This window comes from Synechocystis salina LEGE 00031, from assembly GCF_015207985.1.
GTDB lineage: Bacteria > Cyanobacteriota > Cyanobacteriia > Cyanobacteriales > Microcystaceae > Synechocystis > Synechocystis salina.
On the sequence record NZ_JADEVV010000018.1, the window covers coordinates 1 to 57,671 of the forward strand.

Consider the following 57,671-nt stretch of genomic DNA (forward strand, 5'->3'; position numbering starts at 1 on the left):
CTATTTTCGAGACAATGAAGCCCTGGTTGCATGGATAAAACAGAATCCTCTCTCCCCTCTGGTTACCTGCGTGGGAGATGGCCATGATGGTATCTGGAATATCATTACTCAAATTGCTTCCGAACACCAACGACGAGAAGTCCTCGATTGGTATCATTTGATGGAAAATCTCTACAAAGTCGATGCTCCTCCCAGTGACTTGAAGCAAATCAAAACATTCTTGTGGTCGGGTTGCTTCGAGGATGCATCGAAGCAGTTAAAATCCATTGACACCTATGCTAGTCAGACTTTTCGGGCGTATTTGAATAAGCACCGCCATCGCATTGTTCCCTATGATCTATACCAGTTGATGGGGTTGGATATTGGCTCTGGATCAGTCGAGTCTACTGTGAAACGAATTGGTGCTCGTCTCAAATTATCTGGTGCTCAATGGTCTCCCAAGAATGTTAACCGAATGCTACGCCTGCGCTGTGCCTATCTTAATCACGCCTTCTCTATGAGTATTTATGCTTGCTGACAAACTGGGATGCTCCCCTAAAAAATCCTCTCGTTTTCACCTAGTTTGACAAGAAAAATTCCTAGATTAAAGAGAAATAAAACACCAGCAAAAATTAACTATGTTTACTGCCATCGGGGAGAATGGCTCCCGTTAACTTGGCCGCCGTTAGCTTGACCATAATCCGATTACCCGCGCCAATTTTAGCCCCTTGTAAATTTGCTCCGCTGAGATCCGCCCCACTCAAATCCGCTCCGACTAAATTAGCTTCTTGTAAATTTGCTCCCCGCAGGTTAGCTTCCAACAAATTAGCCCGGAAAAGATTGGCCCGAAACAGGTTGGCATTTTCCAAATTAACTTGGTGTAAAAAACTATCACTCAAATCCGCATTACTCAGGTTAGCGGACACCATTTTTCGCCCTGATAAATCCTTTTCTTTCAAATTGGCCCAACGCAAGTCCGCCCCGGTTAAGTCTCGATAGTAGGGTCGATTATGGTTTTCCTGATGATGGTGGGAATTAGAGCTATGGTTATGGTTGGTCTGCTGTTGATCATGGGCCCGGGATTGACGATCGCCGGGAGGTGGGTAAGGTGGTGGATCTTTGGCCCTAGGCTTGGATTTGGGCTTAGCTTTGGGGGCCTTGCTGGGCTGATCCTTTTTAGGCACCTGGGAAGTTTTAGCGCTTAACTCCAACTCCAGCATTTCCTTGAGGCGATCGCGGGCTTGGTTGATTTCCTTCAGTTTGCCGGCCGCCTTGGCTAACAGACGGGGATTGTCCCTGGGCAGGCGATCGGGATGCCAAACAAAGGCCAAATCTCGATAGGCTTCGTTGATTTCCTCCAGACTAGCCCCCACCTCTAGCCCCAGGATTTCGTAGTAGTGGGAAAACTCTTGCATAATCACCGCTGTGCAATGGCCCACTTAAAAGCGTAATATAGAAAGGTTGTCAATTTTTAAGATCCCAGAGAAGTCATGGCAGTTCCCAAGAAGAAAACCTCCAAAGCTAAACGCGATCAACGCCGAGCCCACTGGCGCAGACAAGCTTCCTCCCAAGCGGAAAAGGCTTTATCCCTCGGCAAGTCTATTTTATCTGGCCGTTCTACTTTCCTCTATCCCCCTGCAGAAGAAGAAGGGGAAGAAGAGTAGAAATAAATTGTCAGTTAGCTGAATTTAGCATTAAGGTGAGGGGCGATCGCCAAGGATAAAAAGGTTTTGGGAAAAATAGTTGAATTGATTGAACTTCAATGCTTAACCGGTTCCCGAAGCTTCGCCCAACTCCCTACCAAGCAAGCATCGTTGCTATTTTTGTCTTTTCTCTGGTTATACGTTTCTGGAACCTGGGACAGTTCAACGAGTTAGTTTTCGACGAAGTCTACTACGCCAAATTTGCCAGTGACTATTGGCTTGGTAATGATTTTTTCCCTTCCCATCCCCCCCTGAGTCATTACCTGATTGCTTTGGCCATGGGGTTGGGGCAGTTTTTTCCTGTCAATCCAGAGCAAGTTAACGATCTGACGGGGGCGGTGCGTTCCACCTGGAGTTACCGCTGGCTCAATGCCCTCACCGGGGCCACCATTCCCCTACTCCTAGGGGCGATCGCCTATCTGTTGACCCAACGACGCTTGGTGACATTGTTGACCATGGGGCTAGTGGCCTTAGATGGATTGTTTTTGGTGGAATCCCGCTATGCGCTGAATAATATTTACCTGGTTTTTTTTGGGTTACTTGGCCAAGCTCTGGTTTTATGGCATTTGCGTCAGGGCAAACTGTGGCAATTAATTTTGGGGGGCATTAGTTTAGCCTGTGCCGGCAGCGTCAAATGGAACGGTTTTGCTTTCTTGTTGGGTATTTACCTCCTCTGGGCGATCGCCTGGTTCAGAACGGTCTTCAGGCAAGGCTGGGCCGAGCAACAAGTAAATTCACTGGAACCATTAGATGGCAATGGACAGAATAATCACGACTTTTTTTCCCGTTGGTTGACCATTTCTCCCTTTAAATTCGCCCTTTGGTTGGTGTTGATCCCGGCAATTACCTACAGCGTGATTTGGATTCCCCATTTGTTAATGAATGGCGAATACGCTTCCCTGGAAGGTTTTTGGCGCATTCAAAGGCAAACCTGGCAGTACCATCGCCGGGTGGGCAACAGCCCTGATATTCACCCCTATTGTTCTCCTTGGTATAGCTGGCTGGTGATGGCTAGACCGATCGCCTATTTTTACCAAAAATCCGGTAAATTCGGCTTAATTTACGATGTCCACGCCATGGCTAATCCAATTTTGCTCTGGTTTTCCACGGGGGCCATGGGGCTATTGCTGGGCACTATTGCCTGGCAAAAAATCAGTCAATTTTTCTTTAATCGGACCAATTCCATCAATGTACCTTTGCGGGGGGTAACCCTTTATATCGTGGTTAACTACGCCGCCAATCTTTTACCTTGGTTGGGTATTAGTCGTTGCACCTTTTTTTATCATTACCTAACCGCCTATGGCTTTAGTATCTTGGCCTTAGCTTTAATTTTGGCCACTTTACTGGACAGCCCCCAACGGAGCCACCGCATCATTGCTTGGACAGTTTTAACCCTAGTGGCGATCGCCTTTTGGTATTGGTCGCCAGTTTTTCTGGGCATGCCCCTGACCCCCAAGGGTTTTGCCCTGCGGATGCTGTTTCCCAGTTGGATTTGAAGACAAGCTAATCCGTTGAATTAACCCAGAGTTGGAACATTGCCCTTATCAACTAAATGGGACGATAGACCACCGCATAGTCCCCTTCCCGATTATCCGGCAGCAGGAAACCCTTACGACAAAGAGCATCAATGGTTTCCTTCACCTTTTGGGGATCTTCCCCGGTGGCCACAATGCACTCGCTCACCGTTGCACCAATCGCCTTAGCGGCACAGGTTTTAATAATCAACACATCCAGCCTTTCTGTGGTGACTGGTGATGGGGCAGTAACCATGGGAGATGGAGCGGGGGAGGTGAGGTACTGTTTGTGGTTATAAATGGCGTTGAACTTTCTTTCGTCCATGGTGCCGAGGATAATCACATCCACAAAGCCAAGAATGAAAGGAATGCCCGTCCAAGAAAAAATGAAATAGACGATGCCGGCGAAAATATTGCCTAGGTAAAATTTATGTAAGCCAAAGCCGCCGAAGAAAAGGGCAAAAATTAGGGCAACAAAGCGATTTTTCATAGCGGGTGTGCAAAGGAAACCGGCACCTACTGACGGTACTCGACAACAAAAGCGGAATGGGTCCAAGCCCCCCTATTGTCATAGTAACGGATCAGCCTTTGTCGTTTGTTGGGGCGCACCAACCAGCCGACTTCCCCAAAGAAGGGTTGTCCCAATTGCAGGCGATCGGGAGTGCAAGAGGAAGCACCATCCGGCAGTAGGAGCACGTTGCTGGGGTGGGAGCCCAGAAAATTGATCTGATTACCGATCACTTTCCCTTGGGTCACCGAGGTTTTTCCTTCCACAGTTATCCGTTGTTCCACCATGTCTCCGGTTTGCTCCAGGATAATTTCCATCCCACTAACTTCCGGTTCCCGCCAATCGGGGTAACCTGTATAAACCTGGCAGTGCCATGTCCCCAACAATTGCTCCACCGTTAACGTTGGTCTTTCTTGGGCATTACTCCCCCGACGAAATTCCCGGATAAACGTCAAACTGGCTAGGCTCAATTCCTTGTCATACAGTTGGACAAATCTCATCCGGCGATCGCCGTCCACAAAACCAAATTCTGCCCCAAATTCACTGAAGGGAGCCAACTGCCATGGCCCTTTGGAAAAGGCACCGGTGCCAAAAAAGATAATTTGTCGCCCTAGGGAACGGTAATCCTGGCTATAATCCTGGGTCGGGGGGTCTTGGTAATCGGGGTTATCGTAGCGGCGCAGACGGAACTTGACCAACTTGTTATCTTCCAAGCCTTCCAGAGTCAGTATGGAGGGGGTTTGGCTCAACACCTCCCCCTGGGGAGACATGCGAGTAAAACTGCCCTGCCACTCGCCGAGATTTTTGAGAAAGTTTTCCCAGTTAGCCATGGTTATTTGACCCTAATTTTTAGTTCTGATGTTTTTGGAGAATCAATTAAAACCATTCTCCCATTTCTCCCTCCCCCCTCCCCAGTGGGCAAGCTTTTCCAGAAATACTGGTTTATCATCGGGAAAAGTATGGCTTAGTTTTGCCATTTAGATCTAGATTTTTCCCAACATATCCATGCAGACTATTAGCCTTGGCCCGAACGGCCCCGCCTTTGCTCCCCTTGGATTGGGCACTTGGTCCTGGGGAGATACCCTGTTTTGGGCCTACGGTAAGGACTTTGGCCCGGAAGAAGTGGAGGGAGCTTTCCATGCTTCCCTGGAGGCCGGGGTTACCCTGATTGACACCGCTGAAATTTACGGTTTTGGGGAATCAGAACGGCTCATTGGCCGCTTTTGCCAGGAAACTGACCAAACAGTACAAATTGCCACTAAATACTTTCCCTTGCCATGGCGTTGGCAGCGCTCTGATATCACCAAAGCTTTAACCGCCAGTCTAGAAAGGCTACTAACAGATAGCATTGCCCTCTATCAAATCCATTGGCCCCTGGAATTTTGGCTCAAAACACCGGATTTCATGGCAGTGTTGGCCGCCGAGGTCAAAAAAGGCCGCATCCAAGCTGTGGGAGTAAGCAACTATTCCGCCCAGCAAATGGCGATCGCCCATGGGTGTTTAGCCGCCCAGGGCATTCCCCTCGCAAGCAACCAAGTGCCCTACTCCCTGCTCAACCGTGACATTGAAAGCAACGGCATTTTAGCCCAGGCCCGTCAGCTCAATGTCACCATTTTGGCCTACAGTCCCCTGGCTCAGGGGCTACTCACCGGCAAATATCGCCCCGAAAATTCCCCCAGTCTCCAGGGAGCCCGCCGCCTTGATCCCCGCTTTAGTACCAAAGGATTGCAAAAATTAACTCCCTTACTTACCCTCTTGGATACATTGGCGGACAAACACGACAAAACACCGGCCCAAATTGCCCTCAATTGGCTCATTGCCCAAGGGAACGTGATTCCCATTCCAGGGGCAAAAAATGCTTCCCAGGCGAAACAAAATGCCGGAGCTTTGGGGTGGCAATTAAACCCAGAGGAAATTGAACAATTACGAACTGTTGCCCAAGGTGTTTGAAAATTTTTTGCGAATAAAGTCTTGATCTTGTTCTTCTAACCGCCCCCGTAAAGCGCTAGAAAGACCTCAAAATTAAACTGAATTTTTACCCGAGCCCATTTATTAGCTTAGAAATAGGTGGTGTTATAGCTGATTTATTTAATTTTGAGACGTTTTGCTGGAGTTGTATGGTAACATATTGGAAGAATAACACAAGAATTTATAAATCAGTCATGACTTACGATCTTGATTTACGTATTAAGGTTATAGATTTCATCGAGAGTGGAGGTGGAATCACAAAGGCTTCGAAAATATTTAAGGTAGGCAGAGCAACAATTTATCGCTGGTTGGGGAGAGAAGAGCTTGCGGCAACGAAAGTTGAGAACCGCCAGCGGAAGATAAACATAAAAGAATTAGAAGAGGATGTGAAAAATAATCCTGATATGCTTCTAAAAGAAAGAGCTAAAAAATTTGGTGTAACTTCTGCCTCACTCTGTTACCAATTCAAAAAAATGAAGATTACTAGAAAAAAAAACAGTTACTTTATCAAGAGAGAGATGCCCAAAAGCGAGCAGAATATCAGAAAATCTTGAGGCAGTTAATTTTAACATACGGTATTGAAAGTCTAGTATTCATAGACGAAGCCGGTTTTGAGGAATTTGTATCCTCACTCTATGGATGGTCTAAAAAGGGAGAAAGAGTATATGGAGAAAAGCAGGGGAAAAGAGGGAAAAAAGAGAATCTTGTAGCAGGTAGAAGAAAAATGCAAAAAGACTTAATAGCGCCGATGTTATTCAGCGGAAGCTTAAATGCAACAGGTTTTGAAGGATGGCTTGAATTCTTTTTAATACCAGCATTGACAATGACGTCGGTGTTGATTATGGATAACGCCCCTATTCATCGAAAAAAAAGGATTAGGGAAATAGTAGAGTCTGCAGGACACATTGTGTTATTTTTGCCCACTTATTCTCCAGATTTGAATGATATAGAGCATGACTTTAGTGCATTAAAGAGGGCGAGAATGCACGCACCTCCGGGTACTAGCATAGATAAGGTTATTCAAGATTACTGCATAGCCTAACGTCTCACAATTATCCTAATTAGCTATATCTATGTAGTGAAAGTCTAAAATAGACAGCAACCGTGGTAGGAGTAATGTGTCCAAACTAGTTGTGTCACTTTCCCCTAAAATTTAGAGCCTGTTTGAAAAGTAGGGTGTAAGCCTTACTAGATAAAGTTTTCAGCGTCTACCATAAAAACATGTCCAAATGCTTGCTGAGTAAGGGATTGGGCAAAACTTTTCAAACACATTCTCAAGCAAAGATGCTCAAGATTGGTCAGGAAGCGCCTTTCATTTTCTAAAAACTTCTTCAATCATTAATCTGCTATTTTATATTTTATCAACCACTATAAATAATGAGGAATTAAGGTTAGCTTTATCTTAGCTTCACTACCTGAATGACACTACCGGTGAACGAACAGGCGACATTTTCTCCTTGCGGGTGAGGAGAGTATTCTTAAAATTTATAGCTACTGGAATAAGAGGTTATCTCGCAAAAAGTACTTGTATTCAAAACTGAACGTGAGGCTTTCACCTCATCCAGTTTCTTAATAAATTAATTACTATCAAGGCGCATCAAATTTTGTAGCTAAACTCTATGATTACATCATTGTAATCAAGGTCTCCCCCTCCCACTATATCCTCGAAACCAAAGAGATTACTGCCCAAACGAGACATATGACTAATGCCGCCAGGGTTAGCGGCTCCAAAGGAAAAAAGCGCCACAGGGCCAAGGGTCGGATTGTTAGTGGGATTTTTGCTTAACACTTCTTCAATGGATGAGTTGGGAATAATCGCCATGCCATACATATTGTTGCCCGACAAACTGATGGTCTTTTGAGTAGTGCTAAAAAACTCGTCAGGGGCGTTTAAGCTTAGCCCCGTTGCTGGATTCTGGGCCCTTGTTAATGCCGCTTGTAAATAGCCTCCATCCCCTGGGTTTAAATTAATCTGGCGATCGCCATCGGTATCAATGCCCCCGGTCAGACTATCCACTTTGTAGAGAACAATAAGATTTTCGTAAGCCCCCGCACGACTAATGGAAACATTTGCCGTCACAGTCTGGTTTAAAATTCCTGGTACAACCAAAGTTTTGGAAGCGATTTCTGTAGTAATGCCATTAAAATCTAACTGATGATAACCTCGACTATCTGTTTCAACCATTAGTGGAGCATCAATGGAAAAAGCGATTTCTTCTCCCTGTTGACTATAGAGCATATAGTAACGATTAGCTTCTAAATTAGAGTTACTAAAGCTACCAAAAAATTGTGATTCTGTCCTCGCAAAAGCTTCAATATCAGTAAAACTTTGTCGGGCTAAACTACGGGTTAAAGCCTGGGCTGAGGCATTGGCTTGATCACTAAAAACAACTTGTTTACGGGCCAAAGCGGCCTCCTCATAGCCCGGATCATCAGGAAGTAAACCATCAATGGCACCATCGGCACTATCCACTGGAACCCAACCAATTTCATAGTTTTGTGAGGGACTATTGATTAACCTGAGTTGCACTTGCCCATCGGCATTGGTGGGAGCCCAAAAAAGTCGGTTATTATTGCTAATTAGACCTGGAATGGTACGGCCTAAATGACCGTTGGTTGCCACTAAGCCATTAACTATACCATCGGCATCACCCTGATCGCCGTCCAAAAGTTTGAGTTCTACTCCGCCAATACCATTTGAGCTATCTAAATTGGTGAACCGGGCCCCTGTTTCATTATTAAACATCAGGGATTGATAGGTTTGACTGAGGGGATCGTAACTAAAAAAGTCGTTAAATTCGGCTAGCCCTTCAACACTCAAATTAATCTGAGCTTGGCCGGAATTAACCGTGGTGGAGAAATCAATCAAGCCATTCATGACACTGTTATCCCAGTCCCCGGCCAGGTAGTTCCAACGACGGATCTGGGCACCATTGGCATCACCAGCTAAAGCAAAAGCAGAGTCCCCATCTCCTGCCTCCAAACCATCATTTAGCAAAGAAACCAATAGACCAAATTGGCGATCACCGTTATAAACAAAGTCATTAGGAATTTTTACTGTGACGTTTTTTTTGTTCTCCCCAGGATTAAATATTAACTGTCCCGCTATGGGTAAATAGCGATCGCCAGCTTTGCCACTCATGTCCTGGGTGATGTAACTGACCAACACGTATTTGTCTAAATCTCCAGTGCGCTCAACGACAAACTGAGCTTCACCACTAGCTTCTGATACCTTGGGATTGGAAACAAATAAACGAGTGGCTTGACCCGATGCAGAAGCTAAATTCTGAGTTGCATTTGTTTGAGAGTTACTGGACGATGTGACGTCTAATGGCTGAGCAGTGGGAATAGTATTTAGAACTGGTTTATTAGCACTATCTGCATTGAACGTTATTGTTTGTGGCTGATTAACCAAAACAATGGCCGCTGAAATGTTGGAAGTATATTTATAATATTTTTGACTGTTACGATACTCCGTCCCATCTGCCTCAAAATCAGCACTTAAATTAAGGGTGTCGTTGGCATCCATTAACACCGTAACTTGGTTATTGCCGGATAACTTCACCACCGTTAATGAGTTCAGAGTCAGGGTGTTAGCGCCGTAATTGCGAATATCAATAATTTCAAAGTTTCGCAACCGTAATCCTGGGGAGAGGGTAGTTAAATCCCAGGCTTGCCCGTTGTAACCCGTCAGCTTGAGGGTATCAGTGCCACTCCCTCCATCCAAACGGCGGAAATTGGTATCACTCACTGTAACCAGGTCATCGCCGGGGCCCGCATAAACCACGTCAACGCCGCCGTTGGTGTAGATAATGTCATCCCCTTGGCCGGCAATAAAAATTTCCCCAGTGGGAGTGCCCAGCATGACATCATCGCCAATGGTGCCCATCTGATTAACTTGGGAAGTGAAATCACTACCAAAGAGAACGTAACTAAGGTTATCCAGGGCCCCCGGCGCTCCCATGATGAAGTCACTAAAGCCATCCCCATTTACATCGGCCCCACCACTGATAGAAATACCCGCTTGAGAACCGGGTAGGCCTGTTGTCACAAAGCCATAGGGATTAAAATTTTGGCTACTATTACTTTGATTTTCAGCTAATTTTCCTAATCCAAAGGGGGAATTTGCGTTATATTGACTACCCCAGTGGGTACCGCCAAAGACCACCCAATTTACCCCCTGAGCTCCGTTGGCAGAAGAGTTTTGAGAACCGACAATGGTGGTAAGGGGAGAGCTAATAAGTACATCGTCAAAGCCATCGCCATTCATATCTCCGATCGCCGTAATTTCTAGTAGTTCAAAGTTAGTTGCCGCTGGCATATCCGGTGCGGCTAGAACCACATCAGGGACAGCAGTGGTGGAAATTCCATCCTTGTTGCCATAGTAGATAAACACTCCCCCCAAGTTATTAATGTCATCATAGGCGCTAATAAAATTTTGTTGTAAATTCCGGTAGCCTGGAGCCAAAATAGCTATATCAGCAATGCCATCACCGTTAAAGTCGCCAATATCGTAAACTTGTTCTCCCAGTCGAATTGCTTGATTGGGTTCAAAGAATGGTTTGGAGAAAATGAAGGTAAGAAAATTATCATTGCTTTGGGTAATGCTTGGGGTTGAAGATAGAATTAAGCTTTGATTAAAGAAAGCTGAAGCTACCCCATTAAGATCATTCAGAGCAGAGGAAAAAGAGGTGGAAGTACTGCTCCAATTCGATCCATCTGCGTAAGTAATAAATTCCACTTCATTACTATTAGAGTCGGCGAAGAATAAATAATAAGTTTCATCTACAAACGTTAATGATGGTTGGTAATTAGTGCTGACTTGGGTCAACTCTGGGGAAAGATTCCAACTGCTTAAATTAGTGGAGTCCAATGTTGCAACAAAAGCAGCGGAAGACTTACTGGATTTAAACGCTACCGATAGGGTTTCGCCATTTATGGTTTCGCCATTTTGATTAGGAACAACAATTGCACTTAGAGGTTGGTTGGTAGTTTGGGCACTTCCATTAAAGGTTAGTGCTGTACTATCAGATCCCCAGCCAGTGCTACCAGGGTTTTGGGAACTAACATATAAAATTTCGTCATCAGAACTATCTTTAACAAAGAAAATATAAAGCTCATTATTAAAGGCGACTAAAGTTGGCCCATTATTTGAAGCTTGATTGATTTGAACCGGCGAGAAATTCAATCCTAAACTATTCTCTGTGGTATTACTTCCTTCGGCTATCCATACATGCCCACTAGAATCAGTGAAACCGAGATAAAGTTGACCGTTATAAGCAGCAATAGACGGAGGGAAGTTTCCAGGAGTGATTATTGTAGAGCCATCGGCTCCAATCAGGGTTATTGGAGTGGACTCTCCCCAGTGAATACCATCTCGACTTTTTTGTATAAAAATCGAATTATTATTCTCGTAATAGGCTTGGTATAGCCAACCATCTAAAACTGCCAAAGAGGTAGCTTTTTCAATGCTTTGATTCCCAATCCCAACGGTAATTCCACTAGTTGAAGACGAATCGAAGGTTCCAACAATTGAAGCATTGGGAGGATCCATAGTAGTTTGTAAAACGGCCTTTCCAGATTCGTAAGTGAAGTATTGCAAACCACCGCCAAAGCCACCGATGTTAGGTACAGAATTTAATTGAGCTTGGCCCGCCACAATTTCATTTGAACCATCGCCGTTGAAATCAATGCCAGTAAATGAAGTAGGAATTGGATCACCGCTATCAAAAACCAGATTAATGGGTTGCCCGCCAAGGGAGCCGGAGGCACTACCCAACAAAAGCCAACTTTGATCGCCATCTTGGAAAACCACATCGTCGTAACCGTCACCATTAACGTCCCCCACTCCCCAAGCTCTGCTAACACCGGCAATTTGAGAAGAATTACTATCTAGTTGTAGGTTGCCCAGACTACCTAAACTACTACTGCCCAGCACTAAGTAAAAATTACCCTGATTATCGATCGCCCCAAAATCCGCTAATCCATCGCCGTTAAAGTCTCCCAGAGCAACAAATTCTTTTACTTCCGCACCATCAATAGAAATTAACAAATCATCGGTGCCCACTGCCGCATCGAGTAAATCTTTAGTGCTATTACCAAAGACAACCACGCCACCGGCAGAACTGCCTCCAGATAACACATCCGCAAAGCCATCGCCATTAATATCTCCCAGCATGACGACATTGCGACCATTGCCAAATAGACTTCCTGCCGTTTCTGAATTAAGCAAAAAAGTATCTACATCAGTGGTAATTACTTCACCAATGTTCAATGTAGTAGCAGTACTAATTAGGCTTATATTCCCCGAATTTAGGGTGCCATTAGGAACAATATTATTCTGGGGATCGACGATGTACAGGCCACCATCTGACGCTAACTTAAGGACTGCACCATCATTGCCATTGGTGCCAGAAGCCCAAATTACATCACCTGAATTTCCCCCTGGTTGGCCGTAAATAACGAGATTGCCATCACTTTGCATAATGGCATAGGCCTCTGAAGTAACCTTTACTCCCTCCCCTGGATTTGATTGCCAAACGAGTTCACCAGTGGCGGAAATTAACTGCAATTTAGCGGAGACTAACTGATTAAACTCGTTCTGAACTAAGACAAAAACCAGTGAATAACCAATTTCTCCATTGAGTAAAAAAGTTGCTAAATTTGTGGTAATTTCTTGATTTTCGTTGAGGGTTACGGCGGTACTGATCAGGCTGGGGTTTGCTGAATTTAAAGTGCCATTGGTAACAATATTATTCTGGGGATCAACGATGTACAGACCACCATCTGAAGCTAACTTGAGGACAGCACCATCGTTGCCGTTAGTGCCAGAAGCCCAAATTATATCACCCGCCGGCTGGCCATAAATAACCAGATTGCCATCACTTTGCATAATGGCGTAGGCTTCGGGAGTAACTTCTGATTCTTCATTTGAATCGGTTGTTTGCCAGACAATTTCCCCGTTGGGAGCAATCATCTGTAACTCAGCAGTGACTAACTCATTGGAGTCGTTATAAATTAAAGCAAAGGCGAGTACATACCCAAAGGGGCTGGTGGCCAGGGAGTATTGGTAACCATCAATAACAAAACCATTGTTGGAGGAAACATCAGCTAGTTTGATACTGCCATCGTCCGCTAACCAGGGATGTCCATAAACGGCATAGAGTTGTTGACCCAATGGAGCCGTGAGCATTATGTCATCTATGCCGTCATTGTTAATATCTCCCACTCCTACTCCAGCGGTTCCCGTGGCTTGGAAAGGTTGATTACCGTTAAGTAAAAATGTGGTTTTGTTGTCGTTAGCGGTGACATTTAAATCAAAAATAGTCCCGAATTGACTTAAATCTAGCGGCCCAAACAGAACATAACTTTGACCTGTGGCATTGGCCCCTTGGGGAGCAGTAATTAAGAAGTCTTGGTAGCCATCATCATTTAAGTCTCCCGGTGAGGTGATAACTGCTCCTGTTTTGCCCCCAGCCAGGCCACCATTGATCACGAGGTTACTGACTGTATTTAAGGTTTGTGTATTTGTTGTAGTTATAGTTGTTGTTCCAGATGGAGTTGTTGGGGTTGGAGTTGTAGTTGTTGTGGTTGTTGTTACAGATGAAGTTGTTGGAGTTGCTGGATTTGCTGGAGTTATTGTAGTTGTTGTAGTTGTTGTTCCAGATGGAGTTGTTGTAGTTGTTATAGTTGTTGTTACAGATGGAGTAGCAGTAGATCCAGCAATCACAAAGGCTTGCCCTGTATTAGTATTGGCCCCAGGCCCTGCAATGACTAAATCTTGACGACCATCTCCATCCAAATCCATATTTAAACCAGAGCCAATCACACTTCCGGCAAAATAACTGGTGGCAGTGCCTTGAGCATTGGGAATGGCTGGCCCGGTATAGATGGCCCAAGGATTTGTGTTAAGACTTAAGCCTTGATTAGAGTTATAGACATAAACGGCCCCGGCTGAAACATAACTGGAACTAGGAAAAAGGTCTGATGTGATTTGTTGATTTTGTTTGTTTTGTGAGTTTTGGCCTGGGAGATTGCTTTGATTTGTCCACTGATTCGCGACTTGAATTTGATAGTTCGGCGCACCAATAAAAAGATCATCTGTGGTCGTACTACCCGTAAATGTAGATGGGGAATTAGTCCCAGTCAATCGTCGTGACACTCCTAGGGCAAAGCCGGCCCCTTCCCCCACTGTTAGGGTTGGACTGGGTGGATTCGGTTGGGGATTGGGAATTTCAAAACTTTGGCCTGTATAAATAACAGTAGGGCTAATCGAATCAGGAGCATTATCCTGGGCAAAACCAGGGACTAGATAAACCAGGCCAACCCGATTTCCGTCACTATCTTTGCCATAGGGCGCACCGAAAACAATATCATCGTAGTCATCCCCATCAAAGTTCCCCACGACTACTGAAAAGCCCGCTAAATCATCCGCATTACTGCCATTGATCGCAAAACCCATACTATTCGGTGTCGTGCTTAGGCTTGTGACATCAATTTTTTGGCCCTTTTGACTGTTGAGATAACTGCCATAGATGACATATACAGCCCCGGCAAACTTACCTACATTGGGCGCACCAATTACCAAATCAGGAATGCCATCTCCGTCAATATCCCCCGTGGCTAAGGAAAGAGACAGATTTCGGTTATTATCCCCCGCATCTTGAATATTGGTAATTAGCACCCCATCGGGATTACCATTAAGATCATTGGTACTTAGTGAGCCGCTGCCCGAGAGAATATCGCTGCCACCAAAAAGGATTTGCACTGTACCATTGTTGCCAAGGTTGCCTTGACTGTCGCTATAGCCGCGATTCCCCACTGCCACATATGCCAAACTACCATCGGAATTAAATGCACTGGCCAGAACGTACCCGATCGCCGGATTATCGGAATCAATAATAAAACCACTATCAATCAGGGCTAGGGAGGAGTCATTGGCTTCGGTAACCGTTGCCGTTCCCGTGACGGTTTGACCTGGCCCCATTGTTGCCGAATTGATCTGATAGGGAGCAACAGAAGTTGGTCCAATGGTATTACCACCGTCGAAATAAACCGTATAGTCAACTGCCCCAAGAGGAGTATTGGAACTGCCGGGATCAATGAACAAAAAGAGATTTTCGGTATATCCCTGAATTGGATAGCTAAAGGTTGATGTCTCGGGATTAAGACTGTTGAGTAGGGTATCTCCTAAAAGTAGGCCAAGCTGATTACCCGTTAGTGCTGTGCCAGTGTTATCGGTGCCAATCGCCCAGGCCTGGTTGCCACTAGTAACTTTAATTCCGCTGATAGTTAAGTTTGGATTAGAAAGCGAAATCTGATAAACGGCATCAGCAATTCCATTGGGCGCAATCATGGTGCTGGCCTGGGCGGCAGTGGCAGAGACTAAATCGAAAACAGGGATATTGGCCCCGGCTAACTGGGTGGGAACGATTGCGGGTGTGGGGTTAATTTGACTAGGGAGTTGCCAACTTGAACCATCCAAAACGGAATAGTAAGTATTCGGGCCTGGGGGAATCGGTTTGTTATATTGGGCGGCATAGTGATTACCAATTTGATTCGTGCCCGCAATGATCTCGAGAATTTGGCTCCCCGTCAGGTTTTGGAAGTTTGGGCTAGTTAAATCCCCTGCATTGACATCAGAAGCCGTTAACGCCTTGGGGTAAAATGCCACTTCATCTAAATAAACCGGATTATTCTCCGTAGAAGCCCCTGCTAAAGTCAAGGCCGCAGATGTCGGAAACGAATCAAATTCAACATCATCTACTGTCCCAGCTAAGACACCATTGAGATACAAACTAAGATTTTGACTTGAGCCATCATAAGTACCAACAACGTAATACCAAAGATCAGTGGCTAAGGTTTCACTAGCTTGAATTTGAGTATCATCGTCGTTACCCAGGCCAAAGGTAAGTTTCGGCGGCGCATTAGGATCATTGGGATCAACCTCCAGGCCCAGGCCAAATAATCCAGGTGCAGAAACTAAATTGATAGATTCCTGAGGTAAATTGGGCAACTTAAACCAAAATTCAATCGCAAAAGCGTTGTTGGTCAGGGGAACAGGTTGATTCAGCGTTACTCCCCCACCTTGAAACAACACGGCAGGATTGGGATCACCGGAATTACTGGTAGTTTCTAAGGCCCCCATTTCCCCCAGAGTAAAAGTACCGCTATAGGTGCCATTAGCTGCGGCTTGAAACTGACCACTATTGCGGGCCACCGTTCCAGTTCGTTCTCCCAGACGTAAGTAAACCGATGGATCAGCGTTACGGACTAATTGGCGATAGGATGCTGGGGCAGATTCAGTCCAGAAAATTGCTGGTTGTTGATTTATCGTACTAATGGTTAGGGGCGTAAAGGGATCGGGGTTAATGTCGGGAAGTATGCGAGCAGGTTCAGACCACCCAGAGCTTGAATTCAACTTAGAGTAGTAAATCGTGGTAACGGGCGTACCATTATTATTCAGTATGGTATTTAACCAGGCCGCCATAATCGAACCATCAGGCCCCAGGCCAAGCGTGACATTGGTATTCTGTCCTGTTTGCTGGGGAATGGGGGCGGCCACTGACCAAGGAATGATTTGAGCGTTGGGGCCAAGATCACCAAGATCATCTAAAGAGGCAACAGAAAAGTAAATAGTTGAGCTTTGCAGGGCCTGGGTAATAATCTCTAAGTTGCTATAATATTGGCCTGGGATGAGTTGATTCTGAATTTGGCTACTATCAACATTTACCCAAGCAGCAAATACCTGATTTGTGGCCTGGTCAAAATACACTGCTGGATCGTAATTTAAGCCACTTGTCCCAATAATTGAGCTTGGATAGGCAATACTAACGCTTGAGGTGCTGGGGGTGGCTAAAAGTGTCTTAATCACCGTCCCAGGATTGGTAAATGTGGTCAGAATATCGCTCGTAGTAAAGGGAGCAACGGGAATGTTGTTGCTATTAGCTAATATGCCATCACCAGAAATATAGCTAACTGTAACAATATCGCCTTGCCCAATGGGTTCTAATAAGGGCAAAATAACAGAATTATTCTCAATATCTACTTTATCATTCACAGTAATAAAATTATTGGAATTGTTGACTGTAACGATAAATTGATTCCCGCCAGGAGAATTGCTAGATGAAAGGAGTTGGTCAAAGGTGAGCGTAATGACATTAGAAATTGCCACTGCTTCTAATAGCGTTGGGGCATTGGTTGAACTAGCTGCTTGCGTCACAGGCGTGGTAAAGTCAGGCACCCACAAGGCGAAATCTGTGGCATCAGAAAGGTAAAGATTATAGAGGCTATTTTCTGGTGTTGAATCAATGCTATAACTGACCGAAATTGTATCATCAGTATTAATAACAGTACTTGAATTTAACGTAATTTTAACATAATTATCTGAGCTGGATGAATCCTGAATTTCAGCACTTTGATTATTAATTAGAACTGTAAACGGATTACTAGTGGCCTTGGTATTACTTGGATTTTGGAGAGTGTCAGCAAAAGTGAGGAAAATCTGTGTTCCCGATAATAAGGCAGAAATGGGAGTAATCGGCGGGGTATCACTACTCCAGGCCAGTAAAACACCATCATTATCATTAGTTACAGCTAAAGCAGGGGGGCTATCCTCAGCATAATCTTGGGCAACCGTACTACCGAGAAGGGGGTTAGTTGTAATTGTATTTCCGGTTGTTCCTGATACATTGCTATAGGTACGATTTACTTGTCCAGCGGTGTTTGGTGGCGTATTACTGGCAATATTAAAATCACTAATTGCAACATTATCTTCTGTGGTTAATACATTTCCAGAACCGCTACTGCTCGAATAATTAACGCTATAGGTGCTGCTCGAATTTCCAGATAGAGTTAAGACCACGCTACGAGGGGCTACACTAACGGAGTTAATTGAAATTAAATTACCATTAGCATCGGTAACTTGAAATCGAGATAAATCGGGAGTAATGTTAGGATTTAGAGTGGCATTAAAAGCGACAATAACTTGCTGATCCGTGACTTGGTAATTACTGCCTGTGCCACTGATGGGATTGTAGTTATAGGTAAACGTATTGGCCGATTGATTAACAACAGGAATCGGCGTCTTATTTTGATAGCTAACTGTAATTTTTGAAAAGGGCTGATCGTTTAAGGCTGTTTGCGGAATCGCCGATTCAAGCCTGAGAATAGTGGTATTGTCCCGAGTTAAAACCCCAAACACCGGAATTGTCGTAATTTTCTTGCTTAGAGGGTCTTTGACGCTAACTTGGAAGTCTGTGGCCTGGGGAGTGCCGTTAGTTTGTAAGCCTTGAATTTCTAATAGCGGCCCTTTGACGATTGCAGTGGGAGAATTGCTGGCCTGAGTTGTTTCTAAAGTAGCTTGATTTAGTGTGGCTGCATCACTGCTACTGGGATCATCACCCCAAGTCCAAGTCGGATAGATACCCACTGTGCCGCCGAGAAAACCCAGAACTTTAAAGGTTAAATTTAGAGGAAAACCAAGGGTAATATTCCGGTCAAACAGAAAGGTGCCATCCGTTGCTCGAGTAGTGCCAACTGTCCCAGCCAAACTCACCTGACCGCCGAGGACAAGTTCAAGAATGAAAGGAATTTTAACACCACCATCAATTCCAGTCGACAAAGGAACAGAAAACAAGAATGATTCCAGTTCTAGAGCTTCAATGTTGTCCTGGTCGAACTCATTAAAAATCAACTCTCCAATTTCAGCAATATCAGAGACAACCGCCAGGCCAACAGCAGCTAAAGCCCCAACAGGAGGAATGCTAATTAAGGTTGTAAGAACCGAATTATCACCCGATAACACCGCACCAACGGGAGAGACATAGGTTTGCGGATCTTTGGGAGATAATTGCCACTGCATCCCCAGGCCAGCACTGCCTAATAAATCAAAAACAAATGGTGTGCCTTCAATGGGTAAAGGAAAGGTAAAACCTGCCGTTAAGCCAAGACTACCCGTTTCAACACTTAAGGGATAGGAGGAAGAACCCTGCTTGGGGGATGTATCAAAGGTATAAAGAGTTGCGGCAATGACAGAAATGGATGTTTCCGGTTTGTAGGTTAGGTTTGTGGTGTTTTCTTCCGGATTTAAACTACTGCCAGCACTCCCTGTCTCGTCATTAGAATTCTCCCCGTCTTCTGAATCATCTTCATTAAACTGAACGGTCATTGAGGCATTGAGCAACAGCCCTTCCGTACTGACACCGCCGCCAAAAAATGAAAGATTAGGGTTATTGCCCGATGAGCCAAGCAGGGTTCCTGATAGATTGAATTTCTTAAAAATAGGCTCAAGCAAAAACTGGGGAACAACCGGCATTCCCTTCAAGAATTGTAAGTTCGATAAATTAGTGTCAAAGGTTTGAGAGACTGACCAATTTGCCCCAAATCCTTGAAATGCACTCTGAGCCTCCGCTTGGGTAAAAGGCTGGTAATTGGCATTGGCTAACGTCGCTGTTGTGGTTGTGCCACCGACAATATAGTTGCCTTGAATGACACCATTTTTGCTAATCTGGGGCGTGTAAGCAGCAATGGGCGTAACTGGGGCCGGCGGCGTTGTCGGGAATTGGTTACTGTAAATTTGAAACGTTTGCGAGTATAAATCCGCATCTTCTCGGATGGCTTGGTTTTGGGCTTTGATGAGATCAACTTTTTGCCCTACCACCGTCACAAAACCGTTATCCACTACCACCCGAGGTTCTAAATCGCCAACTTGATCTGCTGTCAGGGCTTGGGGAGTGTCGAGCCATTGCAGTTTGCCAGAAGTGTCGTACTGAGCCGCAGTATAGAAAAAGTTACTGTCGTTTTCCCGGCCTTCTTGATAGACCACGGCCAGACCTGGAATCAGCGTATTATTGCTTGTTCCAGATTCGACAATTAACCCTGAATCGGCAACCAAGTTAAGACTACGGATGTGCTGACCAGCGGTATCGACAATGGCCTGGGCGTTTTTCCATGTCTGAGAAACTGGGTCATAAACAGCGTGCCAAATATTCGTTCCTTCCAGCCAAACAATATGACTCGTTCCGGCACTGTCTTGAACAACGGCAGAAAGGCGATTAGATAAATTTATACTCATTCAGGCCAGGCTCCACAAATAAAATGAGGTTCGACGGTTAAATTCAGGCTTTTGATGGACTGGCCAGTAATATTGGCGATCGCCCTGGTATTGATCCAACTAGCGGAATTGGGATCATAGACAGCGTGCCAAAGGTTGTCTCCCTGGGCCCAGACCACATGGGTTATTCCAGCAAAGTCAGTGGTAATAGCGGAAAGACCGTTAGCAAGATTGAGGGTCATATTAACAATCTCCGCAGAAATTAAATTTTTAGAGGTGTAGATAATGCACCAATGATAGATTCACCTTTGTTAAAAATTGCATCGACTAAAGGCAAAAGAGATAAAAATTTACGTTTCAACCAAAAGGCTTAACAGAGCAATAAATTACGCTTATAGCTAAATGAAATAATAATGTGTTTGAAAAGTTTTGCCCAATCCCTTGCTCAACAAGCATTTGGGCATGTGTTTATGGTAAACACTGAAAACCTTATCTAGTAAGGCATACAGTCCATTTTTCAAACAGGCTCTAAGGCAAAGATGCTCAAGATTAGTCAGGAAGTGCCTTTCATTTTCTAAAAGCTTCTTCAATCATGAATCTGCTGTTTTACATTTTATCAACCACTACAATGAGGAGTTAAGGTTGGCTTTATCTTGACTTCACTACATGAATAACACTACCACTTTTTACTAAGTAGATAATTTATAAAGTTTTGTTGTCAAAAACTTCTGGTGATTCATTTGAAAATTCCCTAACTAGACTAATAGAAGAGCGATAAATCAGAGTAATGTTGGTTACCACAAAGATTGTCTTAGGAGCATTTTAGTTGGCTAGATTGATGGAAGAGGTGTAGTTGAATTGGTTATATTTTTTGAGCAAACTCTAACCCTGATTAAATTCATATAACAACCAAATTCCCACCCCCAAACCGACAAAATTGGGCAGCCAGGCCGCCAAGGTAGGGGAAATTAACCCAACAATGCCTAAGCTACCACTGAAAAATCCCAGTATGTAGTAGGCAAAAATGATCACAATGGTTAAACCAAAACCCGTAGCACGACTTATTCTTTGGGGCCTAGCTCCGATCGCCGAACCTACCACGGCAAAAACAATACAAACAAAAGGAAACGCTAATTTTTGTTCTGTTCTGACCTGAAAAAACTGAATTTTCTTTTCATCGCCAATCAATTTTAAAATTTTGATATAGTCCTGGGCTTCGGCAATGGTCATTTCGTAGGGATCCCGTCCCTGTCGGGCAAAATCAAAGGCGGACTTGGGCAGGGCAATTTGTTTATTCGTAAACGGAATCGCCTCTTGGTAATCCTCTGTTTCTGTGAGGCGGTAAAGAGTACCATGAAAGAAATCCCAGCGTTTATTGTCGTTGTTCCAGGTGGCATTGTCGGAAAGTACAATATGTTTCAGATGATTTTCCGTCCACTGCAACACCGTCAGATTTTGCATTTCCTTGCCGTCAAACTTTTCCGCATAAACTAAACTTTTTAACCGCCGTGCAGTTTGGCCATTCTCGAGCTTAATTTCTTCAAACTCAGGGTAAAAAACATCGCGATTTTGCCAAAAGGGATGCTCTTCATCGATGGATTCAATCAGGATACTGGTAGCTCGATAGTTGGCCACCGGCACTACCCATTCACTCAGCACAAAAGCCCACCCTGTTACCAGCAAACTCAGCACCACCGCCGGCAAAATCAGACGGTATAAACTCACTCCACAACTGCGAATAGCAATAATTTCGCTATCTCCACTCAAACGACCAAAGGCCATCATTGTGGCTAGCATCACCGCCACTGGCAGGGAATAGGCGAGAAATTCCGGTACTTTGAGAAGTAGTACTTCTGCCGCTTTAGCTACCGGGAGATTTTTCTCAACAATTTTGTTACCTAAATCGGACAAATTACCGATCGCCAGCCCCAAACTGGCCACCACCCCGACGCTGAATAAAAATGGGGGAATCAGTTGCCTGGCCACATAGCGGTCCATGAGGGAAATACGGGGCAAAAGATGGGGCCACTGCCCCAAGCTGGTCAAGGTTTTAGACAAGAACATCACAGATTTTCAAGCTTCCCAATGGCTAAAATTCTTCAAGTCTTTAAAATTCCGCGTTCATGGGAGTGCGGGGGAAAGGGATCACATCCCGAATATTGGCCATGCCGGTCATGAACTGGACAATGCGCTCAAAGCCTAAACCAAAGCCTGCATGGGGCACAGAACCGTAACGGCGTAGGTCAAGATACCACCATAGATCGCTTTCGGGAACCCCTTGTTCCTGCATTCTTTGAGTTAATACGTCTAGTCGTTCTTCCCGCTGGGAACCACCGATAATTTCACCAATTTTGGGCGCTAAAATATCCATAGCGGCAACGGTTTTCCCATCCTCATTTAAGCGCATATAAAACGCCTTAATATCCTTGGGATAATCGGTCACAATGGTGGGTCTTTTGAACACAATTTCTGCCAAATATCGCTCATGTTCTGACTGTAAATCCACTCCCCAAGCGACGGGATATTCAAACTTTTGCTCCGCTTTTTCCAGCAGTTGAATTGCCTCGGTGTAGGTCAGCCAAGCAAATTCGTTGTTAATGATATTGTCCGCTGTGGCCAGCACTGTGTTGTCAATGCGCTGGTCAAAAAATTCCATATCCTCTGGGCATTTTTCCAGCACAAATTTGAAAATGTATTTCAGAAATTCCTCCGCCCATTGGCGATCGCCTTCTAGGTCACAAAAGGCCATTTCTGGTTCCACCATCCAAAATTCGGCTAGGTGGCGGGACGTATTGGAATTTTCGGCCCGAAAGGTGGGGCCAAAAGTGTAGACATTCTGGAATGCCAGGGCCATCACCTCCGCTTCCAATTGTCCACTCACTGTTAAATAAGCTTGTTTACCAAAAAAGTCTTCGCTGTAATCAATACCATGATCACTTTTGGGCACCTTCTGTAAATCTAAGGTGGTGACATTGAATAAATCCCCTGCCCCCTCACAGTCACTGGCGGTAATGATCGGAGTATGGACCCAGAGAAAACCCCTCTCCTGAAAAAATTGGTGAATGGCGGTGGCACAGGCGTTACGCACCCTCATAACTGCGCCGATGGTATTGGTGCGGGGCCGCAGGTGACCAATGGTCCGCAAAAATTCAAAGCTGTGGCGTTTTTTCTGGAGGGGATAACTGCTAGGGTCTGCTCCCCCCAACAATTCCAGTTTGGCTACCTTTAACTCCACCCGTTGTCCTTTTCCTGGTGAAGGGGCCAATTTTCCTTCCACCACCACCGCTGCTCCTGTCTGCAATTGGGATAACAGGCGATCGTAGTCCGTCAAATTCCCATCAAGCACCACTTGGAGGTTAGCCAAGCTAGAGCCGTCATTAACTTCCACAAAACTAAAATCCTTGAGGGTTCGTTTAGTGCGTAACCACCCTTGAACCATTACTTGGTCATCGGCCTGACCATGGCGGAGAACTTCAATAATGCGGCGTTTGTTCATAAACCCCAAAGGAGTAGAGATAGAGGGACAGTGGGTGCCACTATTAAACCACGGCACCGAGCCACTCCCAGGGTAACCAATCCCGGCTGGGGAAGCGATGCGCAGCAAACCAGACAAAAATCTGACCAACCCAGAAAAAAATATTTTGACCATCAACAATTAGGTGTTATGATGGCTAATCGTGAAAGCAATGGGTCGATGCCCGAGTGGTTAATGGGGGCGGACTGTAAATCCGCTGGCTATGCCTACGCTGGTTCAAATCCAGCTCGGCCCATCCCTTTTGCCCTTGTAGCTCAGTGGTAGAGCACACCCTTGGTAAGGGTGAGGTCACGAGTTCAATCCTCGTCAAGGGCTTTCCAAGCTTAACTATTAAATCTGTTCCCTGGCGATCAGTAACTGATACTGATCGTTTTCGCTGTTGATTACTTTCATGGGGACTTAAGACTAAGGTGAGATTTCCCCAGACACTAGTACAAAATAAAAACTTTTTTTAGTCTTTAATTAGGTTACCTCTCTTTTTTCATTGATCAGTCTAGTCAGCAAATTTTCAAATGAATCGCCAGAAGTCTTTGATAGCAGGGTTTTTAAGATGTGTACTTAATAAAAAATCTTGCCCTTGTATTTCACGTTGGAAGAATCCTGAATTTCTATTCTAGTAAGGGTTTTATGGAATAAAGTCAAACGATTGTCTTCCAGACTCAGGAAAGAGCGATAAAAATCAGAGGTGTTGAACGACAATGCTTGGGTTTACCGTTACAAATATCTAGATTGATAATGATTCGGACGTGCATAGTATTTGTGTTCTTCAGAAAATTGTTCTATTTCATGTCGGCGATCGCCTAAAAAACAGCTTAGCAAGTACATAAAATTTACCGAATGGAACTTTGGTGATCATAAAAAACCTACTGGTCCACCAGTTTCCAAAAGTTAAGAAATTTTAACTCCCCATTTTTGCGTCAATTATGAGACGATAATGAAAAATGAAATGATCATGAAATGACCGTTATCACTATGGCAATATCATTTGCTTCCCGGGGAGGACTGCTGGCATCTGGTTTGGCGATCGTTTTTTGGCTGACCGGCTGTGGGACAGCGGAAGTCACTACATCCAATGCTCCCAGGGAAGAGGTGACAGAAGTAACCACCGAAGTCCAAGCGGAAAACGAAGGGAAAAAGAAAGTTTTAACCACCTTCACCGTGCTGGCCGACATGGCCCAGAATGTTGCCGGAGATAAGTTAGTGGTGGAATCCATCACTCGCATTGGTGCAGAAATCCACGGTTATGAGCCGACTCCCAGTGACATTGTCAAAGCTCAGGACGCAGACTTAATCCTTTACAACGGCATGAATCTGGAGCGTTGGTTCGAGCAATTTTTGGGCAATGTCAAGGATGTGCCCTCTGTGGTGCTAACGGAAGGTATTGAACCGATTCCCATTGCCGAAGGTCCCTATACCGATAAACCCAATCCCCACGCCTGGATGTCCCCCCGTAATGCCCTGGTCTATGTGGAAAATATCCGCCAAGCCTTCGTCGAACTTGACCCGGACAATGCCGAATATTACAACGCCAATGCGGCGGCCTATAGCGAGCAGTTAAAGGCGATCGATACCCAACTGGCATCCGATTTAGAACAGGTGCCCGCCAAGCAGAGATTTTTGGTCAGTTGTGAAGGGGCGTTTTCTTACCTGGCCAGGGACTATGGCATGGAAGAGATTTACATGTGGCCAATCAATGCCGAACAACAGTTCACCCCCAAACAGGTGCAAACCGTGATTGAGGAAGTGAAAACCAATGACGTACCAACAATCTTTTGTGAAAGCACCGTCAGTGACAAGGGCCAAAAACAGGTAGCCCAGGCAACCGGCGCTCGCTTTGGCGGCAATCTCTATGTTGATTCCCTTTCCACAGAGGAAGGCCCTGTACCCACCTTTTTGGATTTGTTGGAATATGATGCCCGGGTGATTGCCAACGGTCTTTTGGCCGGTGCCAATGCCAAACAATGACAAAAGTTTTGCCTTCTATTCGGTGTTGAGTTTTTCTTAATCAACCCAACTCAATGTTGACGATTGACCGCTCCCTAAAACCTGAACCCCTCTTTTGTGATGCCAACCACTCTCCCCCGTCTCGATATATCCGTTGATAGCGTCAGCGTTACCTATAACAACGCTCGTTTGGCCCTTTACAATGCCACCTGCACCGTTGAACCTGGTACCATTACTGCCCTAGTGGGCCCCAATGGCAGTGGTAAATCGACTCTGTTCAAATCCATTATGGGGTTTTTGCAACCGAGTCAGGGACGGGTTCGCATCGGTGGTTTTCCGGTGCAAAAGGCCCAAAAACAACAGTTGATGGCCTACGTTCCCCAGGCTGATGAAGTGGATTGGAACTTTCCGGTCAGTGTGTTTGATGTGGTGATGATGGGGCGCTATGGCCATATGAATGTGCTACGTATTCCCAGCCCCAAAGACCGTCGCTTGGTGATGGAAAGTCTAGAGCGGGTGGGCATGGTGAAATACCGCGATCGCCAAATTGGGGAACTTTCCGGCGGTCAAAAGAAACGGGCATTTTTGGCCCGGGCCTTGGCCCAGGAAGGCAAGGTAATTCTACTAGATGAGCCCTTTACCGGGGTTGACGTGAAAACGGAAAAGGGGATGATCGACTTATTGATGCAACTGCGGGATGAGGGCCACACCATTCTGATTTCTACCCATGATTTAGCTTCCATTTCCACCTTCTGTGACCACACTATTCTGCTCAACCGCACCATTTTGGCCCAGGGGAAAACCGAGGAAACCTTCACCAAAGAAAATTTAGAATTGACCTTTGGCGGGCTACCAGTGATGAGCCTGAATCAGATGTTTGAAACGACAGAGGTAGATGCGTGAGTCAGTTAGTGGTGGCCTTTTCTTTTTGGAATTGGTTGGTGGAGCCTTTGCAATATGGGTTTTTGATCCGGGCAATTTGGGTGAGTGCCTTTGTCGGCCTGGTGTGTGCGGTGCTTTCCTGTTACATCACCCTCAAAGGTTGGTCCCTAATGGGAGATGCCATTTCCCATGCGGTGGTCCCCGGTGTGGTGCTGGCCTATGCCCTGAATATTCCCTTTGCCATTGGGGCTTTTACCTTTGGCTTTGGGGCAACGGTGGCGATCGGTTACGTCAAGTCTAAAACGCGGTTAAAGGAGGATGCCGTCATTGGCATTGTCTTTACGGGATTTTTTGCCCTTGGCCTAGTGTTGGTGACTAAAATTTCCAGCAATGTTGACCTGTTCCATATTCTGTTTGGCAATGTGCTGGGTATTTCTCAACAAGACATTATTCAAACTCTGATCGCCGGATCCATCACTCTGATAGTGATTTTGTTGCGCCGCAAGGATCTTCTGTTGTTTTGTTTTGATCCGAACCATGCCAAGGCGATCGGTCTGCGCACCCAGGTGATGTATTACACGCTGTTGTCGGTTCTGGCCCTTACCATTGTGGCTGCCTTGCAAACGGCGGGGATTATTTTAGTAATTTCTATGCTGGTCACACCAGGTTCCATTGGCTATCTACTCAGTGATCGCTTTGACCATATGCTGTGGTACTCCGTCGCCAGCAGTGTCCTATCCTGTGTGCTCGGCACCTATTTGAGCTATCACTTTGACGTCTCGACGGGGGGCATGATTGTCGTCCTGCTGACAACGCTGTTTGTCATAACCATGATTTGTGCGCCTAAGTATGGCATTTTGGCCCAGGAATGGCGCAAGCGGTCAGGGCAAAATCCGGAAGACGATCACAATCAGACTGTAGTGGTGGATCAAGCCTAGTTGGTTGGTATCACCACAATAATGATGACGTCCCCTTATAAACCCTTTGAGGTCAAACAATTAACCTAAATTTATTTCCCATGAAATCACCGCCGCGTTTACCCAAAGCACGGTTATTTTTTCCTTGCGCTTTCATATCCCTCAGTCTGACGGAAGAGGGATACAAGCGGCGGGGGTTGGAAAAGGGGCAGCGCTAGGAGGCGCTGGAGACGGATAGCCACAGCAATGGGCTGATGCTGCGGGGGCAATTTAGGGCCGCGTTGAATGCGGATCCAGCTCAGATTCGGCGGAAGTCGGTGTATAAGGTGGAGGAGATGGAGATTGCAGTGGGCGAAATAGCCTGAGGTGGATGCGCAATGACGATCCCTTGGGGCGACGCAATGGCCAGGAGTTTGAGGTGGTGGGGCTGGAGAATGGTCAAGTGATGATTCGCTGGGAGCGGGGAGAATTGAGATCCGCCTCACCCCTTCGTCTCAGGCTCCGCCACAGCCACTGGATCAGCTCTCGCTCGGGTAAACAAACGAGGCTTTACTAATTCCGAAGTGAGCGAGCATTGCTTCCTCTAGGGCAAGCGTTGGGTGCGGGGTCACCGCATCTATGTCATGGTCATAGCGACCGAGAGGGGCTTGATAGCCCATAAAACTTCGATCACACTGTGCGACGGCAGATGCAGAAGGAGGTCAGCCCTCGAGTGGCCTTTTTTGTCAATCAGCAGGCATACCCCGCTTGAGAGCTAAGTCAATGTAAATACAATAAGAGCAGCATACTCAACAAGAACTCTAGTTTCAGCGCATATTGACTACTTCCGAAGCGCTTCGCTGTTTTCGGCGTTCTTGCAAAGACTTATCAATTAGTTTTGCAACCAGCCAAGAGACAGATCGTTCATCTGTCTGTGCCCACTCCTCCAGTTCTTGCTTTAACTCTGGAGGAACGTAAGCAACCACTCGCTCCAAGTCTGTTTTGCCACCCATTTTGAGTTTCACTTCTGGTTTTCTTGCTTCCAAGATACCAGTAATAGCCTAGCCTGTGTTGTGCTATGCCGCGCTGTGCTAGCATGGCATAGCGCGATTAATCAAGGCCTCATCTATGAACCGTCAAAATTTGCTCTCAATCGCCGGAGATCTTGTCCAACCAAAAGTCAATCCCGGACTCGTCTTGCTTTCGAGTAGAGAATTAGACAAGATGCGGCGGGTTGGGCAACTTGCGGCGAATCTCCTCAACCATCTTGAATCAATGGTGCAACCCGGAGTGAGTACGCAAACTCTAAACGACGAGGCGACGAGTTGGATGCAATCTCATAGGGCAATCAGTGCCACGCTTGGCTACGCACCTCCTGGTCATCCTCCATTCACAGGTTCAATTTGCACCAGTGTTAATGAGGTGGTTTGTCACGGAATTCCGAATCCAAAGCAAATCCTTAAAGACGGAGATATTATCAATATCGATGTGACGCCACGCTTAGACGGTTACCATGGCGACACGTCTAAAACATTCTTGGTTGGTAATGTATCCGCAACAGCGTGGAAGCTGGTTGAAGCCACTCAAGAATCGATGATGCGAGGAATTGCTGAAATCAAGCCCGGGGCAAGAATTGGTGATATTGGCGCTGCAATTCAAGCCTATGCCGAGGCGAAGGGATTCTCAGTTGTTCGAGATATGGTTGGGCATGGCATTGGCAGGCAAATGCATACAGAGCTTCAAATTCCTCACTATGGTCAGCGGGGCAGTGGGCTAAAGCTGCGTCCAGGAATGGCTTTTACGGTTGAACCGATGCTAAATGAAGGAACGAGTATTCTTAAGTTTCTTGCAGATCGTTGGACTGTGATTACAAAAGACAAGAAACTTTCAGCTCAGTTTGAACACACCGTTGCTGTGACTGAGGAAGGGGTAGAAATTCTGACTCTTCCTTGAATTTCAAGACACAACTCCTTATTTATTCCTTGAGAGAGAAGTACAATATTGCTCTAAAGATAAACCGCTGCTCAGGGACTCGGTTCCTATGGGGATAGCCGACTTTTAACATCATCGCTATGGAACCGGGTCCCTTGGCCTATCTAGCCCTTTCCCTAAGTTTTTATCATTGGGGGTGGCGCGACAACGTTATGAACGATTGGTATGAAAAGTCATTGCAGCAGACTCTTGAGGGCAAATTTACCATCTCTGGTTCAGTCTCGAAAGTCTTTACCAATAGTCGGTTGAAGCCGTAAAAGGGGCCAACAGATACTCTTCAATAAAATCCCGCCTGATTAGTGGCTGCCTGTATTTGGAAGTTTTCGAAGACTTCTGAAAATATCATAAGAATCTGATAAATTACGAGAAGAATCTGAAAGAATTTGAGAATTGGAACTCATTACACTCAAGTTAATTACACCCTTATCTCTTCGCAAACCGCGTTAGGTCGAGTGGGTGTTCCTGATGATATTGGCGGGGAGATCGCATCTTTACTCTCCGAAGATAAACGCTGGGTAAATGCTCAGAGAATTGAAGTCTCTGGCGACATGTTCCTTTAATTCACACTGACTAAAACCCAAGGAAACTCAAACAAAAGGAAAACTCACCATGTTGAATGTAGAAAACAAAGTAATTGCTATTACTGGAGCCAGTAGCGGTATCGGTGAAACCACCGCAAAACTGCTCGCCCAAAATGGCGCAAAAGTCCTTTTAGGGGCACGGCGGACAGACAGGCTGGAGAAGCTAGTCGAGCAAATTCATGCCTCCGGTGGCACAGCAGAATTTAAAGCAGTCGATGTCACTGATCGCGAAAATGTGAAAGCATTTGTTGAGTTTGCCAAAGACAAATTTAACCGCGTTGATGTCATCTTTAACAATGCAGGCGTAATGCCCCTATCGCCAATGAATGCCCTGAAAATCGAGGAATGGGACAACATGATTAATGTGAATATTCGGGGCGTATTGAATGGTATTGCAGCGGGACTGCCAATTATGGAGGCGCAAGGGGGTGGTCAAATCATCAATACGGCGTCCATTGGTGCCCATGTGGTAGTACCCACTGCGGCAGTCTACTGTGCAACCAAGTATGCGGTTTGGGCAATTTCTGAAGGACTGCGGCAGGAATCACAAAATATTCGCGTTACTACTATTTCTCCGGGTGTCGTTGATACTGAGCTTGGCTCTGATATCACCGATGAGTCATCCAAAGGCTTGTTAGAAGAACTTCGCAAAACTGCCCTTACCTCAGAGGCGATCGCGAGAGCAGTGCTGTACGCCGTATCCCAACCCGATGACGTTGACGTGAATGAAATCGTAGTCCGACCGACGGCCAGTGCGTTCTGAAGGGAATCGGCCAAAGCATAGGAGCGTTATCACCAACACAAAGGACATTGTCGTAATGATGACTGACCTGTACGGAAAGTATATAAACAGCGCCTAACAATCCCATTGACAGTGTCTGTTGCGGGGGTGACCTCACCCCTGCCGACTGTGGCGGAGTCTCTCAGATGTCATTCCCTGGCCAGCATTTCCAGAGTTTGATTAGCTACTGGCTCAAATTCAACGTGCTGATTAGCAAACAGCCCCTTGTCGAAAGTGTCACCAAGCGCTATATTGTCACTTAGTGACAGATTTCTAAGGGAAAGACTGCTGTGTGGGGGCGCTACCAACGATATGACAAAGAATGAGCACAGGCCAGGAGGAATGAGTGAGCAGCGGCAGCGGCGGATACGTCTGGAGATTTCGCGGGAGGCGGCGCGTTTGTTCTGGGAGCAAGGCGTCGCTGCCACGACCGGCGAGCAAATCGCTGCTGCAGTGGGTCTCTCGGTGCGCACCCTCTGGCGGTACTTTCGCAATAAGGGGAGCTGTGTCGAGCCGGTCTTGGCGCAGGATGGCGAGGAGTTTGTGGCGCTATTGCGCCGCTGGCCTCGCGACGTCTCCCTCGAAGATCACCTCGTCGAGTGGGCCAAGAATCGTACTAAAGATTCCGATCAGCAGTCCTTTGATGAGGCTGTAATTAAGATGACCGTACTAGCCGAAAAAGAGCCGGATCTGCGGACGGCCTGGCTGATGACCAACGACCAAATAGAGCGCGCTCTGGTCGATATCATCGCAGACCGGCTGCGGCGATCGCCTGACGATCTCGAGGTGCGACTGCACGCCGCAGCAGCCACCGCAGTCGTGCGCGTTATCAGTGAAGACGTCAGTGCGGCCCTGATGGCAGGAGCCGATCCCACCTCGCTTGGCAACACGCTTAGGCAGATGGCCCGCGCCGTGCATACAGCTACAGGTGGGGCGGTCGGCGATCCTGTCGATCCCTAAACCAATGAGCAATTGAAGTCAGCAACAAGAGTAAAAGAACGGAGATGAAGATACAAAATACCGAAAGAACGCAGGGAATCATCGCAGACGCGAAAAAAGTTACCTACGTGGAGGCTGCCCGGTGGGGTAAGCATCGGGGGTGGCGGTATGTTCTGGGGCTGATGATCATCCTCTTTGCGTGGCTGATAGTCGGCAGTGGTGCTAACGTACTAGCTGCGTTCACGCTCGGCGGCCAGGCAGACACCTCGGGGCTCGGGCTTGTGGAATACTACCTGTTTGTCATGGCGAGTTTCCTGTGCTTCTTCGCGGGGGTCCTTATCGCTGTCTCCCTCGTCCACCGCCGCTCCCCCGGACACTCGTCACAGCGCGGCAGCGGATAGACTGGCATCGGGTCGGTCATGGATTCGTGGCGTGGTTTGTGCCGTACTGCCAGATCGGTGGGCTGGGACAGTATCTGTTCTACCCGGATACCTTCTCCTTCAACTCCGGCCTCACAGCATTTGCGCTTTTTGTGCCGCTGGCGCTCGTTCTCACCGCGATTCAGACGACAACTGAGGAGCTTTTCTTTCGCGGATACATCGTGCAGGGCGCGAGCCCCATCTGGAGCAACCGCGTTTTTCTGGCGATCGTGTCAGCCGTTATCTTTACTCGCTATCGGCGTACACTTCGCGAACAACATCGGCGGGTCACTCCTGTTCAACATCACTGAAAGTGCCTTGCCCTCACCCGCTCTGTTCACCATCAGCGAATATCACGCCACCTACGGGGCGCTAGCGGTGCTGGTTGCAGTACTCATATTTCTGGCGATCGCCTACAAGGTGTTCAAACGCGATAAGGCATCCGAACTCGTTTCCTAAAGCCATTGGAGTGGTCGTTGGTAATCTCGTCAGTTCGTAAAACCATCAGCAAACGACATCGTCGCTGACTACATCATCGACCTCGAACTGCCCGATGAAGGGGCGACCTGCACCGTATAACCACACGATCGCAAAGGCTTGAAAACAATTCTGGAATGACGTTGAGGATAGAGTTATGGCTAAGCATAAGAACGCTAGGCTGCGACTGTTTGGGCTGCTGTGGTTGGCAGGCATGGCTGGGGTGATGTCCCTGGGGTTGCTGCCTTTGCCCTTGCTCCCAGAGGGTGCCCCACCTGCCGCCGTGGTCAGACTGCTGGTGCTGGTACAGCCCACGGTTTTGCTGTCGGTGGCGGTGCTGATAGGCGTGCTCTTGGCCCACCGGCTAGGGCTGATGGCACCGGGGGCAGAGGCGCTGGCTATGGGGCGATCGTGGCGGCAAGCCATGGTTCCTCAACTGCTGCCCGGCGTGGTGGGTGGGTTGATCAGCGGCGGACTACTGACGGCGATCGCCCTGCTGTCTCGCCCGCTGCTGCCACCAGCCTACGAGACGGCTGAGCCCACGCCACTGCTAGTGCGGTTTCTCTACGGCGGTATCACCGAAGAAATTTTGATCCGCTGGGGACTGATGACGCTGCTGCTATGGCTGGGCTGGCGATTTGGGCAGCAGCGCCAGGGTAAACCCCAGACCCGATGGGTGGTCGTCGCCATTGCCGTCTCCTCCCTAGTGTTTGCTATGGCCCACTTGCCCGCTGCGATCGCCCTAGAACTGCCGTTAACCCCACCACTACTAGGGTTCTTGCTGATCCAAAATTCTTTGTTTGCAGGGGTTGCGGGGTATTTGTTCTGGCGTTACGGGTTAGAAACCGCCATGATCGCCCACCTGACGGTTCATGCCGTGCTGGCCCTCGTCGGCTGAGGCATCTTCTGGCGACCGGATAGGGGGACCGGCACCAGGCACCCTGCCAGATGGGCTGGATGGCAAAGCGTTCACCATTATGTCTCAAATTTCTTCTAACAGCTCACGAAATCGTGACCGACTCACGTACGACTCAAGACCAACAGCTTCCATTAGGAGGAGAATTATGCGCGTTCCCAAGACCTACGTCAGGCGCTTGTTAACAGGCACAGTAGTGATGTTGCTTGTCCTCGCTGGGGCACCTGCCGCATTGACACAGTCTGCCCAAGAGCCAGCGGCGGGACTGGAGCGATTCTACAACCAGGAGCTGACGTTCGGCTCCTGCGAAAGCTTTGCGACTAATGCGACCGAGACAGAAGTGTACGTTGATCCATTTGAATGCGGTCGCCTGGAGGTACCGCTAGATTACGACGAACCTGAGGGTGAGACCATGCAAATCGCGGTCTTGCGCCTGCCCGTCCAAGGTGAGCCGATCCGCTGGCTCGGCTCTCTGATGCTCAATCCTGGCGGGCCTGGAGGCTCGGGCACGATTCAAACCCCCTTCACTGCAGTGGCTCTGAAGGAGACTCCCATGGTTCAAAGGTTCGACTTGGTTGGGTTCGATCCTCGCGGGGTTGGAGCCTCGACCCCGGCCATCAACTGCTTCACCGACGAAGAGAACGACCGGGGCGAGAACCAGACGACGTTGTTGGGTACGTCGGGAGAATGGAGTGCCGACGACACCCGCGAGTTGATGGAGAAGTGCGCCAATGGGTCGGGTGGTGAGCAGGTGCTTGCCGCCGTTGGCACCCGCAATGTAGCCAGGGACATGGACGTGCTCCGCGCCGCCCTCGGCGACGAAAAGCTGACCTTCCTGGGGCGAAGCTACGGCACCCGATTGGGCGCGGTCTACGCTGAGATGTTCCCGCAGAACGTCCGGGCGATGGTTCTCGACGGTGCGCTCGACCCTCGGCAGGGCAGCGCGGAGCGCCGTTTAGCGCTCCATGCCGCGTTCCAGCGCTCGTTCGAGCTGATGGCCGAGTTCTGTGCCCAGAGCTCAGACTGTCCGCTGGGCACCGACCCCGAGCAGGCCACCGCTGTGTTCCAAGATCTGTTCCAGCCGCTGATCGATAACCCCGTGCCAGCGGGCGAGGGGCGCACCCTGGATTTTTTGTATGGCACTGGCAGCGTCCTCGGGGCGCTCTACAATGCCGAGGCGTGGCCGCGAATTATTGACGGCATCGCCCAGCTCAAAAACGAGGGCCGAGGCGACAAACTCCTCGCTCTCAGTGACGACTTTATCGTTGAAGGGTTGGAGAGCAACTTGGTCGATGCCCAGCTCGCCATCAACTGTAACGACGAGGAGCGCCGCACCCCTGGGCAGGAGGCAGAACTGCGCCGCCAGATCTTCGACGTTAACCCTTTTCTTGATACCGGACGATCCGTCGAAGGTGTCACCCGCGACGCCTGCGAGTTCTGGCCCAGTGAACCGACCCTTGGCTTTCCCCATGCTCAGAATGTTGAGGGCTTACCCGACACGCTGATTATCTCCATCACTGGTGACCCGGCCACCCCCTACGCTGCTGGAGCCAGTCTAGCCGAGTCGCTCGGCGGTACCTTGCTCACCGTCGAGGGAGAGCAGCACACCATCGCTATGGATGGCACCAGCCCCTGCGTCAATGCGATCGTCGCCAACTACCTGATCGACCTTGAACTCCCAGCAGAGGGCGATCGCTGCGTCCTCTAGCCCCCATCGCCAAAACCAAGGATTTAGAAATTCCTTATTTGCATCATCGACAGTGCTGCTCTACGCGGCAGTTATCACTCTTGAGCATCACTGCATCCATCACCAAACATTGGAACTAAAAACATGTCACGCAAAGCGATCGCCAAAAAGCGCCTTATTCACCTGAAGCATGGAGTAAGACATATCCGCTTGCTTCGCAAACCCTTCCAGATCATTCGCGCCAATTTTCGCGCCTATCTCATTATCAACGCCATTTTGTATGGCTTGGTCTTCACTGGGATGGTAGCGGCGATGCTCTTCCCCAACCTGAGCGCAACTCGGGTAGCCATCCTAGAAGACAACGGAACGGCGGATCTTGTTCGATCTCTATTCAATAACCCCTGGCTTTTCGCGCTGACTATCCTGGGAGTCAACGTCATGACCGGCGCGCTGCGGATCGTGCTCCCTTCGCTGCTCGTTCCCTTCACTGGCATTGCCATATTTGCGTATAAAGCATTCACTTTAGGTTTAGCCATGGCCCCGTCTACCAAGGTTATGGCGGTGGCACTGATCCCGCACTCGCTGACGATACTCATCGAATTCCAAGCCTACGCCCTCTTGATGTTTGGCGCATACATCCTTGGTCGGTCTTGGGTTCGCCCCGCCACCATTGATGCTCGGAACCATCGTCAGGGTTACGTCCGTGGGCTGCAACAGCTCGGTTGGCTGAGCCTGGCCACGCTCCCACTGTTCATCATCGGCGCGATCTGGGAGGCGTTCTCGCTCCGCTACCTGGTTCCTCCGCTAACCCAATGGTTGTTGTAGCCCTAAACAAACCCAATCATGATGGTTTCTTGAATCGATTGTCAGCTCTGCAATTTTAAGATGGTGAATCAAATGATTAAGTACAAAGATTTTGCGCCTCGAATTACTGAACGGGGACCCCTAGGCGGACCTTCCGAGTATGAATCTTTCTCGGAGGTTGTGAGTTCTGTCAATCATTGAATTGAAAGTACAAAAATACGGATAAGCGATATTGAAACTGTTGTTTTACCCGATCAAATCGAAGGCACTGGCGATGGTGACTACGGAGTGAAGACCAGCAATGCTTTCTACCCAGTGATGATCAGTCAGGGGCTTGCAATCAATTACTTTCAATGTGTGCGTGTTTGGTACAGAGAATAAGCTTCACCGGAGAAGAAACAATGAAACGATCTACCTTGTTTACTTTCCTGTATCTTGCGCTGGGAGTTTGTCTGACGGCGATCTCGTTTGGATACTCAAACCTGCCTTCGGGCCTTCAAACCAGCTTGTTGATCAATGCAGGAGCGTCCTACATCGCTTGTATTTTCAATCCATTTTTGCGGGAGAGGACAATCCGCTTCTATCGCAGCCGCAATTCATCGGTCATCCTATCCTCGTTGGTGATTGGATTCACTATTATTGGGATGATTTGGGAGGTTCAAAGTCAGAACTGGGCGATGGAGGCTTTTTTAGGATCGTTTTCGCGGCTAATCATTGTTTTACTGTTTGCTGAAAACATTGTGATTATAAGGCAAGTGAATTTTGAAAACTAGAAACTGTTTGCAAACGCTTGTTGAGTGGTTTCTACCTTCCACATTTGCTTGTTGTTGGCGAGCCTTCGTAGCATCAAAAGTATCAAGAGTAAAATCAACCATGTTCAAGCGATTCTCTAAAGTTTCTATCCTGTTAGTCACAGCTACAGCATTGGTGATGGTTTGTTTACAATCTCTTCGGGCAAATCCTGCCCTATCTGAGATACCAGATTTAGGCTCCTCAAATCAGTCAACACTGGTTTCAACAGCCGCTCTCCCCCCTGACCTTGTCCCGGCTATTTTAGGCGGTAGACCTGTTTATGTACTGTATATGACCAGAGCCGAAGATACGGTTCTCATCCGTTGTTATCCCGGTTATGAACCTACGATCGCCGTTCGAGCGATGGGAAGTAATCCCAATGCCAACACCCAAAAAGAAGGCGTTATGAAGTGCCGCCCTTCTGCTTAGAACTGATGCGACAAATTTGCTCTGGTATTGCTACAGGCACATGGACAGAAGCTGCTTAAGATCGCAACCAATAGGGTGAGCACTGCCCACAAAACTTTAAAGCTTAACTACAACACACTCATCAGGAGGTTTTCAATGGACCGGAAGATTTTAGTCACTGGCGCAACTGGCAGCAACGGTACAGAGATTGTCAAACGACTCGCAGCACAGAACGTGCCAGTCCGCGCCATGGTTCGTAACCATGATCGAGCAAAGGAGATTGCACTCCCGAATGTTGAAGTGGTGGAGGGAAACTTTGATCACCCTGAGACGCTGTTGGAAGCGCTGACTGAAGTAGACCGTGCCTTTCTCTTAACGAACTCTACAGAACACGCAGAAGCCCAACAACTTTCGTTTGTCAATGCGGCTCGTCAGAGTGGTGTCAAGCATATCGTCAAACTATCGCAATTTGCAGCCGATGCCCATTCGCCCGTGCGCTTTTTGCGTTACCATGCCTCAGTCGAAGCGGCAATTCAAGCATCAGGAATGACGTACACGTTTCTGCGTCCCAATCTCTTTATGCAGGGCTTATTAAACTTTAAATCGACAATCACAAGCCAAAACGCCTTTTATGCAGCGATCGGCAATGCAAAGGTTAGCGTGGTAGACGTGCGCGATATTGCAGACGTTGCAGTAGTTGCTCTAACAGAAACAGGGCATGAGGGAAAGATTTACAACCTCACCGGACCACAGGCATTGACTCATGCTGAGATGGCAGAACAACTCTCGGCTGCGCTCAATCGTCAGATTACATTCGTCAATATTCCATCTGAAGCAATGCGCGATCAACTGCTCAAAATTGGGATGCCACCTTGGCAAGTAGACGGGCTGATTGAGGATTACGCACACTACCAACGCAATGAGGCAGCAGTGGTTTCTTCTGATATACAGGATGCAATTGGTAAAGAGCCGCGTAGTTTTAAGACATTCACCTGTGACTACGCAACAATGTTTGGCTAGACGCAGCCCAATCAGCCTAGGCCAAATAGTACAGATATAGAGTTGAAGTGCAACTCTAGGGTGAGCATTATGATGCAGCATGAAAAACAAGATGAAACACGACGGTTGGCGATTGCGCCTCGCCTGTGGCTCTGGTGGACATTGGCTACTACAATTGCGGGGGCGATCGTCGGAGCACTGGAAGAGTCAGGTTTTCAGTTTATAGCAACCATATTTTTTACAGGTTTGTTTATTGGCGCAGCCCAATGGCTCGTTTTGCGCCAGTACATTCCTAAAGCCTTTTGGTGGATAGTGGTTAGCACACTGGGATGGACTTTTGGGCGAGTTCTGGTGAGTTATTACATATCCCTTTTTGATCCGCTTATTCAATTCCTAAATACGCTGGGCGCATGGTATGTTTTTTGGATGAGTTTGGTCATACAGCCGATTGTAATGGCTATTTTTGGCGCGGCTCAATTTCCGATTTTGAGACGATTTGTCCGTAAAGCGCATTGGTGGATTTTGGTCAGCGCTTTGGGAGGTGCACTAGAAGGTGCAAGTGGCTCAACTGTCGGGTATATTTTGCAGCCAAGGCTACTGCCAGCACCACTCCCGACAGCATTAATCTATGGGTCAGGCTGGCTAGGCTACGGCATCGTTACCGGAATTTGTCTGCAATGGCTGTTGCGTCATCAACCCCGGTAGGGCCAAGTATTTCATCGGGGCTGTTCAGGAGAGAGTTAGATGTCAGAGAACAATAAAGCTATCCCAGAGTAAGCGCAAGAAAATTGTATCTAAGGTGTGCATTAGCTTTCGGGCGATGCGGACGTGGCTAGAAGCCTCATTTACAAGTACAAGCTGATAAAATTGATGGCATAGAGGTAATAGATGGGAACATTTTTGCTGAATGATCGGCTCCTGACTGAGTTGAAATAGTCTGTCTAAGGAGAGAAATATTGATCGCCAGCTTATGATGTAACGCTTTTGTTGTTATTTTGGCTTCCTGACTGACAAGCGCTTTTCTGTATCATGATTGACTTGGAAAAATCTTGATTTTTGTAACTGCAAGAAATCAGTGAGAGCAAGCCCTATGACCAGCAACCCGCTCAACTCGCTCGAACTCAGCCACCAGTGGAATAAAACGCTGATATTCTCCAGTCGCCAAATGAACTGGAATGGCATTTTGGTGGAGCAGTGTCAGAGCCCTGCTTCAGCGTTTGAAATGGAACTTCCTGCTTTAGCCGATCACTGGCTCTACTTTCACACGGGAGGTCCGGCTCCTTTATTTCAAAAACGCGATGATCGCCTGCATGAATCAACCCTCCACCGAGGGGATAGTCTTTTGGTTCCAGCTGGACAACCGAGCTATTGGTGTCAAGCACCAGATATGAGTGATGTCATTTGTGCTCCGCTGCACATTTGCTTAAAACCAGAATTGATTCAACACGTTGCTGAAGTCTTTGAAGTTGATTCAAAACGGTTTGAACTCGTGCCCTGTTTTGGGCAGCAAGATTTGCAGCTTCATCAGCTTGGTATGCTAATGTTCGCTGAGTTGAAATCGGGCGGGATGATGGGGCAGCTATATATCGAATCACTCACTCAGGCTTTAGTGATTCATTTACTACGACGCTATTCGACCCTAGCGAAACCGATTGCATCACCAAACAACCGCTTAACTCATACCCAGTTGCAGCAGGCAATCGATTACATCCACGCTCATTTAAATCGAGATTTATCCTTGGTTGAACTGGCAAGCGTCGTTAATATCAGCCCGACTTACTTTGCAAGCTTGTTTAAGAAAGTAATGGGGATTTCGCCGCATCAGTATGTGATCAAACAGCGAGTGGAACGGGCAGAAGTAATGTTGAAGGGAACAGATTTGGCGATCGCCGACATCGCTCTACAGGTCGGCTTCTCCAGTCAAAGCCATCTGACGCAACAGTTTAAGCGACTCACTGGAGTAACACCAAAACAGGTTCGCTAACACCTTAAGAATCTGAAAATTTGCCCTAAGAATCTGAAAGAAGTCGAGCATTAGAACTCACTATACTTCGGTTAAATCAGATAAGAACATTTTGCGATGTTCATTAGGAGGTCAATATGCCTTATGTGACTGTTGGTCAGGAAAACTCTGCAACCATTGATATCTATTACGAAGACCTTGGGGCCGGTCAACCCATTGTTCTCATTCATGGATTTCCCCTCAACAGCCATTCCTGGGAAAAGCAGGTCTTGATGCTGCTAAATGCGGGGTATCGAGTAATTACCTACGATCGCCGAGGATTTGGTGCGTCTAGCCAACCCTCGCTGGGCTACGACTACGATACCTTTGCAGCCGATTTGAACACGCTGATGACCAAACTTGACTTGCATAATGCTGTGCTGGTTGGGTTCTCTATGGGAACCGGCGAAGTCACGCGCTATCTTGGCAACTATGGCTCAAAGCGGGTGCAAAAAGCCGTGCTGATGGCTCCAGTGCCGCCCTTCCTGCTCAAGACCGCTGATAATCCCGAAGGCGTTGACCAGAGCGTTTTCGATGGCATTATGAAAGCGATCGTTAAAGACCGTCCCGCTTACTTTTCTGAATTTTTCAGAGAATTTTTTAATGTGGATGTGCTGCTTGGCGAACGCATCAGCAACTATGCCATTCAAGCCTGCTGGAATGTAGCAGCCGGGGCTTCTGCTAAAGGAACTTTGGATTGTGTCCCTTCCTGGCTCACCGATTTCCGCGATGATCTGCCCCGGATTGGTATACCTACCCTAATCATTCATGGCGATGCTGATCGCATTTTGCCACTTGGATCCACCGCCGCCAGACTCCCAAAACTGATTAAAAACAGTCAGCTTGAGATTATCCCTGGCGGGCCGCACGCCATCAACTGGACTCACGCTGATCAGGTCAATCCCATGTTGCTAGACTTTCTTCAGCAGAAATAGTCAGTAATCTGCCGCATTTCTGACTGGTGAAAAATTGTGAATTCAGCCTGTCCACGTTTCCCATCCTGGTGACTGGCTGGCGTAGGCTAAACGTTCAGCACCTGGATCAAAAGAATTAATTACCACAAAAAAAAGGAACACTATGAATAAGCCCGAGTTTTTTGTCACCCCCGGCTATAGCGAACCCTAGCAATTGCTGGTGCGGGTTGGGAGCATGTTGTCCATGTCAATTCTTACCATGTTGGTGGTTTGCCCCCAGAGATGAACGATGTGATGGTCAGGCTATATCGCCATTACATGCCCAACCATGCCCCAATTTGGACACAGGTAGGAGTTGCGGCTCTTGGACTGCCAACGATGCGGATTGAAATCCGCGTGACTGCAATTGTTCCATGAGTTTTACAGTCCCGTGGCAGCTTCCCTGAAGACTATTTACCAATCTGCCACCGTCGCCCAGGCAGAACATGCCCTGACGGAGTTTGCCCAGAAATGGGACCAGCGTTACCCTGCCATCAGTCAGCTCTGGTTCCATACTTGGGAGTACATTATCACGTTTTTTGATTATCCACCGGATATCAGGAGGGTAATTTATACCACTAACGCTATTGAGTCTCTCAATCGTTCTTTTCGTAAGGTCATTAAAAACAAGGGAGTTTTCCCTTCCCAAGATTCTCTACTGAAACTTTTATACCTGTCTTTGCAACGTATTTGCCGTAAATGGACTATGCCCATCCAGCATTGGAAGGCGGCTCTTGCTTGTTTTGCTATTGAACACCCTAATTCTTTTCTTTTCTAATTTCCCCTTTACACAAATTTCTTGACACTCCCAGTCACGGTGGTTGCCTCGCGTTTTTTAGCGGCAGCTTGGGTGGCTTGTGCTTCTTGAGGGTCTCATCAAAGTTGCCGGAGGCAATATCCAGTTCGATCTGAGTCGATTTCTGCTGGGCCCCGATGCGATTGACTCGAGAATCAGGCAAGCCAACGGCTATGTAATGGCGTGTGCCTCCATAGGTAAAGCGTAATCTCAGCCTGCCTTTATCACTTTCTACCTTGACAAGGCTTCTATCTAGGTCGCGGCTCAGCGTCGGGCGTGCCGCTATGGGGATTTGCATAGTAAGTCATCTTCCTACCAATTTCCTCCCACTCAGACGTCCAAAAGCACCCAAAGGTGGCCAACCTCACCCCCCTTATTGACGATATGCTAAGGTCATCAAAAGGTTGATGCGTCGGCTACAAGGCTCTTCCACATTAGGTTTTAGAAGAATCGGGATGACAGGATTCGAACCTGCGGCCCCTTCGTCCCGAACGAAGTGCGCTACCAAGCTGCGCTACATCCCGCAATTCAGCCTTAAGATCCTAGCATAGGAGATATCCTTTCTGTGCGGTTGTTGAACACTTCCCTGTTTAGCCATCCGCCCAATTCTGTTTTTCTTCTGTGGAATCATCCCCGTCGTTAGCGGTTTCTCCATCTTCTGGATTTAAAGAATCAGTCGGTTGCTTCGGCAAATCTTCTGGTTCACCGGCGATCGCCTCAGGGACTTGTTCTGATGGAATTTCAGATTCACCCACTTCCCGGCCCTGCTGAATTTCAGTTTCGGGATCGGGAAATTCTCCCACTGTTTCCTCAATTACCACTGCCGTTGCTTCAGAGGTCGGGGGAAAAATATCTTCCGTCTCTTCCTCTGCTTCCTCCTGGATTATGTGGTCATCTTGCTCCACCACATCTAGGGGCTGTTCTTGTTCAGCGACATTTCCTGAGTCTGGCACCTCCACTAGGGTGATTTGTTGTTCAATTTGTACCGTTTCCACCACGGCAATTACCTGAGTTTCATCAGTTTCATTATTTTCTTCCTTGTCATCGGCAATCCCGTCGGAATTTTCCAGCACGCCATCGGAATTAACTGACGATAAATCTTCTCCCCAATCTTCCCCATCATCCCAGTCATCGCTTTCAACATTGGCGCTCTCAGATTCAGGGTTTAGGGTCTGTTCCACCACCGTTGGGGTTGATTGCTCCGCTTTAGCAGGGGGGCTAGCGGGCTTTTTACGACCAAACAAACGCTGGAAGAGTTTTGATTTCGGTTTTTTCAGCAAAACTTCCTCTGACTGATCGGCGGAAGATTTAACCGTTTTTTCTTCCGCCTGATCCGTTATTTCGACAATTTTTTCCACTGCTTCCTCGGCTTTTTCTACCACATCTTCCGCCACAGTCTCAGCAGTTTCATTCAATTCCTCCACTACGGTTTCCGCCGTTTCTATGACACCTTCCACTTCTTCGGAAATATCTGTACTCCCTTGAGCTATAGCTTCGGCAACTTCTTCGGTGATGGGAGACGGGACATTCACCGGGATAGAATCTTCTCCTAACTCTGATGGTTCAACGGTTGCCGGTAAGTCTTGTTTAACCGCTGCCGTCCCCGGTTCAATTTCGGTTTCAGTCTGTTTTCCGTCAGCATCTTTATCCTTTGCTGGAGTTTTGGCTTTGGGTTTACGTTGCAAGCCCCCGGCCAACCAATCCAACAGGGAAAAACTCGGAACTTCCACAATGGATTGTCTGGCGATCGCCGCCCGGAGTCGGAGAGTTTGCCAGGCAAAGGCCAACACCAACACCACCACGGCTGCCTGGCCGAGGAGAATCGCTCCAGTGAAACGTTGAGCACAGTTCCAGAGCACTAGGCCATAGAAAAAGCCTACGCCACTCCAAAGAAAATCGTCCTTGCGATGCAGTTTGGGGGCAAAAAATGCCGAAAAGAAAAAAGCTAGACTGGCCAAAGCCACTGCACCGGATAGCATCAACGCCAACATCGGAAGTTACTCCATCGAGAAGTTCACCTTTCCATTCTGCGTTATCTTGACCTTCCTGTTAAATTATCGTCTTCCCCTACTCTGTGCCCCTATGTCCTTACCCCCCAATGGCAAGGAGCGGGAACCATAATCGAAGATTCCGCCCCTCTCTGGATTTGTCCATGGGCAGTGATCTGGGATACCGATAAAAACTACAACCCCTATGCCTAGAATTTATTGAGGTTGATGCCGGCTTCTTTGGCCATGGCGTTAATGCCTTTGGATTCTAGAGTTTTAATGGCGGTGGTGGAAAGGCGTAGACGCACAAACCGGTTACCTTCGGGCCACCAAACCCGTTTCCATTGTAAATTCGCCTGTTGTAATTTTTTGGTGCGGCGGTGGGAGTGGGATACAGCAAAACCGTTATTGGCTTTTTTTCCAGTCAGTTGACAGCGACGGGCCATGGCAAATCTCCTTATGATCAGATAAAGTCCGATCTAACACTATATCAGAGGATTATGGTTGGGCGATCGCCAGGGATTAAAGTTGCTAGAATTTGATGCCGCTGGGTTGGTCGGGAGTGGCCACAATGCGATGGCAACCGGAACTGGGTTTGGCCCATTGATATTGATACTCCACTGGATTGCCCCAGCAAATACCCAAAAATAACTCGGTTTGGGTGCAGTCCAACTCTGCCCATTCCCCCTGTTCCCATAGTTCTGTAAAAGATTCCCGTCGCAGGGGTCGGTGATGGTGAGCGATTAGCCAGTAATTTAACTTCTCCGTATGTCGTTGCCAAAATGCCAATATTTCCCTTTTAACAGCCATCAATTTTTCCTTGTCCCCTTCCACCGCTGTTAACTGGTTATGGATTTCGGGAAACTCGATAGATTCCCCCTGGAAATGGCATTGCCGCCATACCAACCCCGAAACGTTATGTTGCCGTTGATATTGGTGGATTTGCTGACGGAAATCTTGATAGGCAAATACTTTCCCCACCTGGTCCAGGTCTATGGCCTTGGCCACAATGGGATTATCCAGGCGATCGCCGGGGGAGAGCAGCAGTCGTTTCCCCTGACAAGTGGCCCGTAGCTCCTGCTCCAAAATTTCTAGCAACTGCTGGGTTGTGTAGGTCATGGGGGGAGAGGGGACGTTAAAAAAACTTAATGGTACGACTTAACGAATCCGTTTAGGCTAATAAACTAGGCATATTTTTATCTTCCTTAACAGCCAACTTTTCATTCAACCCAAGATATACAGGTATTTTTAGCATGAGTGTCAACTTAGCTTCCCAGTTGCGGGAAGGGACGAAAAAATCCCACTCCATGGCGGAGAACGTCGGCTTTGTCAAATGCTTCCTTAAGGGCGTTGTCGAGAAAAATTCCTACCGTAAGCTGGTTGGCAATCTCTACTTTGTCTACAGTGCCATGGAAGAGGAAATGGCAAAATTCAAGGATCACCCCATCCTGAGCCAGATCTACTTCCCTGAATTAAACCGTAAACAAAGTTTAGAACAGGATCTGCAATTCTATTACGGTCCCAATTGGCGGCAGGAAGTAAAAATTTCTTCCGCTGGCCAGGCCTACGTAGACCGAGTGCGGGAAGTAGCCGCCACCGCCCCCGAATTGTTAGTAGCCCATTCCTACACCCGTTATTTAGGCGATCTTTCCGGTGGTCAAATTCTCAAGAAAATTGCCCAAAATGCCATGAATCTCCATGATGGTGGCACTGCTTTCTATGAATTTGCCGACATTGATGACGAAAAGGCTTTTAAAAATACCTATCGTCAAGCCATGAATGATCTGCCCATTGACCAGGCCACAGCGGAACGAATTGTGGCTGAAGCCAATGACGCCTTTGCCATGAACATGAAAATGTTCAACGAACTTGAAGGTAATCTGATCAAGGCGATCGGTATTATGGTCTTCAACAGCCTGACCCGTCGTCGTAGCCAAGGCAGTACGGAAGTAGGGCTCGCCACCTCCGAAAGCTAGATTCTCCTAGCATGACAATTTATCCAGGGAAAACTGGTGATTTTAGGGAACCGAATCAACCTAGAGTTGCCAGTTTTTCTCCGTCTGTTTAGAACCTGTTTGAGAAATCCCCCTAGCCCCTTAATTCTAGGAAAAATCGGACTTGCCCAAAGTCTCCTAACGTTGCCGGGAGCTTCATTAGTTCGATGTCAGGGTCAGGTTCTAGATCTTTCAGACGTACCTTCAGGTATTCGTAAACAAGTTACCCAAGCTCTTCAGCAATTTTCACCATGACCGTTTCTCCCACAACCCAACCCCAAACAACCCATTCCTTGCCACCGGCCGACGCAAAGCAACGGGTCAGCCAATTTATGCAGTCTCTCCAAGACGAAATTTGCCAAGGGCTAGAGGTCTTAGATGGTAAAGGCAAATTTCAGGAAGATAGTTGGCAACGGGAAGAAGGGGGCGGCGGCCGTTCCCGGGTTTTAACGGACGGAGATTTTTTGGAACAGGGAGGAGTTAATTTTTCTGAAGTCTGGGGCAAATCCCTACCCCCTTCGATTTTAAAACAGCGCCCCGAAGCAGAAGGCCATGAATTCTACGCTACGGGAACTTCCATGGTGTTACATCCCAAAAATCCCTACGTTCCCACGGTGCATCTTAATTACCGCTACTTTGAAGCAGGCCCGGTGTGGTGGTTTGGTGGTGGAGCAGATTTGACTCCCTACTATCCCTTTGCGGAGGATGCGGCCCATTTCCATCGCACGCTGAAGAATGCCTGTGACCAGACCCACGGGGAATTTTATCCGGTGTTTAAACGCTGGTGTGATGAGTATTTTTACCTGAAACATCGCCAGGAAATGCGGGGCATTGGGGGGATCTTTTTTGACTACCAAGATGGCAATGCTCCCCTCTACCGTGGCCCCGACGCCAGTGGCCCAGCAGCCCAATACAGTGAGCAATTGGCCCCCATTGCTCCCCTCGGTTGGGAAGATTTGTTTAGCTTTGCTCAACGCTGTGGTCGAGCATTTTTGCCAGCTTACAGCCCTATTGTGGAAAAACGTCGCCATACTGAATACGGCGATCGCCAGCGGCAGTTCCAGTTATATCGCCGGGGCCGGTATGTGGAATTCAACTTGGTCTATGATCGGGGCACTATTTTTGGTCTGCAAACCAATGGCCGCACGGAATCTATCTTGATGTCCTTACCCCCCTTGGTACGTTGGCAATATTGCTATAGCCCGGAAGCCGGTAGCCCAGAAGCCGAATTAACGGAAAAATTCTTGGTCCCCCAGGATTGGGTTAATAGCTGAAATCTGCACTAGTTTTTACCGTTTACATCTGCATTAGGTCGGGAATTAATCTTGGCCTAATGGGGAGGGGTAATAATGGGAACTAACCATGCTTTCAGGAAGGAGGCTCGTGCCATGTTGCTATCCCTAGACCGCATTAGTGTGCTTCCCGGTCAGACGTTGGTTTTAAAGGATGTGGACTGGGACGAATTTGAGGCCCTGTTGGAAGAACTGGGGGAACACCGTGGTTCTCGTATTGCCTACTGTCACAAGCAGTTGGAGGTCATGGCTCCCCTTGCCGAACATGAGATTGCTAAAGCATTAAGCGCCGATCTGATTAAGGTTTTATTGGAAGAACTAGACATTGAATTTTATCCCCTCGGTTCAACAACGTTTAAAAATAAATTTCTCGGCCTAGGTTTAGAGCCGGATAACTGCTTTTACATTGAAAATGAAGCGAAAGTGCGGGGTTTAAAGCGTTGGGATGCCGCCATTGATCCGCCACCGGATTTAGCCCTGGAAGTGGATCTCACCTCCCGCACCTATTTAGACATTTATGCCCAGTTGGGCGTGCCGGAAGTATGGCGTTTTAAGCACAGACAATTGGAAATTCATTGCCTGGAACAGGGAAAATATCAAGAGCAACAATTTAGCCGAATTTTTCCTAGCTTTCCCCTCAAGGAAATTATTCCTGCCTATCTAAAACGCATTGACGATGAGGGCCGCAACAAAACCATCAAGGCTTTCCGGGCTTGGGTAAGGTCCCAGATTGATGCTAAGAATTAGGGGTTGGCGATCGCCGCAAGGAAGTTAATGATTGAGCAAATGTTTTTAGGACAATTTCAGTCCCCCGGGCCGGTGATGTTCCAAGTGGGGAGCTTTGCCCTGCGCTGGTACGGATTTTTAATTGCCAGTGCCGTTATTATCGGCCTGAACCTATGCCAATGGTTGGGGCCAAAAAGGGGGATCAACCCTGATTTATTCAATGATTTAGTTATTTGGCTGGTGGTGGCGGCCATTCCTTCCGCTCGTTTGTATTATGTTTTGTTTGAGTGGCCCCGCTATGCTCAAGATTGGCTGAATATTTTTGCCATTTGGCAAGGAGGCATTGCCATCCATGGTGCCCTCATTGGTGGCAGTTTAGCTTTACTATTATTCAGTCGCCGCCATCATCTGTCCTTTTGGAATCTACTCGATGTGCTCACCCCGGCAGTTATCCTTGGCCAGGCGATCGGGCGCTGGGGTAATTTTTTCAACTCGGAAGCGTTTGGTGCCCCCACTAATTTGCCGTGGAAGTTGTATATTCCCTTTGCTAATCGCCCCCCTGATTTAACTAGCTATGCCTATTTTCACCCCACCTTCCTATACGAATCCCTCTGGAATTTAGGCGTTTTTGCCATGTTAATAACTTTATTTTTTTATGGTCTGCGACATCCTGAAAAAATCAAAACCGGTACGGTAGCCTGTGCTTATTTAATTGGTTATAGCCTTGGTCGAGTATGGATTGAAGGTCTAAGGCTAGACAGTTTAATGTTTGGTCCATTAAGGGTGGCCCAAGTAGTCAGTCTTGCGTTAGTTTTGCTAGGTTCCATCGGTCTTTTCTGGCTATATGGCCTGGGAAAAAATTTACCAGATTGGTCGGAGCAGAAGCTGGCAAAAAACTAATTTATCTCCCCTGGATAAATCAAATTAATCAAAAAAACTAGGATTAATTTTATGAAAAAAACAATTAATTACTGGGTAGAAAAATTAGCCCTACTGCCCCATCCTGAAGGAGGATTTTATAAGGAAACTTACCGATCGCCAGTGCAGGGTAGTTTTCATGGTTTCGATGGGGATAGGAATGTAGTCACAGGTATTTATTTTTTATTGACTAAGGATAATTTTTCCGCTTTCCACAGAATCAAATCCGATGAAATGTGGCACTTCTATGCCGGTGATAGCTTGGAAATTTATTGGTTTTCGCCCCAAGGAGAATTGGCAGTAATCAACCTGGGCTTGGACTTGGAAAAAGGAGAAGTACCCCAAGCCGTAGTTCCCCGGGATTGTTGGTTTGCCTCCAGGGTCAAACAGGGGGGAGATTATGCCCTGGTAGGTTGCACCGTTGCCCCCGGATTTGATTTTCAGGACTTTGAGTTGGCCAACAGGGAAGATTTGCTAAATATCTATCCCCGATCCGCTGAAATTATTAACCAGCTAACTAGGCAATAGTGGCAGGACTTGAGAGCCTAATACTAATATGGATCTCCTAATTAATATCTAATCATTTGATAATGGAGCATTTAAAATATTGGAGCAGGAAAAAGAATTTGCAAAAAACATACCTGTTTTCAACTAAAATTTCTAAAATTTGTTTGAAAGATTGTCTTTGACGCCAAACAACCTAAATTTTTAGGGTAAAACTTATATACAAACACTTTTCATACTAACCACATTTTTATTTTTCTTCTATAAAAATAAGAAAAGCTTATAATCGCCAATTAATCTATTACTTAAAATGAAAATTGTCTCTATCAAAATCAAAAATTATCGTGTGTTTGAAGATATTGAAATTAATAATATTCCTGGTTTTTGTGTGATTATTGGTGCCAATGGAACGGGAAAATCAACTCTATTTGATATTTTTGGCTTCCTTAGGGATGCTCTCAAAAATAACATTCGTCAGGCTCTTCAAATCAGAGGGGGCTTTAACGAAGTTATAACCAGGGGAAAGGAAAAAGAAGATATAGAGATAGAAATAAAATTTCGCATGGAGATACTTGGAACAGAACGTTTAGTAACTTATATTCTTATCATTGGGCAGGAAAATAAAAAAGTTGTTATTAAGCGAGAAATTTTACGCTATAAACGAGGTGAATATGGTTCGCCTTACCACTTTCTCGATTTTCAAAAAGGACAAGGATATGCTATTAGAAATGAAGAAAGCTTTAAAAGTGACGAAGAATTAGAGCGAGAAGAGCAAAGGCTTGAATCTGCGGACATATTAGCAATTAAAGGATTAGGGCAGTTTCAGAGATTTAAAGCTGCTAATGCATTTCGTTCCTTAATTGAAAACTGGCATGTTTCAGATTTTCATATTAACGATGCTAGAGGTAGCAAAGATGCACTTTACGCCGAGCATCTTTCTCCCACTGGAGACAATATGGCGATCGTAGCAAAATATATTTATGACGAACACGAGGAAATATTTGAACAAATTTTAGCAAAAATGAAAGAAAGAGTTCCCGGTGTTGATCAAGTAGAAGCGGCAGAAACAGTGGATGGTCGATTAATTTTAAAGTTCCAAGACCAAGCTTTTAAAGATCCCTTTATTGATCGTTATGTTTCTGATGGCACTATGAAAATGTTTGCCTATCTGATTTTATTGTTTGATCCTAAACCTCACCCTTTACTCTGTGTCGAAGAACCTGAAAATCAATTATATCCAACTCTTTTGCAAGAACTTGCTGAAGAATTTGCCAGCTATGCCCATCGCGGTGGTCAAGTTTTTGTTTCAACTCATTCCCCTGACTTTCTAAATTCAGTACCTTTAGATAGTATTTTTTGGTTAATAAAAATTGAAGGTATTACTAAAATTGAAAAAGCAACTGACCATCAAATTCTTAAAGACTTGATTGCAGAGGGAGATCTCCCTGGTTATCTCTGGAAACAAGGATGGTTTGAAGGAGTTGCGCCCTAATGAGTTATGACTTAATTTTTCTTCTGGAAGAACCTTCTATTAAAAGTGTTTTGGAAATTCTTTTGCCTAAAATACTGCCGGAAAATTTTAGCTATAAACTGATTCCTCACGAGGGCAAACAAGACCTTGCTAGATCAATTCCTACGAAGATAAAAGCATTTCAATTTAGTCCTAGTACAAAGTTTGTAATTGTTCACGATCAAGATTCCCATAATTGTAAAAGCCTCAAAGAAGAATTATTAAAAATTTGTCGGAAATCAGGAAAAGAAGATGTGTTAATTCGTATTATTTGCCATGAACTTGAATCATGGTTTCTTGGAGATCTTGCCGCCGTTGAAAAAGCCTATAATCTTAGACCTCGTGGATTAAGCCAAAAACAAAATCAACAAAAGTTTCGTGATCCTGACAAACTCAACTCCGCTAAACATGAGCTCAAAAAGTTAGTCGGTGAATATTATGCTGGAACTCATTCCAAGAAAATTGCTCCTTATTTATCACTGACAAATAACAAATCCCATAGCTTTCAGGTCTTTATAAATGGGATGAAAAAATTGGTTTAAACGGAGGCTGGGCTTAATTGTTGGCGGGCCCGCTGGAAAAATCCTTGCAATACAGCCCGACGCTGATTTTGCTCAAAGGTTTGTTTGACCACTGCGGTCAGTTTTTGCCAGTCCCATTGGGGTTCACTCAGGTCAGGACTTTGACTTTCGAGGAAAGTGATCAAGCTCAAGCCAGCAATGCGAGTCAAGTAAGCGGCGCTCAGTCCTTGTAGGGCACCACCGGCCAAGTAAGTGAGGGGTTGACTTTTTAACAGTGCCCCCAGGGCTTGGGTGGATAGTTCCACCATACCTAGTTTGATCAGAATTGCCCCCATCTCCTTTGCTACAGTTTGGGCCTGGGACAGGGAAATTTTTTGATGGTACAGCTCCCCTAAATCCCAAACCAGTTGACCATTGATGGCGATCGCCGTCAGCAGATCTAGATTGGCCACCGGATTAACCAAGGCCGTGCCGGCGGCTAACCATTGGGCCTGCTCTACCAAGGGCAGGGCTAGGGTGCGACGATTTTCCCGCCACCGTTCCTCCACTTCTTGGTTAATAGCCTGACATCGACGCCATTGTTGACCCAGAACCAGGGATTCCCACTGCTCTGCGGCCCGTTGTTGGAGTTGGGAGATTAAATTCCCCAGGTCGGGGGGAGGCGTTTCCTGATCATTCTCCCATTGGCCATCGGCTAAATAACGACGAATTTGGATCGCCTGGGGGGCCGCACTAATGGGGATAACCGGGTTGGGATTACCCAATTGATTAACTTGATGCTGCAGTTGGTCCCAGAGGGTTTGCCGATCGCCGATCGGGTAAATATCCTGCTTATTAAATAACAATTGCCAATGGTGATGGTGGGTTTGTAAAAACTCCAACACCTGCCACTGGGCACTGGTCAGATCTCCGGTGGTTAGCACCAATACCCAATGGGCATCCGCCATGGACTGGGCCATGGTTTCCGGGGGTGTTTCCGCCGCCACCACCTGCCAATTGAGAATTAGGGGTTTTTCTTCCTCCCCTGGGGTGAGTTGGGAAGGCAATAGGTCCAATAAACTAGTTTTGCCACTGCGTTTTTCCCCCAGGACAATACCGTTCAATGCCTGGGGTTGGGGAGCCGGTTGTTGTAATGCTTGGAGTTCCTGGGCTAAATCTTCCAAGGCCAAATCCGGTGCCTGGGCCCGACGACGGGCCAACAACTTTTCCCCATTGGCGATCGCCGTTTGCAAAACCTCTGGAGTTAACGCCGGCCTCTGCTCCGGGGAGACTTGATAACGCCGCCGCCAGCGCCAGATGACCAATCCCAAACCAGATAAAATCCATAATCCCCATTGATCCCACGGTTGTTCGGCACTGTGGGTAGCAGACCAAAGCCCCAGTAGGGCTGATAGGCCAATTCCTCCTACTACGAGAGGCTTTTTCAACACAGTCTTAAACCCCGTTTTTAAACCTGGTTGCCCCATGGCTTCCCTTCCCCTTCAAGCTAATCCAACTAGGCCGAATAACCCAGCAAACTAACCTGGATTTTGGCTAATCCCATCCTACCGGAATCAGGGGAAGAACGGTTGCTTTTGCCACAGACCTTCCCACTCCTTCACGGCGATCGGTGGACTAAATAAATAGCCTTGGCCGTAGTCACAGCCTTCCAGGCGGAGAAAGTCCCATTGTGCAGGAGTTTCAATGCCTTCCGCAATCACTTCTAGCTCCAAATGATGAGCCATGGCAATAATAGCCCTTACCAAACCGACGGTATTTTGATCGTCAGGCAGTAGTTCGACGAAGCAACGATCAATTTTGAGGGAACTAAAATCGAATTTACGCAGATAGTTTAAAGAGCTATAACCTGTACCAAAATCATCTAAAGAAAGACTGATATTTTCCTCTTTTAAATCACTTAAATTCTTTAATAGATCGCCATTTTCTTCTAGAATTAAATTTTCTGTAATTTCCAACTCTAGCTACTCCGGACGTACCTGATAGCGTTGTAAAAATTCTCGCAAAATACTGACAAAATAGCCATCTTTTAACTGCCGGGGTGAAACATTAACGGACAACCAAAAAAGCTTATCCCCCAGAGGTATATGCCAATGGGCCACCTGGCGACAGGCATTATCCAACAACCATTCCCCCAACTCCACAATTAAACCCAGCTCCTCCGCAATGGGAATGAATTGGTCCGGGGGCACGGCTCCCAGCCGTCCATTTTGCCAACGCATCAAGGCTTCAGCTCCAGCAATTTCCCCCGACTTGAGGTTAACAATGGGCTGATAAAAAATCTTAAACTCCTGACGGGCCAGGCCCTGCCGCAATTCGGACTCCATAACAATCCTCTTTTGGGCCGCCTGATTCATGTGGGGAGTGAAGAAGCGAAACATATTGCGCCCAGCCAATTTGGCTGCATACATGGCCGTGTCGGCATTGCGTAGTAACGTATCTGCCTGGAAGCCGTCGTCGGGAAACACCGTGATGCCAATGCTGCCATGGACAAAAAATTCCATTCCCTGCAAATTGACCGGTTGCCGCATTACCCCCAATAACCGTTGGGCGATCGCCGTTAATCTGCGGCTATGGGCAACTTGGTCGACAATAATTAAAAATTCATCTCCCCCCAAGCGAGCCACTGTGTCGGTTTGGCGTAGGGCCCGCTGTAGTCTTTCTGATACTTCCACCAAAAGTTGGTCCCCTGCATTGTGGCCGAGGGTATCATTCACCTTTTTGAAATTGTCCAAATCCAGAAACATTAAGCCGACCAAATGCTTATGGCGCAGGGCAGATTCGATTGCCTGCTGGAGACGATCCTTAGCCAAAATACGGTTAGGCAATCCAGTTAAATGGTCATAGTGGGCCTGGTGAAAGAGGGCCGCTGCCTGTTGTTTTTCCTTGGTGATATCTTCTTTAACCGCCACGTAATGGGTAATAATGCCCTGCTGATTGCAAATGGGAGAAATGGAAGCCCTTTCCCAATACAATTCACCATTTTTTCTGCGGTTGTGAAACTCCCCATGCCAAGGGCGACCGGAAGCCAAAGTGCGCCACATTAGTTCATAATCATCTTTGGTTTTATCACCGGATTTTAAAATTCTGGGGTTGCATCCCACCACTTCTTCTGAGCTATAACCAGAAACTTCCTCAAATTTAGGATTTACATAGGTGATATTGCCTTCAACATCGGTAATCACAATGGAAGCTGGACTTTGTTCACAGGCTTGGGAAAGAATTTTTAACTGCTTTTCCGCCTTTCTGCGTTCAGTAATGTCTCGCATCACAAATAGCAAGCAATTTACCTGATTGAATTCTATGGGTTCCCCAGACAGCAACATTGTGCGGATTTGTTGCTGGTAATCACAAACTTCTACCTCCCAGTTATTAAACTTGACCTCACTATCCTGCTGCCACAACAATAAGTCCCGTAGAAATCGCTGCCGCTGTTGTTCATCCACCCAGAAATTAAATTGTTGATGAATCACTCCCACCAGTTCTTGTTTGACTAAACCAAAAAAATCACAAAACTGCTGATTAACATCCATGATGCAACCACTACTGCGACCATAGATAAAAATAGGGTCAGGATTTTGATTAAAAGCCACAGAAAAATTAATTTCTGATTGCATTAATGCGGTTTGAGTTCGTTCATTTTTTTGAATTTGTTCTTCTAGCTGCTGATTCTTTTCTGTCAGAGCTTGATTTGCTTGGTATAGCTTCAGCTGTAGTTGTAAACGAGTTAATATTTCTGCTTGCTGAAATGGTTTATGAATGTAATCCACTGCCCCCAATTCTAAACCTTTGACAATGCTTTCTTGGTCAGTCAAAGCGGAGAGAAAAATAACTGGAATTTTGGCAGTGGTGGGGGTTTCTTTGAGGCGACGACAAACCTCAAAGCCATCCATTCCGGGCATCATAATATCGAGAATAATGATGTCAGGCTGCACCTGAAAAATTTTCTGGATGGCCGTTGCGCCCTCTTCTGCGGTGAATACCCGCCAACCCAAGCTCTCGATAAAACGGCGGAGAACTTTAAGGTTCAAGGGGCTATCGTCAATGGCAAAAACAGTGGTAGTTTGGGGGGAGGACATTGACGTCTCGGGGATAGGCTAAAAATTAATTCTGTTCAATCTGGGGATAATGCCAGTGGAGTGTCCCCTAACCCTAAACAAATTCTAGCAACTACAGTGAAGCTCTATGCTATTCTCCGAGAATATGTAGCCCTAAATTTTCCATTGAATCGATAGTTGAACTGCGCTAGGATTGGCGCTGTAGCTAACTCTAATTAACCGTGTTGGGGTTACCATTTTCCTTTATTAAGTTCCATGGCCGTTGCTTCTCTGCCTTTTTTGCCCCAGCATTTCCCCCACAGCTCTAGCTGTTCCGTCAAAGATTTACCTCCCCAGCAACAAATGGCGATCGCCCAGGCTTTGGCCGAGCCGGAACATGCCCCTAGTCATTGGGTGGCTCCAGAAAGTCAGCAAGAGTTGCAATCCCTATTGGGTGAGTGCCATCAAAACAATTGGCCAATTATTCCCTGTGGCAACCAAAGTAAACTGGCTTGGGGCGGTTTGGCTAAGCCGGTGCAGTTACTGTTGAGCAGTGGTCGTTTGAATAGCATTGTTGACCATGCGGTGGCAGATTTGACCGTGACGGTGGAAGCGGGGGTAAAACTCAAGGATTTGCAGGCTATATTGCAACCCCATCAGCAATTTTTGCCCCTCAATCCCCTCTACCATGACCAAGCAACGGTGGGCGGCATTATGGCCACAGGTTGTGCCGGGCCTTGGCAACAGCGTTACGGTGGAGTGCGGGATTTGGTGCTGGGTTTCTCCTTTGTCCGGTGGGATGGACAACTCGCTAAGGCCGGCGGCAGGGTGGTTAAAAATGTGGCTGGTTATGACCTGATGAAACTTTTCATTGGTTCCTACGGCACGTTGGGTTTTATTTCCCAAATCACGTTTCGTCTTTATCCCCTACCTTCCCATTCCCAAACCGTTTTTTTGACTGGTAATGGGGCCCGGCTGACCGAACTCAGTCAAGCCCTCCGGCGATCGGGACTGGCCCCCACCGCGGCTCTGATCTGTTCCCAGGGTCTAGTGGGAGAATTAAACCTTGGGAAAGAATTGGGTTTACTCATCCGTTTCCAAAACCTCGAGCCGGTGGTGCAAGCCCAGGTCGGTGAGGTGGAAAAGCTTGCCCAAGCCCTCACCCTAGAAAGCGAATCCTTTGCACATCAGGAGGAAATTGAACTCTGGCAACGGTGGGAAAATGCCATGGCAGGGCAAAACATTATGGGCTCTATACTCTGTAAGTTTGGCCTCTTGCCCGCTAAAGCGGTGGAGTTTCTGCAACAGTTGCCGGGATTAGGACACGTACAGTTGGGCAATGGCATTGGTTGGGTCCGTTTTGGCCAGCTTGACCGGGAAGAATTACGCCAGCACAGGCAAATTTGTCAAAATTATGGCGGTTACCTAACGCTACTAGAAGCACCTCCCGCATACAAAAAACACTGTGACGTTTGGGGCCAGAGTGGCCATGGTTTAGCTATGATGGGCCGCCTAAAAAATCAGTTTGACCCCCCCCATCTTTTTAGTCCTGGCCGCTTTGTAGGCGGTTTTTAGCCATTGAAAATTGCAGTCCGATAGAAGTTTACTTCATACTTCATTCCCGCAGAAAGGATAGCTCAGACCTTAACTGGCACAACGAAAACCGACTAAAACTTGCCTAGTCCAGGAATGGTACCAATTGCGGAAGCTAGCCCTCAAGCCCCAACTGCGGGTAGCCCAACTTCCGCCCCGCATCACCCGATGTTTTCCATCAAAATAGACCTGGGAGTAACCCCGATAGGGATAGGGTTGAAAATTTTTGTAGGGTTCAAAAGTAGAAGCAGTCCATTCCCAGACGTTGCCCAACAGATCATAACAGCCGCCTTGATCGCGACCCTGGTCATAATAATTGACAGGGGTAGTTTGCCCATGGTGATTATTAAAGTTACATAGCTCCAGGCTGGGCAAGGCTTCTCCCCAGGGATAGGTGCTGGAGTGATGCTCCCCAGACCAACGGGCCGCCCTTTCCCATTCCTGCTCTGTAGGTAAGCGTTTACCAATAAAGTGGGCATAGGCCTCTGCTTCATAGGCACTCACTCCGTAGACGGGATGATCCTGGGTTTTACTTTCGGGTTGCCAATAAAGCGGTGCTGTAATGTTGGCCGTTGATCGCCATTGCCAACCGGCCTCTGTCCAGTATTTGCTTTGTTGATAACCACCGCTATCGATGAATTGTTGATATTGGGCTTGGGTAACAGGGTATTTATCTAGCCAGAATTGTTCCACTTCGACCCCATGGGCAGGGCGTTCGTTGTCTTGGGCCCAGATTTGTTCGCTACCTTGGCAAAAGGCTCCGGCGGGAATGGCCACCATGGCCGCTTCCAAAGGAGATTTTTGGGAGTCAGTGGAGTAATGAGGTTGATCAAGCCCTAGGTCAATGCCGGCTAAATGGCTGAGAAAACTGATGGTTTCGCTATGTTGGACTTCGTGCTGTAGGAGCCACCACCATAACCTTGTCTTGCTCTGATCCCAAGGAGACGGGGCAGATTGCCATACCCGTTCCACAGCCCCTCTCACGTCTCCTAAATATTGCTTAATGGCTTCCCGGTCGGGCAGGGCGCAACGCTGGGCCTTGGGCAAACCATCGGCTCGGAAT

47 protein-coding genes, 3 tRNA genes and 4 pseudogenes (1 of these 54 running past the window's edge) are annotated in these 57,671 nt (G+C 47.1%); 38 read left to right on the forward strand and 16 right to left on the reverse strand.

Annotation, left to right across the window (positions count from 1 at the left end):
- Positions 1-517: pseudogene (locus tag IQ217_RS07845) on the forward strand (ISKra4 family transposase); the annotation flags it as partial.
- A gap of 94 nt (positions 518-611) precedes the next feature.
- On the opposite strand, the gene IQ217_RS07850 reads toward IQ217_RS07845, so the two are convergent.
- Positions 612-1,418 carry a pentapeptide repeat-containing protein gene (locus tag IQ217_RS07850; RefSeq protein WP_420826677.1) on the reverse strand — a complete coding sequence of 269 codons (807 nt, stop codon included), beginning with the start codon at positions 1,416-1,418 and terminating at the stop codon, positions 612-614.
- 51 nt (positions 1,419-1,469) lie between these two features.
- On the opposite strand from IQ217_RS07850, the gene rpmF reads away from it, so the two are divergent.
- Together rpmF and IQ217_RS07860 are read left to right on the forward strand one after the other, a co-directional pair.
- Positions 1,470-1,643 carry a 50S ribosomal protein L32 gene (rpmF, locus tag IQ217_RS07855; protein ID WP_190596701.1) on the forward strand — a complete coding sequence of 58 codons (174 nt, stop codon included), beginning with the start codon at positions 1,470-1,472 and terminating at the stop codon, positions 1,641-1,643.
- 98 nt (positions 1,644-1,741) lie between these two features.
- On the forward strand, positions 1,742-3,178 hold the full coding sequence (locus IQ217_RS07860; RefSeq protein WP_194019523.1) for a phospholipid carrier-dependent glycosyltransferase: 1,437 nt from the start codon (positions 1,742-1,744) through the stop codon (positions 3,176-3,178).
- Positions 3,179-3,230: 52 nt separating this feature from the next.
- Here IQ217_RS07860 and IQ217_RS07865 read toward each other — a convergent pair whose 3' ends face one another.
- Positions 3,231-3,686 carry a TM2 domain-containing protein gene (locus IQ217_RS07865; protein ID WP_190596705.1) on the reverse strand — a complete coding sequence of 152 codons (456 nt, stop codon included), beginning with the start codon at positions 3,684-3,686 and terminating at the stop codon, positions 3,231-3,233.
- A 26-nt stretch (positions 3,687-3,712) separates the two neighbouring features.
- A complete protein-coding gene (locus tag IQ217_RS07870; protein ID WP_228023985.1) occupies positions 3,713-4,534 on the reverse strand; it encodes a DUF3598 family protein in 822 nt (273 codons plus the stop codon).
- Between the two features lie 175 nt (positions 4,535-4,709).
- Here IQ217_RS07870 and IQ217_RS07875 point away from each other — a divergent pair, with 175 nt between their 5' ends.
- The 3 genes from IQ217_RS07875 (at position 4,710) to IQ217_RS18850 (ending at position 6,714) form a co-directional block, all read left to right on the forward strand.
- Complete coding sequence (locus tag IQ217_RS07875) at positions 4,710-5,654, forward strand: aldo/keto reductase (protein ID WP_190596707.1); 945 nt, start codon at positions 4,710-4,712, stop codon at positions 5,652-5,654.
- A gap of 212 nt (positions 5,655-5,866) precedes the next feature.
- Positions 5,867-6,226 (forward strand): IS630 transposase-related protein, encoded by a 360-nt coding sequence (locus tag IQ217_RS18845; RefSeq protein ID WP_228023984.1) that lies wholly within the window; start codon positions 5,867-5,869, stop codon positions 6,224-6,226.
- Positions 6,223-6,714, forward strand: coding sequence for a transposase (locus IQ217_RS18850; RefSeq protein WP_228025727.1), 492 nt, complete (start codon positions 6,223-6,225; stop codon positions 6,712-6,714). Before IQ217_RS18845 ends, IQ217_RS18850 begins: the two co-directional genes overlap by 4 nt.
- Positions 6,715-7,269: 555 nt before the next feature.
- On the opposite strand, the gene IQ217_RS18855 is transcribed toward IQ217_RS18850, so the two are convergent.
- Positions 7,270-19,746 carry a Calx-beta domain-containing protein gene (locus IQ217_RS18855; RefSeq protein ID WP_228023982.1) on the reverse strand — a complete coding sequence of 4,159 codons (12,477 nt, stop codon included), beginning with the start codon at positions 19,744-19,746 and terminating at the stop codon, positions 7,270-7,272.
- The gene (locus IQ217_RS07895) at positions 19,743-19,967 is read right to left on the reverse strand and encodes a hypothetical protein (protein WP_194019524.1); all 225 of its coding nucleotides are present in this window, start codon (positions 19,965-19,967) and stop codon (positions 19,743-19,745) included. Before IQ217_RS07895 ends, IQ217_RS18855 begins: the two co-directional genes overlap by 4 nt.
- A 286-nt stretch (positions 19,968-20,253) precedes the next feature.
- On the opposite strand from IQ217_RS07895, the pseudogene IQ217_RS07900 reads away from it, so the two are divergent.
- Positions 20,254-20,382, forward strand: a pseudogene (locus IQ217_RS07900) (IS1 family transposase); the annotation flags it as partial.
- Between the two features lie 225 nt (positions 20,383-20,607).
- Here IQ217_RS07900 and IQ217_RS07905 read toward each other — a convergent pair.
- A complete protein-coding gene (locus IQ217_RS07905; RefSeq protein WP_228016686.1) occupies positions 20,608-21,789 on the reverse strand; it encodes an LptF/LptG family permease in 1,182 nt (393 codons plus the stop codon).
- 43 nt (positions 21,790-21,832) lie between these two features.
- A complete protein-coding gene (gene asnS / locus IQ217_RS07910; protein WP_194019526.1) occupies positions 21,833-23,221 on the reverse strand; it encodes an asparagine--tRNA ligase in 1,389 nt (462 codons plus the stop codon).
- 192 nt (positions 23,222-23,413) lie between these two features.
- On the opposite strand from asnS, the gene IQ217_RS07915 reads away from it, so the two are divergent.
- From IQ217_RS07915 to IQ217_RS07940, 6 genes are all read left to right on the forward strand, one after another.
- Positions 23,414-23,495 (forward strand) — tRNA-Tyr (locus IQ217_RS07915).
- 8 nt (positions 23,496-23,503) lie between these two features.
- Positions 23,504-23,575: transfer RNA gene (locus tag IQ217_RS07920), tRNA-Thr, on the forward strand.
- Positions 23,576-24,232: 657 nt separating this feature from the next.
- Complete coding sequence (locus IQ217_RS07925) at positions 24,233-25,225, forward strand: metal ABC transporter substrate-binding protein (protein WP_194019527.1); 993 nt, start codon at positions 24,233-24,235, stop codon at positions 25,223-25,225.
- A gap of 99 nt (positions 25,226-25,324) precedes the next feature.
- Positions 25,325-26,107 carry a metal ABC transporter ATP-binding protein gene (locus tag IQ217_RS07930; protein WP_194019528.1) on the forward strand — a complete coding sequence of 261 codons (783 nt, stop codon included), beginning with the start codon at positions 25,325-25,327 and terminating at the stop codon, positions 26,105-26,107.
- On the forward strand, positions 26,104-27,024 hold the full coding sequence (locus IQ217_RS07935; RefSeq protein WP_194019529.1) for a metal ABC transporter permease: 921 nt from the start codon (positions 26,104-26,106) through the stop codon (positions 27,022-27,024). The genes IQ217_RS07930 and IQ217_RS07935 overlap by 4 nt, the downstream gene beginning before the upstream one ends.
- Before the next feature lie 349 nt (positions 27,025-27,373).
- Positions 27,374-27,559 (forward strand): hypothetical protein, encoded by a 186-nt coding sequence (locus tag IQ217_RS07940; protein ID WP_194019530.1) that lies wholly within the window; start codon positions 27,374-27,376, stop codon positions 27,557-27,559.
- A 250-nt stretch (positions 27,560-27,809) separates the two neighbouring features.
- Here IQ217_RS07940 and IQ217_RS07945 read toward each other — a convergent pair whose 3' ends face one another.
- A complete protein-coding gene (locus IQ217_RS07945) occupies positions 27,810-27,995 on the reverse strand; it encodes a ribbon-helix-helix domain-containing protein (RefSeq protein WP_190599975.1) in 186 nt (61 codons plus the stop codon).
- Positions 27,996-28,110: 115 nt separating this feature from the next.
- Here IQ217_RS07945 and map point away from each other — a divergent pair, with 115 nt between their 5' ends.
- The 17 genes and pseudogenes from map to IQ217_RS08020 form a co-directional block, all read left to right on the forward strand.
- Entirely contained in the window at positions 28,111-28,935 is an 825-nt protein-coding gene (gene map / locus IQ217_RS07950) for a type I methionyl aminopeptidase (protein ID WP_194019531.1), read from the forward strand.
- A 648-nt stretch (positions 28,936-29,583) separates the two neighbouring features.
- Entirely contained in the window at positions 29,584-30,318 is a 735-nt protein-coding gene (locus tag IQ217_RS07955) for an SDR family oxidoreductase (RefSeq protein WP_194019532.1), read from the forward strand.
- A gap of 360 nt (positions 30,319-30,678) precedes the next feature.
- Entirely contained in the window at positions 30,679-31,296 is a 618-nt protein-coding gene (locus IQ217_RS07960) for a TetR/AcrR family transcriptional regulator (protein ID WP_228023981.1), read from the forward strand.
- Positions 31,297-31,340: 44 nt separating this feature from the next.
- Positions 31,341-31,676, forward strand: coding sequence for a hypothetical protein (locus IQ217_RS18860; RefSeq protein ID WP_228023980.1), 336 nt, complete (start codon positions 31,341-31,343; stop codon positions 31,674-31,676).
- A gap of 26 nt (positions 31,677-31,702) precedes the next feature.
- Positions 31,703-32,005 carry a CPBP family glutamic-type intramembrane protease gene (locus IQ217_RS18865; RefSeq protein ID WP_228023979.1) on the forward strand — a complete coding sequence of 101 codons (303 nt, stop codon included), beginning with the start codon at positions 31,703-31,705 and terminating at the stop codon, positions 32,003-32,005.
- Between the two features lie 7 nt (positions 32,006-32,012).
- Positions 32,013-32,153: a hypothetical protein gene (locus IQ217_RS18870; protein ID WP_228023978.1), complete on the forward strand. Its 141-nt coding sequence runs from the start codon at positions 32,013-32,015 to the stop codon at positions 32,151-32,153.
- Between the two features lie 301 nt (positions 32,154-32,454).
- Positions 32,455-33,069: a CPBP family intramembrane glutamic endopeptidase gene (locus IQ217_RS07970; protein ID WP_338116536.1), complete on the forward strand. Its 615-nt coding sequence runs from the start codon at positions 32,455-32,457 to the stop codon at positions 33,067-33,069.
- Positions 33,070-33,235: 166 nt separating this feature from the next.
- Positions 33,236-34,795: an alpha/beta hydrolase gene (locus tag IQ217_RS07975; protein WP_228023977.1), complete on the forward strand. Its 1,560-nt coding sequence runs from the start codon at positions 33,236-33,238 to the stop codon at positions 34,793-34,795.
- A gap of 123 nt (positions 34,796-34,918) precedes the next feature.
- Positions 34,919-35,599, forward strand: coding sequence for a stage II sporulation protein M (locus tag IQ217_RS07980; RefSeq protein ID WP_228023976.1), 681 nt, complete (start codon positions 34,919-34,921; stop codon positions 35,597-35,599).
- Positions 35,600-35,979: 380 nt separating this feature from the next.
- Positions 35,980-36,351 carry a hypothetical protein gene (locus tag IQ217_RS07985; protein ID WP_194019535.1) on the forward strand — a complete coding sequence of 124 codons (372 nt, stop codon included), beginning with the start codon at positions 35,980-35,982 and terminating at the stop codon, positions 36,349-36,351.
- Positions 36,352-36,661: 310 nt separating this feature from the next.
- Positions 36,662-36,799 carry a hypothetical protein gene (locus IQ217_RS18875; RefSeq protein ID WP_228025730.1) on the forward strand — a complete coding sequence of 46 codons (138 nt, stop codon included), beginning with the start codon at positions 36,662-36,664 and terminating at the stop codon, positions 36,797-36,799.
- A 135-nt stretch (positions 36,800-36,934) separates the two neighbouring features.
- A complete protein-coding gene (locus tag IQ217_RS07995) occupies positions 36,935-37,798 on the forward strand; it encodes an SDR family oxidoreductase (RefSeq protein WP_194019536.1) in 864 nt (287 codons plus the stop codon).
- Between the two features lie 69 nt (positions 37,799-37,867).
- Positions 37,868-38,482 (forward strand): hypothetical protein, encoded by a 615-nt coding sequence (locus tag IQ217_RS08000; protein ID WP_194019537.1) that lies wholly within the window; start codon positions 37,868-37,870, stop codon positions 38,480-38,482.
- A gap of 385 nt (positions 38,483-38,867) precedes the next feature.
- Entirely contained in the window at positions 38,868-39,761 is an 894-nt protein-coding gene (locus IQ217_RS08005; RefSeq protein ID WP_194019538.1) for an AraC family transcriptional regulator, read from the forward strand.
- Positions 39,762-39,877: 116 nt separating this feature from the next.
- A complete protein-coding gene (locus IQ217_RS08010) occupies positions 39,878-40,714 on the forward strand; it encodes an alpha/beta fold hydrolase (protein ID WP_194019539.1) in 837 nt (278 codons plus the stop codon).
- Between the two features lie 192 nt (positions 40,715-40,906).
- Positions 40,907-41,110, forward strand: a complete 204-nt coding sequence (locus IQ217_RS19490; RefSeq protein WP_420826678.1) for a Rid family hydrolase — start codon at positions 40,907-40,909, stop codon at positions 41,108-41,110.
- A gap of 13 nt (positions 41,111-41,123) precedes the next feature.
- Positions 41,124-41,510, forward strand: a pseudogene (locus tag IQ217_RS08020) (transposase); the annotation flags it as partial.
- A gap of 34 nt (positions 41,511-41,544) precedes the next feature.
- Here the strand turns inward: IQ217_RS08020 and IQ217_RS19495 are convergent.
- From IQ217_RS19495 to IQ217_RS08045, 5 genes are all read right to left on the reverse strand, one after another.
- The gene (locus IQ217_RS19495) at positions 41,545-41,826 is read right to left on the reverse strand and encodes an Arm DNA-binding domain-containing protein (RefSeq protein ID WP_194019541.1); all 282 of its coding nucleotides are present in this window, start codon (positions 41,824-41,826) and stop codon (positions 41,545-41,547) included.
- Between the two features lie 152 nt (positions 41,827-41,978).
- A tRNA-Pro gene (locus tag IQ217_RS08030) sits at positions 41,979-42,052 on the reverse strand.
- A 66-nt stretch (positions 42,053-42,118) separates the two neighbouring features.
- Positions 42,119-43,519, reverse strand: a complete 1,401-nt coding sequence (locus IQ217_RS08035) for a Ycf66 family protein (RefSeq protein WP_194019542.1) — start codon at positions 43,517-43,519, stop codon at positions 42,119-42,121.
- A gap of 206 nt (positions 43,520-43,725) precedes the next feature.
- Positions 43,726-43,962 carry a 50S ribosomal protein L28 gene (rpmB, locus tag IQ217_RS08040; protein ID WP_010871496.1) on the reverse strand — a complete coding sequence of 79 codons (237 nt, stop codon included), beginning with the start codon at positions 43,960-43,962 and terminating at the stop codon, positions 43,726-43,728.
- A gap of 85 nt (positions 43,963-44,047) precedes the next feature.
- Positions 44,048-44,635: a hypothetical protein gene (locus IQ217_RS08045; RefSeq protein ID WP_194019543.1), complete on the reverse strand. Its 588-nt coding sequence runs from the start codon at positions 44,633-44,635 to the stop codon at positions 44,048-44,050.
- A 134-nt stretch (positions 44,636-44,769) separates the two neighbouring features.
- On the opposite strand from IQ217_RS08045, the gene IQ217_RS08050 reads away from it, so the two are divergent.
- The 7 genes from IQ217_RS08050 (at position 44,770) to IQ217_RS08080 (ending at position 51,002) form a co-directional block, all read left to right on the forward strand.
- Positions 44,770-45,492, forward strand: a complete 723-nt coding sequence (locus IQ217_RS08050; protein ID WP_190598230.1) for a biliverdin-producing heme oxygenase — start codon at positions 44,770-44,772, stop codon at positions 45,490-45,492.
- Between the two features lie 269 nt (positions 45,493-45,761).
- The gene (gene hemF, locus IQ217_RS08055) at positions 45,762-46,784 is read left to right on the forward strand and encodes an oxygen-dependent coproporphyrinogen oxidase (protein ID WP_194019544.1); all 1,023 of its coding nucleotides are present in this window, start codon (positions 45,762-45,764) and stop codon (positions 46,782-46,784) included.
- Positions 46,785-46,898: 114 nt separating this feature from the next.
- Positions 46,899-47,549, forward strand: a complete 651-nt coding sequence (locus IQ217_RS08060) for a Uma2 family endonuclease (protein WP_194019545.1) — start codon at positions 46,899-46,901, stop codon at positions 47,547-47,549.
- A gap of 27 nt (positions 47,550-47,576) precedes the next feature.
- Positions 47,577-48,428 (forward strand): prolipoprotein diacylglyceryl transferase, encoded by an 852-nt coding sequence (gene lgt, locus IQ217_RS08065; RefSeq protein ID WP_194019563.1) that lies wholly within the window; start codon positions 47,577-47,579, stop codon positions 48,426-48,428.
- Between the two features lie 51 nt (positions 48,429-48,479).
- A complete protein-coding gene (locus IQ217_RS08070; protein WP_194019546.1) occupies positions 48,480-48,974 on the forward strand; it encodes a cupin domain-containing protein in 495 nt (164 codons plus the stop codon).
- Between the two features lie 286 nt (positions 48,975-49,260).
- The gene (locus IQ217_RS08075) at positions 49,261-50,442 is read left to right on the forward strand and encodes an AAA family ATPase (RefSeq protein WP_194019547.1); all 1,182 of its coding nucleotides are present in this window, start codon (positions 49,261-49,263) and stop codon (positions 50,440-50,442) included.
- Entirely contained in the window at positions 50,442-51,002 is a 561-nt protein-coding gene (locus IQ217_RS08080) for a DUF4276 family protein (RefSeq protein ID WP_194019548.1), read from the forward strand. Before IQ217_RS08075 ends, IQ217_RS08080 begins: the two co-directional genes overlap by 1 nt.
- On the opposite strand, the gene IQ217_RS08085 is transcribed toward IQ217_RS08080, so the two are convergent.
- On the reverse strand, positions 50,999-52,447 hold the full coding sequence (locus IQ217_RS08085; protein ID WP_194019549.1) for a slr1306 family protein: 1,449 nt from the start codon (positions 52,445-52,447) through the stop codon (positions 50,999-51,001). The two genes, IQ217_RS08080 and IQ217_RS08085, sit on opposite strands and share 4 nt — an antisense overlap.
- Before the next feature lie 87 nt (positions 52,448-52,534).
- Positions 52,535-55,057: pseudogene (locus IQ217_RS08090) on the reverse strand (two-component system response regulator).
- Between the two features lie 234 nt (positions 55,058-55,291).
- Between IQ217_RS08090 and IQ217_RS08095 the strand changes: the two are divergent.
- Positions 55,292-56,590 carry an FAD-binding oxidoreductase gene (locus IQ217_RS08095; protein WP_194019550.1) on the forward strand — a complete coding sequence of 433 codons (1,299 nt, stop codon included), beginning with the start codon at positions 55,292-55,294 and terminating at the stop codon, positions 56,588-56,590.
- Between the two features lie 69 nt (positions 56,591-56,659).
- Here IQ217_RS08095 and IQ217_RS08100 read toward each other — a convergent pair whose 3' ends face one another.
- A protein-coding gene (locus IQ217_RS08100) for an SUMF1/EgtB/PvdO family nonheme iron enzyme (RefSeq protein WP_194019551.1) crosses the window boundary here: on the reverse strand, positions 56,660-57,671 show its 3' portion. Its footprint extends 221 nt past the window's final position; 1,012 of the gene's 1,233 nt are visible here — the last part of the coding sequence; its start codon lies off the right edge, out of view; it ends in the stop codon at positions 56,660-56,662.

Bases quoted from the DNA above. Each gene is read 5' to 3' on its own strand.
- rpmF (WP_190596701.1), top strand. From the start codon at position 1,470: ATGGCAGTTCCCAAGAAGAAAACCTCCAAAGCTAAACGCGATCAACGC.
- IQ217_RS07860 (WP_194019523.1), top strand. From the start codon at position 1,742: ATGCTTAACCGGTTCCCGAAGCTTCGCCCAACTCCCTACCAAGCAAGC.
- IQ217_RS07865 (WP_190596705.1), bottom strand. From the start codon at position 3,686: ATGAAAAATCGCTTTGTTGCCCTAATTTTTGCCCTTTTCTTCGGCGGC.
- IQ217_RS07870 (WP_228023985.1), bottom strand. From the start codon at position 4,534: ATGGCTAACTGGGAAAACTTTCTCAAAAATCTCGGCGAGTGGCAGGGC.
- IQ217_RS07875 (WP_190596707.1), top strand. From the start codon at position 4,710: ATGCAGACTATTAGCCTTGGCCCGAACGGCCCCGCCTTTGCTCCCCTT.
- IQ217_RS18845 (WP_228023984.1), top strand. From the start codon at position 5,867: ATGACTTACGATCTTGATTTACGTATTAAGGTTATAGATTTCATCGAG.
- IQ217_RS18855 (WP_228023982.1), bottom strand. From the start codon at position 19,746: ATGAGTATAAATTTATCTAATCGCCTTTCTGCCGTTGTTCAAGACAGT.
- IQ217_RS07895 (WP_194019524.1), bottom strand. From the start codon at position 19,967: ATGACCCTCAATCTTGCTAACGGTCTTTCCGCTATTACCACTGACTTT.
- IQ217_RS07905 (WP_228016686.1), bottom strand. From the start codon at position 21,789: ATGTTCTTGTCTAAAACCTTGACCAGCTTGGGGCAGTGGCCCCATCTT.
- asnS (WP_194019526.1), bottom strand. From the start codon at position 23,221: ATGAACAAACGCCGCATTATTGAAGTTCTCCGCCATGGTCAGGCCGAT.
- IQ217_RS07925 (WP_194019527.1), top strand. From the start codon at position 24,233: ATGGCAATATCATTTGCTTCCCGGGGAGGACTGCTGGCATCTGGTTTG.
- IQ217_RS07930 (WP_194019528.1), top strand. From the start codon at position 25,325: ATGCCAACCACTCTCCCCCGTCTCGATATATCCGTTGATAGCGTCAGC.
- IQ217_RS07940 (WP_194019530.1), top strand. From the start codon at position 27,374: ATGCGCAATGACGATCCCTTGGGGCGACGCAATGGCCAGGAGTTTGAG.
- IQ217_RS07945 (WP_190599975.1), bottom strand. From the start codon at position 27,995: ATGGGTGGCAAAACAGACTTGGAGCGAGTGGTTGCTTACGTTCCTCCA.
- map (WP_194019531.1), top strand. From the start codon at position 28,111: ATGAACCGTCAAAATTTGCTCTCAATCGCCGGAGATCTTGTCCAACCA.
- IQ217_RS07955 (WP_194019532.1), top strand. From the start codon at position 29,584: ATGTTGAATGTAGAAAACAAAGTAATTGCTATTACTGGAGCCAGTAGC.
- IQ217_RS07960 (WP_228023981.1), top strand. From the start codon at position 30,679: ATGAGTGAGCAGCGGCAGCGGCGGATACGTCTGGAGATTTCGCGGGAG.
- IQ217_RS18860 (WP_228023980.1), top strand. From the start codon at position 31,341: ATGAAGATACAAAATACCGAAAGAACGCAGGGAATCATCGCAGACGCG.
- IQ217_RS07975 (WP_228023977.1), top strand. From the start codon at position 33,236: ATGCGCGTTCCCAAGACCTACGTCAGGCGCTTGTTAACAGGCACAGTA.
- IQ217_RS07980 (WP_228023976.1), top strand. From the start codon at position 34,919: ATGTCACGCAAAGCGATCGCCAAAAAGCGCCTTATTCACCTGAAGCAT.
- IQ217_RS07985 (WP_194019535.1), top strand. From the start codon at position 35,980: ATGAAACGATCTACCTTGTTTACTTTCCTGTATCTTGCGCTGGGAGTT.
- IQ217_RS18875 (WP_228025730.1), top strand. From the start codon at position 36,662: ATGACCAGAGCCGAAGATACGGTTCTCATCCGTTGTTATCCCGGTTAT.
- IQ217_RS07995 (WP_194019536.1), top strand. From the start codon at position 36,935: ATGGACCGGAAGATTTTAGTCACTGGCGCAACTGGCAGCAACGGTACA.
- IQ217_RS08000 (WP_194019537.1), top strand. From the start codon at position 37,868: ATGATGCAGCATGAAAAACAAGATGAAACACGACGGTTGGCGATTGCG.
- IQ217_RS08005 (WP_194019538.1), top strand. From the start codon at position 38,868: ATGACCAGCAACCCGCTCAACTCGCTCGAACTCAGCCACCAGTGGAAT.
- IQ217_RS08010 (WP_194019539.1), top strand. From the start codon at position 39,878: ATGCCTTATGTGACTGTTGGTCAGGAAAACTCTGCAACCATTGATATC.
- IQ217_RS19495 (WP_194019541.1), bottom strand. From the start codon at position 41,826: ATGCAAATCCCCATAGCGGCACGCCCGACGCTGAGCCGCGACCTAGAT.
- IQ217_RS08035 (WP_194019542.1), bottom strand. From the start codon at position 43,519: ATGTTGGCGTTGATGCTATCCGGTGCAGTGGCTTTGGCCAGTCTAGCT.
- rpmB (WP_010871496.1), bottom strand. From the start codon at position 43,962: ATGGCCCGTCGCTGTCAACTGACTGGAAAAAAAGCCAATAACGGTTTT.
- IQ217_RS08045 (WP_194019543.1), bottom strand. From the start codon at position 44,635: ATGACCTACACAACCCAGCAGTTGCTAGAAATTTTGGAGCAGGAGCTA.
- IQ217_RS08050 (WP_190598230.1), top strand. From the start codon at position 44,770: ATGAGTGTCAACTTAGCTTCCCAGTTGCGGGAAGGGACGAAAAAATCC.
- hemF (WP_194019544.1), top strand. From the start codon at position 45,762: ATGACCGTTTCTCCCACAACCCAACCCCAAACAACCCATTCCTTGCCA.
- IQ217_RS08060 (WP_194019545.1), top strand. From the start codon at position 46,899: ATGTTGCTATCCCTAGACCGCATTAGTGTGCTTCCCGGTCAGACGTTG.
- lgt (WP_194019563.1), top strand. From the start codon at position 47,577: ATGATTGAGCAAATGTTTTTAGGACAATTTCAGTCCCCCGGGCCGGTG.
- IQ217_RS08070 (WP_194019546.1), top strand. From the start codon at position 48,480: ATGAAAAAAACAATTAATTACTGGGTAGAAAAATTAGCCCTACTGCCC.
- IQ217_RS08075 (WP_194019547.1), top strand. From the start codon at position 49,261: ATGAAAATTGTCTCTATCAAAATCAAAAATTATCGTGTGTTTGAAGAT.
- IQ217_RS08080 (WP_194019548.1), top strand. From the start codon at position 50,442: ATGAGTTATGACTTAATTTTTCTTCTGGAAGAACCTTCTATTAAAAGT.
- IQ217_RS08085 (WP_194019549.1), bottom strand. From the start codon at position 52,447: ATGGGGCAACCAGGTTTAAAAACGGGGTTTAAGACTGTGTTGAAAAAG.
- IQ217_RS08095 (WP_194019550.1), top strand. From the start codon at position 55,292: ATGGCCGTTGCTTCTCTGCCTTTTTTGCCCCAGCATTTCCCCCACAGC.